Genomic DNA, 56,521 nt, shown 5'->3' with positions numbered 1-56,521 from the left:
GTCGGAGTTCCAGCCGGACTCGCGGAAGACGTCGAGGTAGAGGGTGTCGAGGGCGGGGTCGGTCTCCTTGCGCAGGTGCGCGAAGCGCCGGGCGATGTCGCCGGAGATCAGATCGCGGCGGGCGTCGATGCGGTAGGACTGGTCGAGCCAGTCCCACTGTTTGTCGTCCTTGTCGACCAGCTGCTCGGAGAAGGCATGGGCGACGGGGTAGGACTCGGTGGCGTTGACGTGCACCGCGAAGTCGCTGTTCCACTTCTTGCCGGCGCGGAGCAGGGCGTTGAGGTCGGCGAGGCCGCCGGCCCGGGTGTTGTAGTTGCCGCCGTAGTCGGGGTGGGCGGAGTCGTGGCCTTCGGACTGGTAGCCCTTGAGGAGGGTGAACTGCCGCAGCCCGTCGGTGGCCAGGGCGATCCGCTTGATGTGGTCGAGGGTGGCGAGGAACGGGTTGGTGGCCTGGCTGGCGAAGTTGAACGGGATGTGCGGGACGACCCGCAGATGCTGTGCGTCGGCGCCCAGCGGCATGACCATGATGTCGCGCAGCGCGATGGCGGCGTCCTGCCAGTCGGTCTTCCCGTCGCCGTTGCGGTCGCCGGTGACGATGACGGTCGCGTACGGCAGCGGGTCGGTGGCGAGGGGGGCACCTCCCGCTCGTGGGGGTCCCCCCGCTCGACCGAAGCCGAGAGTGGAGGAGGAGTCGAGAGCGGGGGAGGAGTCGAGAGCGGGGGACGGCTGCCCGGCCGCCCGGTGGGTCCACTGGCCGCAGCACAGCTGGGCCTTGACCAAGCCGTCGCCCTTGACGGTCTGCCGCCAGAGTCGGCCGTTCTCCCAGGTGGTGGCTCCGGCGGGCTGGTCGTAACAGGTGTTGGTCTCGACGGCGCCGGCCAGCGCGTCGGTGGCGACCACGGCGTAGGCGCAGCCGGTGGGTGCGGCGTCGGCGGGAGTGTCGTCGGTGACCTGCACCAGGGTGTCGCCGCTCTTGGCCTTGTCCAGTTCGATCCGGGCGGCCAGCAGGGCGGCGCCGGGCTGGTCGCTGCGGACGCTCAGCAGGGCGAGGCCGGGAATCTCCAGGGTGCCGATGCGCAGCGCCGGGGTGTCGGCGATGCCGGTGACCCGCCAGGTCGTGCGCCGGTCCCGGACGGCGATCTCGACGGTGATCCTGGTGCCGCCGTCGAAGCCGAGGGTGTAGGTGGCGCGGTCGGCGCGGGTGCGGTGGGTGACGCGGGGGGTGTGGGCGGTGCCGTCGAGGAGGACCTGGGTGACCGGGGTGTCCTGGCCGTGCAGGACGGCGCCGGTGCCGCGGTCGGTGTAGGAGATGATCCGGGGGAAGGCGGTGTCGACCCGGACCTCCAGCGCGTCGGACCGGAGCACCGCCTCGGCGGCGCGGGGTGCGGCGGTGGCGGGCTGCGCGCCGAGCGGGAGGGCGCCGGCGGCCCCGGCGAGCGCGGTGGCGGCGACGACGTTTCTGCGGCTGGGCCCGCGCGGGGCGCCGGTCTGTTCGTTCACGCGCACTGTCCTCCTTCGTGCCTGCACTGCCTGTCGGCGGACAGCGTGCTGCGCGTGCGGGGCGTGCGCCTATGGACAAAGGAGGGGCAGGTGTTGGACAGATGTGGGGCGGCGGGGCGGGGGCGGTGGCGGTGAACACCTCGTTCAGCGCCGCCTTGGAATGGACCAGCTGCACCGACTCGTCGACGAGGACGATGCGGTGGTGATCCCGGGCTACAGGCCAGTGGTGTCCAGCTCAAGGGCCGAACGGCTCCGGAAGACGCACCGTCGTGCCGTACGGGTGGGGGCCCTCCGCCCGCGTGTACCCGAGCCCACCGGGCTCCGAGTACCGCGTCACCGAACGCTCCTGACGGTCGACCAGGAGGTACAGCGGCGCCCCGTACTCCGCGTACCGCCGTCGCTTCACGACCCGGTCCGGCTCCGCGTTCGACTCACTGGTGACCTCGACCACAAGGAGGGTGTCCGCGGGCAGCAGCGCTCCGGCGCCTTTCGCCGCCGCGGCCGGGACGACGGCGATGCCCGGCACGTACCAGTTGGAGGAACCCGGCAGGTCCAGGTTCCCGGACCCGGTGACACAGTCCAGCTCCCGGGCCCGCGCGCGGATCTGGTCGCGGATCGTCTCGGCTGCAGCTTCGTGGTCCCAGGTCGGTGGCACCGGTTCGATGACCCCTTCGACGCGTGGGCGCAGGAGCTCGTCGGTGGTGGCGAGCAGGGCGCGGCCGGGTGGCGGCCGACCGGTGGCGGCCGGTGCGGGGCCGGGTGGCCTCAGGCCGTCGCTCCGCTGTCGAGGGGCAGTACGGCGGTGAGTTCCCAGCCGCCCTCGGCCGCGGGGCCCGCGAGGAGCCGTCCGCCCATCGCCTCGGCCCGTTCGGTGAGTCCGGCCAGTCCGAAGCCGCCGCCGCGGGCCTGTTCGCCGAGGCGGGCCGGTCTGCCGCCGTCGTTGGCGATGCGCAGCTCCGCCCCGAAGGGGACGGACCGCAGGCCGATCCGTACCGCCGTGGCGTCCGCCGCGTGCTTGCGGACGTTGGTCAGTGCTTCGCGGACGATGCGGTAGACCGCCGCGGCCACATCGTCCGGCAGCGCCTGTGCCAGGCCGGTGTCGACGGAGAGGACGACCGGCGGGCCGGTACGGGCGAACGCCTCGGTCAGCGCGCGGACCTCGGCGAGCCCGGCGACCGGGTGGGGGTGTGCCCCGTCCTCGCGCAGGACCCGCACCAGCCGGCGCATCGCGCCCAGTGCCTCGCTGCCGGAGGCCTCGATCCGTTCGAGGGTGGCACCGGCCGGCCGGCCTTCGAGGGCGGTGAAGCGGGCGGCGCGGGCCTGGACGACGATGCCGGTGACATGGTGGGCGACCAGGTCGTGCAGCTCCCGCGCCAGTTCCAGGCGCTCGGCGGCCCGCACGGCCGCGAGATCGCGCAGCCGCCGGGCGTCCTGCCGGCGCAGGATCGCCGAATACGCGGCGACGACCACGGTGAGCACGGCGGAGACGACGGTGAACAGCCCCGGCCGGACGTCCCGCAGCGGAGCGAGGACACAGGCCAGGCCCAGCAGCGGGCCGAGGACGGCGGCGGTGCGGCCGGGCGCCCGGCGGACCACGGCGGTGAGCAGGACGAGCAGGGCGATGCCCTCGCCCAGGCCCCATACTTCGCGCGCGTGCTGCCCGGCGATCAGCGCCGCCGACGCGGTGAGGGAAGCCGCGGCCGCGGTCCCGGCACGGCCGGTCAGCGGGATCCGGTCGGAGGGCACCGCACACAGACAGACCACGATGCCGGCGACCGGCACGATCAGGTGCGGCCGGGCGGGCTGACGGGCCGTCGCCAGGGTCTCCAACCCGACGAGGAGCAGCAGTGCCACCGCGAGTGCGGCCCGGGCGGCGACGGCTTGCCGCGCAGGGGTTCTCGCCCACCGTGCCGGCCGGTTTCCGAGCGTGGCCTGCCGGGCGCGTACCGCGATACGGCCCGGAACGCGCCGTATCCCCGTGCCCTCGCCGTGCTTGCTCACGGTCCGCCGGAGGACAGACCGCTCTCCCAGGCCCAGAAGGCGATCTCGACCCGGTTGCGGGCGTCCAGTTTGTTCTGCACGTTCGCCAGATGGGATTTGACCGTGGACAGCGACAGATACAGTGCGCCGGCGATCTCGGCGTTGGTCCGGCCGCCGGCCAGCGCCCGGACGACGTCCCGTTCGCGGCCGGTGAGCGGCTCGGAGGGGGTGCGGGCCGCCGCCCGCCCCTTGCCGCCGGCCGGGGACAGCTCGCGCAGCAGCCGGGCGGCGACCGAGGGCGAGAGCAGTGAGTGGCCGACGGCGGCGGCCCGTACCGCCTCCACGAGCAGCGCGGGGCTGGCGTCCTTGAGGAGGAAGCCCGAGGCACCGCCGTACAGCGCGGCGTGTACATATTCGTCCAGGTCGAAGGTGGTGACGATGACGATCCCAGGGATGTGCCGGCCCTCGGGGCGGCCGGCGGTGCGCTCGGTCAGCCGGCGGGTGACCTCCAGCCCGTCGGTCCTCGGCATCCGGATGTCCAGCAGCAGCACATCGGGGCGCAGCCGTTCGACGGCTGCGAGGGCGGCCTCGCCGTCGGTGACCTCGGCGAGGACCTCGATGTCGGGCCGGCTCTCCAGGACCATCCGGAAGCCCATCCGGACCACTTCCTGGTCGTCCGCGATCACCACACTGATCGGCATGTCGTTCCTCCTGGGCGCCCTCGGGGTCGCGGGCCGGTGTCCGTCTCCGCTCCGGCCGGCGTATGCGTCTCGCGTCTCCCTCTCCCCCGGCCGGCGTGCTCGTCTCCCCTCCGGACGGCGGTGCTCGGGCCGCTGCTGCGGCCGGGGACGGACCGGTGCACCGGCGGCGGGGGCTTGCCGATCAGCCCTGGACCGCGTTCGGGCGGTCGTCGGCGGGCAGCTCGACGGGGTCGTCCGGGCCGCCGAGCAGCACATAGGCGAGGGTCGCCGCGGAGGCGGCGAGGAGCAGCGCGGCGAGGACCGTGGCCGGGTGGCCGCGGTCGCGTGCCGGGGGACGGGGGCGGGGGCGGGGCTCGGTGGTCATACCGTTCACGGTAGAAAGCCGTCACGGGGTGGCCCATAGGCCGTCCGGTCATCCGTGACGGCACAAGGCCCGGCCGCAAGCACGAGCTTGGTCCCGCGGCGGACGGACCAACGGCCGTGGAGCGAAGGGACCAAGGTCCTGGACCACGGCCGTGGACCGAGGCCGGGGGCTTCGGACCCGGCGAAGGGCCCGGGAATCCGCAGCGGATCCCCGGGCCCTTCGTGTACGTGGTGCGGTTCGTGCGTGGTGCGGTGCGCGTGGGTGGTGCGGATCGCGTACGTGGTGCGGTTCGTGTACGTGATGCGGTGCGCGTGCGTGATGCGGTGCGCGTGCGTGGTGCGGTTCGTGTGCGTGGTGCGGTCAGCCGCCCAGTTCGCCCGCGGCCTTCTTGATGTTCGCGGCGAAGGTGCTCACCTCGCTGTAGACACCGGGCTTGCCGGGGCGTGCGCAGCCCTCGCCCCAGGAGACGATGCCGACCTGGAGCCACTGCCCGGCGTCGTCCTTGCGGAACATCGGGCCGCCGGAGTCACCCTGGCAGGTGTCGATGCCGCCGGTGTCCAGCTTGCCGGCGCAGATCTCGTCGCCGGGCGTCAGCTGGTCGCCGTAGGCCTTCTGGCAGGCGGCGTCGTCGACGAACGGCACGGTGGCCTTGAGGAGGTAGCGCTGCTGGTCGCCGCCTTCCTTGTCGGCGCCCCAGCCGGCGATGGTGAAGTCGCCGTTGTTGAGCTTGTCGTCCTCGGCGATCTTCAGGGTGGGCTGGTCGATCGGCTTGGCGAGCTTGATGAGTGCCCAGTCCTTGCCCTTGCCGTTGTAGCCGGGGGCCTGCAGGACCTTGGTGGAGTTGACCTTGACGGCGTGGGAGTCCTCCAGGTCGGCCACGCCCGCGGTGGCGGTGATGGAGGTGTTGTCGCCGCTGCCGTCGACGCAGTGCGCCGCGGTGAGCACGATGTCCTTGGCGTACAGCGCGCCGCCACAGCCCATCGACAGCCGGACCATGAAGGGGAATTCACCCTGGTCGGCCTTGGTTCCGCCGACGACCTTGGTGTGGACGGAGCCGGACGGGACGGGCGAGGGGGCGGCCGAGGCCGAGCCGGGCTGGAGGCTGACGGCGGCCAGGGCGACGGCGCCGAGGGCAAGGGATCTTTTGAGGGGCTTCCGGTAGCTGCGCAACGGGCTTCCTTTCGTGGGGGGTTGCACGTCGATGACGAGCCCATGCCAACACCGGAGCCGGACGTGGCCGCCGCAAAAGGTGTGTGGAGGACGACCGCACGCCGCAAGGCGACCGGACCCAGTGGGGGATGAGTCCGTAAAGCGCCCTGTGATTATGTGGAGTGGCCGATCGGAGTGACAAGAGTGCGCATCCGGCCAACTCGCCTGCCACACAGGCCCCGTACGGCCCATACCGGACCTTCCCGGCCCCCCGTACAGTGGCCGGGTGACCACGGGCGGCAGTGAGATCGAGCACGGATATCCGCATCTCGACACGGTGCGTGCGGCCGTCCATGCGCTGTTCAAACGCCTGTCGTACGACACGGTGAGCACCTTCGCCACCAGCGTGCTGCCGGTCGATGTGGCCTTCGACGAGACCGAGGACCTGCACCTGGGGGCGCAGCGGGTCGCCCGGGCCCTGCTCCGCCATCTGCATCTGCCGGACGCGCGGACGGTCATCACGTTCCGGGAGATGGAACACGCCGCCACTGTCGAACTCACCGCGGGGCCCGAGTACTTCATCGAGCTCAACGACCGCTTCAAGAAGCACCGCAAGGACATCGGCGCCGCACTGGCCCATGAGGTGATGCATCTGTTCCTGCACCGTCTGGACCTGTCGTTCCCCGGCACCCGGGACAACGAGATCCTCACCGACACCGCGGCCGCGTACCTCGGCGCGGGCTGGCTGCTGCTGGACGCCTACCGCGAGCACGGCCCGTTCTCGCAGAAGCTCGGCTATCTGACGCCGGAGGAATTCGGGTACGTCCTTGCCCAGCGGGCCGAGTTCTTCGGCGAGGACCCGTCGCCGTGGTTCACCAGTCCGCAGGCGTACGACGCGTACACGGCGGGCGCGGCGCGGGCCCGCCGGGACGCCCGCCGGCCGCCGCTCGCCGCCGCCGGCTGGGCCGCCCGGCTGCGCTATGCCAAGGACCGCCGGGCGGCGCAGGATCCGCGGCGCACCGGCCGCCCGCCCGCCACCGGCGACTATGCATTCGAGGGTCCGCCGCCCCTGCGGGTGTCCTTCCCCTGCCCCGCCTGCCACCAGCGGATCCGGGTCCCGGTCCGGGGCCGGCTGCAGGCCCGCTGCGGACTGTGCAAGACGCTGCTGGACTGCGATACGTGACCGACCGGCGGCCGGCTCCCCGGCCGGGCCGGGCCGACAGGGCCACAGGGGGTGTCTCCCCCTGGCCCCACTCCTCCAGCTAGACCCACCCCTCCAGCCCCGCCATGAAACCGTCGAAGTCGTCGCGGTGGATGGTGTGTCCGACGCCGGGCACCGTACGGACCTCGAAGCCGCGGCCGGTCAGCTCGTTCGCCGCCTGCTCGGAGAAGAGGAACCCCTCCCCCGCGAACTGCACCAGCGACGGGACGACCGGCTTCTCGGGCACATGGTCCTGCCGGTGCACGGCGGACAGCGCGAGGGCGGTGGCGGTGTCCCACTGCGCGACCGTGGCCAGCTCGATGTCGAGATCGTCGTCGTTCCACCGCGGATTGAAGGTGCGCAGCATCGCCCGGTCGCCCCGCTTGAACGCGATGAACAGGGCCGGGTCGACGGGCGCCTGGAAGCTCGGGAACGACCAGGCCGGATCGCTGTAGACGGCCCGTCGCGGCTGCAGCCGCTCCACCGCCAGGGACAGCGCCAGGCCGCCCAGCGAATGCCCGATGACGACCTCGGGGGCGGCGGGCAGGGTCTCCACGAGGTCCTCGGCGAACAGCTCGGTGCTGTAGTCGCCGCGCGGGCTGCGGCCGTGGCCGCGCAGATCGACGGCGATGACGCGATAGCCCCGGTCGGCGAGCGCCGGAGCGACGCGGTGCCAGGTGCGGTGATCGGACATCAGCCCGTGGACCAGCACCGCGGTCCGCTCGCCGGTGCCCCACTCGTGGGTGTGCAGCTGCATGCCCGTGTCTCTCCTCGGTTCCCGCGCTCGCCCCCTGCCGGTGTTCCCTGACCCGGTTCCCCGGGCCGGGCCGCACCCGCGCGAGATTACCCGTGTCGGCAGGCGTGGGGGATGCGCCGCGCCCCGTCCGGGCACCGCTCCTGCGGCCCCCGCTCCGTGCGGGCACCGTTCCGCCGGCCCCGCCCCCCGCGCGGGCACCACTCCGCCCGATCCGCACACCCGGGCGGCCCGTTTCCTCAGAGCCAGTCCTTCTCCGGCGTGGCCGCGGCCAGTACGTCCCGGGCGCCGGTGCGCAGCGGTACGCCGTGCGGAACGCACACCGTGTCGACGTCATCGAGGGCGGCGAGCCGCCGGAAGGACGCGATGGCTTCCTCGCGTGCGATGTTGAACGGGCCGAGGACGGCGCGGCGGCCGTCGGGGCCGGTGCCGATGATGTCGCCGGGGAAGAGCAGCCCGCTCGCGGGGAGGTGCAGGGCGATCCCGCCGGGTGTGTGGCCGGGGACGTGCAGCACCCGCACCTGTTCCCCCCAGCCGTCGAGGGTGTCCCCGTCGTGCAGGACGGTATCGACCTCGGCATGGCGCAGCGGCGGCGTCCCGGCGGCCGCCAGGTCCGTCATGACCCCTTCGTGCAGGCGCCGTTCCGCGGGGGTCAGCACCGGCGCGGGCTCGGGGGCGGTGCCACGGATGTACGGGGCGTCCAGTGCACCGGCCAGGACGCGGGCGCCGGTGGCGGCGGCCAGGTCGGCGGCGGAGCCCATGTGGTCCAGGTGGGAGTGGGTGAGCACGATCTGCCGCACCTGTTCCGGCCGGCCGCCGAGCCGGGCGAGGGCGTCGAGGATGGCGGGGGCCGAGCCGGGGACGCCGGTGTCGACCAGCGCGTAGCCGTCGTCGGGGAGGGCGACGACATACACGTGCCCCACGGGGAAGGGGAGTTGCCAGACGGTGGAGGTGATCTCGGTGGGGGTGATCTCGCTGAGTGCGTCCATGGCCCGGACGCTAGCGGGCGGTCGGTCCGCCGCCACCACGGTTTCACCCTGGGCGGACCGCGCGGCGAAGGTGCGTCTCCCCGGCCCCGACAGCGTCGGCGGCATCGGCGGAAAGCGGCCGGAACCTGCCTTGCGCCTGGCACGTCCCATCCGTGACACAAGGAGGCAATGTCATGCGAGGATCCCACCTCTCCCGCACCCGTACCTTCACCGCCGTGCTCGCGCTGGCGGCGGCCGGCGCCGTCGCACTGTCCGGCTGTGGCCAGAACCAGCAGAAGGTGACCCCCGCGGCGCCGCCGAAGAAGCAGGATGCGTTCGAGCAGCGCGCGGATCAGATCGTGCGGGACTGGCCGAAGGTCTCCCCGGTGCACGGCCGGCAGCAGGCGCTGCTGCCGCTGGTCACCGCGGAGCGCCCCGAGAAGACGGGGGTACGGGAGATCACCGTCACCGTCGGGCACAGTGCCTGCGATGTCCGCTTCGGTGCGCGCAGCCATGAGTCGAAGGACCTTGTGGTGATCACCGGCTGGGGCAAGCGGAAGAGCGCCAAGGGGATGTGCACCGAGCAACTGGCCACCGACAAGGTGACCGTGCACCTCAAGAGCGCGCTGGACGGCCGCAAGGTCGTGGACGCGGCGACCGGCAAGCAGCTCCTCAAGGGCTGACCGGCGGGGTGCGGCGTGAGCGCGCGCCCGTTCCGCGGTTCGCGTGAGCGCGCACTCCGCCCACCCCCTAGGCTCGCCCGTATGAGCCCTTCCATCGCCCGCACCACCCGTGTCGAGCTGCCCGGACTGCTGGAGTTCGTCCGCCCCCGTCACCGCGCGATCCTGCTCACCCGCCGCAGCGACGGCACCCCGCAGGGCTCACCGCTGACCTGCGGGGTGGACGACTCCGGGCGGCTGGTCATGTCGACGTATCCGGAGCGTGCCAAGGTCCGTAATGTCCGCCGGGTCTCGTCGGTCAGCGTCATCGTGCTGTCCGACGAGTGGAACGGCCCGTGGGTGCAGATCGACGGCGAGGCCGAGGTCGTCGACGCCCCGGATTCGGTCGAGCCGCTCGTCGAGTACTACCGCAACATCGCCGGCGAGCACCCGGACTGGGACGAGTACCGGGAGGCGATGCGCAAGCAGGGCAAGTCGCTGATCCGGGTGACTCCGCTGCGCTGGGGGCCGGTCGCGACCGGCGGTTTCCCGGCCCGGCTCACCGAGGACGGCGACGAGTAGCCCGCCCTGCCACGGCCCGGCGCGCCGGCCGGGAAGGGCTCAACGGGTGCCGCGGGTACCGCCGTTGACGTTCAGCACCTGGCCGGTGATGTGCCGGGCCGCCGGGGAGGCCAGGAAGGCCACCGTTCCGGTGATGTCGGCGAGGGACCCGGCGCGGCCCACCGCCGCGGCGGCCACCAGGTGGTCGCGTCGCTCGTCGGTGAGCTGGTCGCGGAAGAAGTCGGTGCCGGCGATGTAGCCGGGCGAGACGACGTTGGCGGTGATGTCGCGGGGGCCGAGCGTCCGGGACAGCCCGATGTTCCAGGAGGCAAGGCCGGCCTTGGCCGCTCCGTAGGCGCCGTTGCCGTGGTCGGCGGCGATCGATCCGAGGTGGACGACCGCGCCGCCGGCCGCGAGCCGGTCGTCCAGCGCCCTGGTGGTCAGCGCGGCGCCGAGCAGGTTGGCGTCGAGGTTGGCGCGGAAGTTGCGGGCATAGGCCGCCAGGTCGGTGGCTTCGTCCGCGTCGAGGTCGGTGTTGCCGCCGGCGTTGTTGACCAGGACGTCGATCCGCTCGGGGAGCCCGGCGAGCAGCGCGGTGAGCGCCCGGGGGTCGGTGTGGTCGCACACCAGTGGGCGGACGGTCCGGCGGCCGGCGGCCGTTTCGCCGAGCGGGCCGGGGCGCCGGCCGGTGACGATGACGTCGTCGCCGGCGTCCGCGAAGTGGTGGGCGACGGCGCGTCCGATGCCGGTACCGCCGCCGGTGACCAGGATGGTGCGTGACATATGCTGAGCTCCGTCCATCACGTTAAGGTCTAAATTTAGAGCTGAACGTATCACCCCCAGGAGGGCCCGTGGCAAGAGAATCCGAGGCCAAGGACGACTGCGGCCACCCGGCGGAGCACGCTCCCCCGTACCCCGTCGAGGAGATCGCCGCCGCCTGGGAGCGCGAACGCCCCGGCACCCCGGTCTCCTCCATCGGCATCGTGACGCCGATCTGGCAGCTGGCGAAGCTGCTGGGCGACGACCGGCGCCGGGTGCTGGCCGGCGCCGGGATGGACCCGGCCACCCTCGATCTGCTCAGCGTGCTGCGCCGCAGCGGTGCGCCGTACACCCTCACCACCCGTGAACTCAGCCGCCGTTCCATGGTCACCGCGGGGGCGATCTCCCAGCGGGTCGCCCGCGCCGAGCGCGAGGGGCTGGTCACCCGGCGGCCCGGCGAGGGCCGCCCCCGGACGGTCCTGGTCGAGCTGACCCCGGCCGGCCACGAGAAGGTCGAGGCCACGGTCGGCCAAGTACTGCACCGTGAGGCCGAGTTGATCGACGGCCTGACCCCCGGGCAGCAGGAGCAGCTCGCCGGGCTGCTGCGGATCCTGCTCCAGGACACCCAGCGCAAGCTCGGCGACGACCGGATCAGCCAGGTCGGCGAGGACTGAGAGCCCCGGGGCGGTCGGGGGCGGCGGGAGCGAAGGTGAGGGAGGGGAACAGCGCCTCGTCGGGCAGTCCGAGCTGCGCACGGAAGGCCGTACGGCCCGCCGCGGTGACGGTGAGGATGCGGGTGGCGACGGCCTTGACGACCCAGCCGCGCTCCAGGGCGTGCCGGTAGAGGGCGGCGCCGACCGCGCCGGAGAGATGCCGGCGGCGCACCGTCCAGTCGAGACAGGTGCGGACATGGGCCCGGTGGGCGGCCGAGGGACCGGCGTCGGGGATGCCGAGGGCGGTCAGCCAGCCGGCCCCGGCCATGGTCAGCACCGGGCCGTAGTCCCGCCCCAGCAGGCCGCGTTCGGTCATCGCCTCGACGATGGCGACGCCGAGCGCACCGGCGATGTGGTCGTAGCACGTCCGGGCGTGGTGCAGGGCTCTGCGGTGGTTGGCCTCGGCCAGGGAGCGGATCGGGACCTGGCGATAGGGCGCCAGACCGGCGAGGTTCTCCAGGGTTTCCGCGACCTCCGGCCCGGCCAGGCGTACATAGCGCCGCCGCCCCTGCCGCTCCTCGGCGAGCAGGCCCCCGGAGACCAGGAGGTTGAGGTGCTCGGTGGTGGTGGAGGGTGCCACCGCGGCATATTCGGCCAGTTCACCGGCGGTCCAGGCGCCGCCGTCGAGCAGGGCCATGCAGATGACGGCACGGGTGCGGTCCGCGAGCAGCGCCGCAAGGGCGGCCAGATCGGGGGTTTCCGCGACGCTTTCCTGATCGGCGTCCCATCGTTTCATGTACACAGAGTAACCTCTGATAACATTTCGGTGAGCACCGAATCATCCGGCTTCTATCCTCAAGGCCATGAAGGTCGCGCTGGAGAAGAGCAGTTCGGTCGCCCCGGCGCTGCTGTCCACGGAGAACGACGACGGGACATTCGTGCTGGTCGAGCTGCGCATCCGGTGGGAGCTCGGGCCGGTCGTCAGCGTCTGGCTGCCGGCCCGCGGCCGGACCGCGCAGAATCTCGCGGTGCGCCCGGATGTGGTCTTCAATCTGCCGCCGGACGGAACGGGGACCGGGGAGGGAACGAGCCTCATGCCCTGCTCCGCGGATGCACCGTGGACGGAGCCGTCCGAATTGGTACGGCCGCCCCGACTGGCGCACTGCCCGGTGCAGTTGGAGGCGCGCCGGGTCGGGGAGCGGACGGTCACCGACGGGGCGTGGACGCAGATCGAGGCGCAGGTGCTGCGGGTGCATGCCGATCCGCGGTGGATGGTGCCGCTGAGCGGCCCGGTGAACGGGCTGGAGGCCTGGCATCCGCCGGTGCACGATTTCCGGCCGTCGGGCACTCCCCCGCCACCGGCCGTGCCGGCGCCCGCACGGGAAATGGCACGGCAGTTGGGGCGGCGCTTCCCCGCCGGGAGCGGTGGCGCGTAGGGCGCCCGGGGCGCCGGGCCCGGTCCGGGGGAACGGGCGCGACGGCACAGGCCCGCGGCGCCTGCCCTCCCGGTCGGGGGAGGGGGACAGGCGCCGCGGTTGTTCCGTACGACGTTGTACGGGACATCGGGGGACGGATCACACGGTCAGTGCGCGATCCGTCGGCTTGATGGGAGCCGGCAGGGCGCTGACTCCGGTCAGGAAGCGGTCCACGCCCTTGGCCGCGGAACGGCCCTCGGCGATGGCCCACACGATCAGCGACTGGCCGCGGCCGGCGTCACCGGCGACGTACACGCCGGGGACGTTGGTGGCGAAGTCCGCGTCGCGGCCGATGTTGCCGCGCTCGTCGAGCTCCAGGCCGAACTGCTCGACCAGGCCGTTCTCCCGGTCGGTGCCGGTGAAGCCCATGGCGAGGGTGACCAGCTGGGCCGGGATCTTCCGCTCGGTGCCGGGCTTCGGCTCCGGGCGGCCGTCCTTGAACTCCACCTCGGTCAGGTGCAGCCACTGGACGTTGCCGTCCTCGTCACCCTCGAAGTGGGTGGTGGAGACGGAGTAGACCCGCTCGCCGCCCTCCTCGTGCGCGGAGGTGACCTTGTAGAGCATCGGGAAGGTCGGCCAGGGCTGGTTGGGGTTCCGCTCGTCACCCGGCTTGCCCATGATCTCCAGCTGGGTGACCGAGGCCGCGCCCTGGCGGTGGGCGGTGCCGACGCAGTCCGCGCCGGTGTCGCCGCCGCCGATGACGACCACGTGCTTGCCCTCGGCGCTGATCGGGGCGACGGTCAGGTCGCCCTCCTGCACCTTGTTGGCGAGCGGGAGGTACTCCATCGCGAAGTGGATGCCGTTCAGCTCGCGGCCGGGCACCGGCAGATCGCGGGAGGTGGTGGAGCCGGCGGCGATGACCACGGCGTCGTAGCGCTTGCGCAGCTTCTTGGCGTCGAGGTCCCGGCCGATCTCCACCTCGGTGCGGAACTTGGTGCCCTCCGCGCGCATCTGCTCGATGCGGCGGTTGATGTGGCGCTTCTCCATCTTGAACTCGGGGATGCCGTAGCGGAGAAGGCCGCCGATACGGTCCGCGCGCTCGTAGACGGCGACGGTGTGGCCGGCCCGGGTCAGCTGCTGGGCGGCGGCCAGGCCCGCGGGGCCCGAGCCGATGACGGCGACGGTCTTGCCGGAGAGGCGCTCGGGCGGCTGCGGGGTGACGTCCCCGTTGTCCCACGCCTTGTCGATGATGGAGACCTCGACGTTCTTGATGGTCACCGGCGGCTGGTTGATGCCCAGCACACAGGCGGCCTCACAGGGCGCGGGGCACAGCCGGCCGGTGAACTCCGGGAAGTTGTTGGTCGCGTGCAGCCGCTCGCTGGCCTCGGTCCAGTCCTCGCGGTAGGCGTAGTCGTTCCACTCGGGGATGAGGTTTCCGAGCGGGCAGCCGTTGTGGCAGAACGGGATACCGCAGTCCATGCAGCGCGAGGCCTGCTTGCTGATGATCGGCAGCAGGGAGCCGGGCTGGTAGACCTCGTTCCAGTCCTTGACGCGCTCCTCGACGGGGCGGGTCTTGGCGATCTCGCGCTCGTGGTTCAGGAAGCCCTTGGGGTCAGCCATTGGTCGCCGCCTCCATCATCTTCTCGTGGGTCTCGGACTCGGAGAGTCCGGCCTGCTCAGCGGCGTCCTTGGCGACGAGCACTGCCTGGTAGGTGGGCGGGATGACCTTGCTAAAGCGTGCGGCCGCGGCATCCCAGTCGGCGAGGAGCTTGGCGGCGACGGTGGAGCCGGTCTCCTCCTGGTGGCGCTGCACGACGTCGTGCAGCCACTGCTTGTCGGCGTCGTCCAGCGGGTTCACCGCGTCGACGAGCTCCTTGTTGACGTTGGCCTTGTCGAGGTCGATGACGTAGGCGAAGCCGCCGGACATACCGGCCGCGAAGTTACGGCCCGTCTCGCCCAGCACGACCGCGTTGCCGCCGGTCATGTACTCGCAGCCGTGGTCGCCGACGCCCTCGGAGACCACCGTGGCACCGGAGTTGCGGACGCAGAAGCGTTCGCCGACCCGGCCGCGCAGGTACAGCTCGCCGCCGGTGGCGCCGTAGGCGAGGGTGTTGCCGGCGATGGTGGAGTACTCCGCCAGGTGGTCCGCGCCGCGGTCCGGGCGGACGACGACCCGGCCGCCCGACAGGCCCTTGCCGACGTAGTCGTTGGCGTCGCCCTCCAGGCGCAGCGTGACGCCGCGCGGCAGGAACGCGCCGAAGGACTGGCCGGCCGAGCCGGTGAAGGTGATGTCGATGGTGTCGTCGGGCAGGCCCGCGCCACCGAACTTCTTGGTGACCTCGTGGCCGAGCATGGTGCCGACGGTCCGGTTGATGTTCCGGATCGCGATCTGTGCCCGGACCGGCTGGGCGTCCTCGGCGGTGCCCGCGGCCAGGGCGTCGGCGGCGAGCTTGATCAGCTCGTTGTCGAGCGCCTTCTCCAGGCCGTGGTCCTGCTCGATGACCTGGTGGCGCACGGCGCCGTCGGCCAGCTCGGGGACGTGCAGCAGCGGGGCCAGGTCCAGGCCCTGCGCCTTCCAGTGGTCCACCGCACGGGAGGTGTTCAGCAGCTCGGCGTGGCCGATGGCCTCGTCGAGGCTGCTGAAGCCCAGCTCGGCCAGCAGCTCGCGGACCTCTTCGGCGATGAACTGGAAGAAGTTGACGACGTACTCGGCCTTGCCGCTGAACCGCTCGCGCAGCGTCGGGTTCTGGGTGGCGATGCCGACCGGGCAGGTGTCCAGGTGGCACACGCGCATCATGACGCAGCCGGAGACGACCAGGGGTGCGGTGGCGAAGCCGTACTCCTCGGCGCCCAGCAGGGCGGCGATGACGACATCGCGGCCGGTCTTGAGCTGGCCGTCGGTCTGCACCACGATGCGGTCGCGCAGGCCGTTGAGCAGCAGCGTCTGCTGGGTCTCGGCCAGGCCCAGCTCCCAGGGGCCGCCCGCGTGCTTGAGGGAGGTCAGCGGGGAGGCGCCCGTACCGCCGTCGTGGCCGGAGATCAGGACCACGTCCGCGTGCGCCTTGGAGACACCCGCGGCGACCGTGCCGACGCCGACCTCGGAGACCAGCTTCACGTGGATGCGGGCCTGCGGGTTGGCGTTCTTGAGGTCGTGGATCAGCTGAGCCAGGTCCTCGATGGAGTAGATGTCGTGGTGCGGCGGCGGGGAGATCAGGCCGACGCCCGGGGTGGAGTGCCGGGTCTTGGCGACCCACGGGTAGACCTTGTGGCCGGGCAGCTGGCCGCCCTCGCCGGGCTTGGCGCCCTGGGCCATCTTGATCTGGATGTCGTCGGAGTTGACGAGGTACTCGCTGGTCACACCGAAGCGGCCGGAGGCGACCTGCTTGATGGCGGAGCGGCGTGCCGGGTCGTAGAGACGGTCCGGGTCCTCGCCGCCCTCACCGGTGTTGGACTTGCCGCCCAACTGGTTCATGGCGATGGCCAGCGTCTCGTGCGCCTCCTGGGAGATGGAGCCGTACGACATGGCGCCGGTGGAGAAGCGCTTGACGATCTCGGACGCCGGCTCGACCTCCTCGATCGGGATCGAGGGGCGGTCGGAGGCGAGGGAGAACAGGCCGCGCAGCGTCATCAGCCGCTCGGACTGCTCGTTCACCCGGTCCGTGTACTGCTTGAAGATGTCGTAGCGGCGCGAGCGGGTGGAGTGCTGGAGCCGGAAGACGGTGTCCGGGTCGAAGAGGTGCGGCTCGCCCTCGCGGCGCCACTGGTACTCGCCGCCGATGTCCAGCGCGCGGTGGGTGGCGGCGATGCCGGAGGCCGGGTAGGCCTTGGCGTGCCGCGCCGCGACCTCCTTGGCGATGATGTCCAGGCCCGCGCCGCCGATCTTGGTGGCGGTGCCGTGGAAGTACCGGGCGACGAACTCCTCGTCCAGGCCGACGGCCTCGAAGACCTGCGCGCCCCGGTAGGAGGCGACGGTGGAGATGCCCATCTTGGACATGACCTTCAGGACGCCCTTGCCGAGCGCCTTGATCAGGTTCTTGATGGCGGCCTCGGCCTCGATGCCCGGCAGGAACGTTCCGGCGCGGACCAGGTCCTCGACCGACTCCATGGCCAGGTACGGGTTGACGGCCGCGGCGCCGAAGCCGATGAGCAGCGCGACATGGTGCACCTCGCGCACATCGCCGGCCTCGACGAGCAGACCGACCTGGGTGCGCTCCTTGGTGCCGATGAGGTGGTGGTGGACCGCGGCGGTCAGCAGCAGCGACGGGATCGGCGCGTGCTCGGCGTCGGAGTGCCGGTCGGAGAGCACGATCAGCCGGGCGCCGTCGTCGATGGCGGCGTCCGCCTCGGCGCAGATCTCCTCGATCCGGGCGGCCAGCGACTCGCCGCCGCCGGAGACCCGGTAGAGGCCGGAGAGGGTCACGGCCTTCATGCCGGGCATGTCGCCGTCGGCGTTGATGTGGACGAGCTTGGCCAGCTCGTCGTTGTCGATGACCGGGAAGGGCAGGGTCACGCTGCGGCAGGAGGACGGAGTCGGCTCCAGGAGGTTGCCCTGGGGGCCGAGGGAGGAGATCAGCGAGGTGACGAGCTCCTCGCGGATGGCGTCCAGCGGCGGGTTGGTGACCTGCGCGAAGAGCTGGGTGAAGTAGTCGAAGAGCAGCCGGGGGCGCTCGGAGAGGGCGGCGATCGGCGAGTCGGTGCCCATCGAACCGATGGGCTCGGCGCCGGCCTTGGCCATCGGGGCGAGGATGACGCGCAGCTCTTCCTCGGTGTAGCCGAAGGTCTGCTGGCGGCGGGTGACCGAGGCGTGGGTGTGCACGATGTGCTCACGCTCGGGCAGGTCGGCGAGCTCGATCAGACCGGAGTCCAGCCACTCCTGGTAGGGCTGCTCGGCGGCGAGCTGCGCCTTGATCTCGTCGTCCTCGATGATGCGGCCCTCGGCGGTGTCCACCAGGAACATCCGGCCGGGCTGCAGGCGGCCCTTGCGGACCACCTTCGCGGGGTCGATGTCCAGGACGCCGACCTCGGAGGAGAGCACGACCAGGCCGTCGTCGGTGACCCAGTAGCGGCCGGGGCGCAGACCGTTGCGGTCGAGGACCGCACCGACCTGGATGCCGTCGGTGAAGGTGACACACGCCGGGCCGTCCCAGGGCTCCATCATCGTGGAGTGGTACTGGTAGAAGGCACGCCGGGCCGGGTCCATGGAGGGGGAGTTCTCCCACGCCTCGGGGACCATCATCAGCACCGAGTGCGGCAGCGAGCGGCCGCCGAGGTGGAGCAGCTCCAGGACCTCGTCGAAGGAGGCGGAGTCGGAGGCGTCCGGGGTGCAGACGGGGAACAGCCGCTCCAGCTTCTCGGCGTTCTCCGCGCCGAAGAGCCGGGTCGCCAGCTGCGACTCCCGGGCCCGCATCCAGTTGCGGTTGCCCTTGACCGTGTTGATCTCGCCGTTGTGCGCGACGAAGCGGTACGGGTGGGCGAGCGGCCAGCTCGGGAAGGTGTTGGTGGAGAACCGCGAGTGGACCAGCGCGACGGCGGTGGCGAAGCGGCGGTCGGACAGGTCCGGGAAGAAGGGCTCCAGCTGGCCGGTGGTCAGCATGCCCTTGTACACAATCGTCCGGGCGGACAGCGAGGGGAAGTAGACCCCGGCCTCCCGCTCGGCGCGCTTGCGCAGCGCGAAGGCCTTGCGGTCCAGCGCCAGGCCGGTGTTCGTACCGTCGCCGACGAAGATCTGGGAGAAGGCGGGCATGGTGGCGCGAGCGCCGTTACCCAGCAGCTGCGGGGCGACCGGGACCACCCGCCAGCCGATGACGTCCAGGCCCTCTTCACCGGCGATCGTCTCGATGCGCGAGACGGCGTCGGCCGCTTCCTGGGCATCGGACGGCAGGAAGGCGATACCGACGGCGTAGGCGCCGGCCTCGGGGAGCTCGAAGGTGACGTTCTCGCGAAGGAATGCGTCCGGCACCTGGAGCAGGATGCCGGCGCCGTCACCCGAGTCGGGCTCGGAGCCGGTGGCACCGCGGTGCTCCAGATTCGTCAGGACGGTGAGTGCCTGCTCGACCAGTGCGTGGCTGGCCTCGCCGGTGAGGGTGGCCACAAAGCCGACGCCGCAGGCGTCGTGCTCATTGCGCGGGTCGTACATGCCCTGCTGGGCAGGGCGGCCGTCCATGGGCGACCAGGCGGCGTTGTCGCTGCTGGTGGTCGCGGAGTGCGTGGACGCAAAACGCATCGGCTCTCCCAACGTCGTCGTGGCAGTGGGGGCACCTCCCAGGCCCTTGGGCCTGGGGGAATTGCCGAGGGACGACGTTGGCCCTCCGCGAAATTTCGTGCAGGTTACAGGATGACTCCCTTCTCAAAAAGCGAAAAGGGGCTTCCAACATGCGGACACCGCACGGGCGGTGAGTCAGTGCACGGACGGGATTCAGGCCGTCCCACAAGGCGGCGTTCGGCGAGCGACGTTGCCCGCGACGCCTGGGCCTTATGCCCGGTCGTCAACAAACCGAAACCGCTGGGTAACGCGGTAATTATGCAGTCACCCGTATGACACGTCAGCCTACGACGGTTCCGAACAATGCTCCCAGGGCGTACGTCACACCCGCGGCCGCGCCGCCGAGGGCCAGTTGCCGCAACCCGCTGAACCACCAGGAGCGTGCCGTCACCCGCGCCACCACGGCCCCGCAGGCAAACAGTCCGACCAGCGCGAGCAGCACCGCGGGCCAGATCGCGGACGCCCCCAGCAGGTAAGGAAGGACAGGCAGAAGCGCGCCCAGCGCAAACGATCCGAAGGAGGAGACCGCGGCAACGGTGGGCGAAGGAAGGTCGGACGGGTCGATACCCAACTCCTCGCGGGCATGGATCTCCAGGGCCTGCTCCGGGTCCCGGGACAGCTGCGCCGCGACCTGCCGGGCGAGCGCCGGCTCGACCCCGCGGGACTCGTAGAGGGCCGCCAGCTCCGCCAGCTCGTCCTTCGGGTGCTTGCGCAGCTCGGACCGCTCGATGTCCAGCTCGGCCTGCACCAGCTCACGCTGCGAGGCGACCGAGGTGTACTCCCCCGCGGCCATCGAGAAGGCGCCGGCGGCCAGGCCCGCGAGGCCGGTGATGATGATCGTCTGCTGCGACAGCGCACCGCCGGCGACACCCGTCATCAGGGCGAGGTTCGAGACCAGCCCGTCCATCGCACCGAAAACGGCGGGGCGCAGCCAGCCACCGTTCACATCGCGGTGGGTGTGGTTGTCGCGGTGGGCCACATGCGTCGGCGCCGCGGCATCCATGATCTCCATGACGGACATATCGGTACCTACTCCCTGCAGCGAGGTGTGGGCCGATGGCGGCGCTTCCCCCTCCAATGCCTCGAAGTTATGCGCGCATCACCCTCCGCCGCTAGCAAGGAAGGCCGAACTTACCGCGCTGACCTGCGGTTTTTCCCCGAGGTCGGCGATGAGATCCGGCTCACACCCCTTTTTCGGGCCCCGGACGGCCCCGGACGGCCCGGTCCCGAGTGGCGCCCGAGGGAGTCGACCGGGTGACCCTGCCGCCCCGGACAGGAGAGCCGGGCCGCCGCGTGGCACGGATACAGCGCAGCGGTCCGAAGCCGGCCGGCGCCCCGCGGTCCCGGGCGGCGGTCCGGCCCGTACGACAGAACGGCACGCCCATGAGCGCAGCGCACTCCCACCGGGCTGCTCGCCCGTACGCAGCCGACCGCCCCCGAAGCCACCGGGACGGCCGTCCCCACGGCTCTCCCCGATGCCGTCCCGGCGCCCCTGTGGCCGCCTGCCTCTCCCCCACCGTGGAAGGACCAACCCGCACATGACGTACGCAAGCGAGCAGACGCCGGCGACGACACCGGCCGCGACGCCGGCTGCGACACCGGCCGCGACTCCGGCCCCGACTCCGGCTGCGACACCGACCGCGCCGGACGCCTCCGAAGCGGGGACCGCCCGGGCGCTCCGGAGCCTCCCGGCCCGCACCGTCCCCCCGGTCGCCGAGCCGTCGCCCACGGTTCCGGTGCCGCCCGTCGTCTCCGCCCCACCGTCCCTGGAGGACCGGGCGGCCGGGTGTCTGGTCGGGGCCGCCGTCGGCGATGCGCTCGGCGGGCCCGTGGAGGGCTGGTCACCGGAAGAGATCGTCAAGCGGCACGGCGGCCGGGTCGAGGGCATCGTCGGACCGTTCCACGACAACTGGCGCACCGCCCGCCCGATCGCGCCGTACCACAAGGGCGACGGCCACGTCACCGACGACACCTTGATGACCCATGCGCTGGTGCGGGTCTACGAAACGGTGCGCGACCACCTCGACGCCTACGACATCGCCGACCACCTCGTACCGGATCTGATCGGCACCCCGCGCTGGATCCCGGAACTGGAGGCCGAGGCGCTGCCGCTGCAGCGGATCTTCCTCGCCGAGAAGTGGATCGTGGCGCGGCTGCACTACGGGCACGCGGACCCCCGCGAGGCGGGCGTCGGAAACATCGTCAACTGTGGTGCGGCGATGTACATGGCTCCGGTCGGCATCGTCAACGCCGGCAACCCGGACCGGGCGTACGCCGAGGCGCTGGACATCGCCGGTGCACACCAGGCCTCCTACGGGCGGGAGGCGGCGGGGGTGTTCGCCGCGGCCGTGGCCGCCGCGTTCCTGCCGGACGCCACCCCGTCCTCGGTCGTCGTCCAGGCGCTGCGGCTGGCCAAGGACGGCACCCGTGCCGCGATCGAGGCGGTCTGCGAGGCCGCGGCGTCGCTCACCGGCACCGAGTCGGCGGCGGCGCCGCTGCGTGCGGCCGTCGCCCCCTTCGACACGGTGGGCCCCGACTACCGCAACCCGTCGCTCGGCGCCCGGCGCCCCTCCCGGCTGCACGCCGTCGAGGAACTCCCCATCGCCCTGGGCATGTTGCTGACCGGCGGCGGCGACTTCCGGGCCACGGTCCTCGGCGCGGTCAACTACGGCCGCGACTGCGACTCGATCGCCACGATGAGCGGCGCGCTCGTCGGCGCGCTGCGCGGCGCGGCGGCGGTACCGGCCGAGTGGAGCGAGGAGGTCGCCCGCGCCAGCCGTCTCGATCTGCAGGCTCCCGGGGCCGCGCTGGCGACCGTCGCCCGCGAGATCTTCACCCGTGACCGGGCCCGCGCCCGCACCCATGAGCAGGCCTTCACCGCGATCTCTGCCATCCCGGCGATGACGGAGGCGGGCGGGCGGTGACGGCCACGGCGACCGGTGACCGGACCGTCCCCGAGCCCCCCTGCCCCGGTCCGCTCGCCGGGCTGCGGGTGCTCGATCTCGCCACGCTGTTCGCCGGTCCGCTCGCCGCCACCCTCCTGGGGGACTACGGCGCCGAGGTGATCAAGGTCGAGCATCCGCACCGCCCCGACCCGTCACGCGGCCACGGGCCCGCCAAGAACGGCGTCGGACTGTGGTGGAAGCTGCTGGGCCGCAACAAGAAGACCGTCACGCTCGATCTCTCCCACCCGGAGGGCCCGGACGTCCTGCTGCGGCTGGCCGCCGGGGCGGATGTCGTCATCGAGAACTTCCGGCCCGGGACGCTGGAGCGGTGGGGGCTGGGCTGGGACGAGCTGTCCGCCCGCAATCCGGGGCTGGTGCTGGCCCGGGTCACCGGTTTCGGGCAGTTCGGCCCGTACGCCCGCCGCCCCGGGTTCGGCACCCTGGCCGAGGCGATGAGCGGCTTCGCCGCGATCACCGGTGAGCCGGACGGCCCGCCGACCCTGCCGCCGTTCGGCCTCGCCGACGCGATCGCCGCGCTGACCACGTCGTACGCCGTGATGGCCGCGCTGCACGCCCGGGCGGCGACCGGGCGCGGCCAGGTCATCGACCTGGCGCTGATCGAACCGATACTGACCGTCCTCGGCCCCCAGCCGCTCTGGTACGACCAGCTCGGCCACATCCAGCCGCGGACCGGCAACCGCTCCCCCAATGTCGCGCCGCGCAACACCTACCGCACCGCCGACGGCTCCTGGGTGGCGGTCTCCACCTCGGCCGAGTCGGTTGCCGCGCGGGTGATGCGGCTGGTCGGCCGGCCCGAGGTGATCGACGAGCCCTGGTTCGCGACCGGCGCGGGACGTGCCCGGCACGCCGATGAGCTCGATACGGCGGTCGCCGACTGGATCGCCCGGCACGACCGGGCCGAGGTGCTGGCCGCCTTCGAGAAGGCCGAAGCGGCGGTGGCGCCCGTCTACGACATCCGCGAGGTGATGGCGGATCCGCAGTACCAGGCGCTGGGTTCGATCACCGAGGTCCCGGACGACGAACTCGGCACCGTCCGGATGCAGAACGTCCTCTTCCGGCTCTCCGAAACGCCGGGCGCCATCCGGTGGGCGGGGCGCCCGCACGGCGCGGACACCGACGAGGTGCTCGCCGGAATCGGCCTGACCGGCCTGGAGATCGACGGGCTGCGCGCGGCGGGTGCGCTGTGACGCCGACTCCCCCGACGCCCCGTCCGGCTGCCGCTCCCACGCCGCTGACCTGGCTGTACGTTCTCGGGGACCGCCCCGAGGTGGTCGCGGAGGCCCGGCGGGTGCGGGAGCCGGCCGAGCGCCGGCGCTGACGGCGCGGCAACGCCCCGGGACAGCACGGCGCCGGGCGGATCCGACGTATCGGATCCGCCCGGCGCGGTCTGCGGCCGGTGGCCGCCTCAGGACTTCTTGGTGCTGCCGCTGCCGCTGCCGGCGGGCTTGGCGGCATCCGCCGCGGGGGCGTCCGCCGTGTCCCCGGCCTTCTCGCCCGCGGGTTCGTCCTTCGCGGACTCCGAGGACTTCGCGGACTTCGCGGGCTCCTCGGCCTGTACGGTCCCGTCGGCGCCCGGCTCCGTCCCGTCGCCGGAGGCCGCCGTCGGCGACGGCTTCACGGCCGCGGCATCGGCATCGGCATCGGCATCGTCGACGCTGTCAGCACCCTTGTCGGCGTTGTCAGCACCCTTGGCGCCGTCCACGCCCTTGGCGCCTTCGCCGCCCTCGTCCGCACCCTCGGCGAGCTGTGCCCCCGGTTCGACGACCGCTTCCCGGCCGGGTGCCTTCTTGGCGGAGACCACCAGGTACCCGATGGCCAGAACGAAGACGATCAGCGCGGTCCAGACGTTCAGCCGCAGGCCCAGGATGTGGTGCGCCTCGTCGACCCGCATGTACTCGATCCAGGCACGGCCGGCGCAGTAGGCGGCGACATACAGCGCAAAGGCCCGCCCGTGGCCGAGCCGGAAGCGCTTGTCGGCCCAGATCACCAGCGCCGCCACACCGAGGCACCACAGGCTCTCGTAGAGGAAGGTCGGGTGGTAGGTGCCGCCGATCCGTCCGATCGCCGGGTCGGAGCTGATCTGCAGCGCCCACGGGACATCGGTCGGCTTGCCGTACAGCTCCTGGTTGAACCAGTTGCCCCAGCGGCCGATCGCCTGCCCGATGGCCAGACCGGGCGCCAGCGCGTCGGCGTACGCGGGGAGCGGGATGCCCCGCCGGCGGCAGCCGATCCAGGCGCCCACGGCGCCGAGTGCGACCGCGCCCCAGATACCGAGACCGCCTTCCCACACCTTGAAGGCGTCGAGCGGGTGGCCGTTCGGGCCGAAGTACGGCTCGTACGTCGTGATGACGTGGTAGAGGCGGCCGCCGACCAGCCCGAAGGGCACGGCCCACACGGCGATGTCGGCGACGGTGCCGGAGCGGCCGCCGCGCTGTACCCAGCGCTTGTTGCCGAGCCAGACGCCGACGAAGACGCCGATGATGATGCAGAATGCGTAGCCGCGCAGCGGGATGGGGCCGAGATGTACGACGCCGACCGACGGGCTGGGAATGAATGCGAGGTCCATGGCAGGGTCGACGCTACCGCGCCGGGCGGGGTCGGCGACAACCCGCCCGGCAACGGCTGCGTAACGACCCCGCTGTCGTGCGATGACGCTGTGTGTCCGGGAGGACCGCAGCGCCGCCGGGGCGGAGCCCGCCAGGACCGCTGGCGGGTGTCTCCCCTAGGACCCCGGCGTGGTGTTCATGCCGTTCTGCTTCCCCTGGGGTGAGTTCCCCTGGGGCGGGTTCCCCTGCGGCGAGGCGCTCCGTCCGGCGTGCTTCCCCTGGGGCGGGACGCTCCGGCCGGCCTGTTTTCCCCGGGTCGAGGGGGTCGCGTGCGGCGCAGCGCCGGTGTGCGGCGCGGCCCCGGTGTGCGGCGAGGCGCTCTTCCCCGGCTGCTTGCCCTTGTTGGCGTCCTGCACCATCTTCTTCAGGTCCGCGGGGGTGAGCCGGCCGCCCTTCTCTTTCGAGAGATCCTTTCCGTTGAGCAGGACGGTCGGGGTGCCGCGGTATCCGGACTTGGCGAAGGCGTCGGTGGACTTCTGCGCGAAGCGGTCGTACTTGCCGTCGTTGACGCACCGGGTGAAGGCGGGGGTCACCAGTCCCTTGACCTTGCCGGCGAGCTGGAGGAGGTACTGCTTGTCGGCGAACTTGTCCTGCTGCTCGGGCGGCTGGTGGGAGTAGAGGACGTCGTGGTAGTCGCGGAACTTCCCCGCGTCCTGGGCGCAGAGGGCGGCGTTGGCGGCGTTGAGGGACCCCTTGCCGCCGGAGTTCCCGTCGATGATCGTCACGAGGTGGTACTCGTTCTTGAGCTGACCGGAGTCCTGCAACTCGTGGATGGCCGGGCGGAAGCCGGTCTCGAACTGCTGGCAGGCGGGACAGCGGAAATCCTCCCACACCGTGAGTGTGGAAGGGGCGCCGGGCGCGCCGACGGGGATGGCGGGTCTGCTGCCGCCGCCGGCCTGCCTGGGGCGGGCGGTTCCGTTGTCGGAGCTGCTCCCGCCGCTGCCGGCCGAGGTCGCCCAGACGGCGATGCCGCCGGCGACCGCCAGCACCACCACCACCGATCCGGCAACGATGGCCTGCCGGCCACGCCGGGCGCGCGCCCTCTCCTTTTCCCGCTGTTCCTGCAGCCGCTCGCGGGCGGTTCTCTTACCCTCATGGTTCTTCTGGCTCACGCCCCTGGACAACGAAGCGGAGGGGTGCCGCCGCACCCCTCCGCACCGATGTTCGCCCTATCGAGGGACAGCCGACCGGTCCCGGGTTGCCCAGGGGCCGGCCGCGTGCATCCGCTCAGGCCCGCCTGCGCACGCCCTCGGCCAGCTCGGCCGCCAGGGCGCGGATCCCGGCGAGACCGTCCGCCACGTCGCCGTCCGCGGCCAGCATCCGCTTGACGAACGCCGAGCCGACGATCACACCGTCCGCGAACCGGGCCACCTCGGCGGCCTGTTCGGGGTTGGAGACGCCGAGGCCGACGCAGACCGGCAGGGCGGTGGTCGCCTTGGTACGCCGTACGAGGTCCTGCGCCTGTGTGCCCACCGACTCTCGGGTGCCCGTGACGCCCATCAGCGAAGCGGCGTAGACGAAGCCGGAGCCCGCGGCCGTGATCTCGGCCAGTCGCGCGTCCTTGCTGCTGGGGGCGACGACGAAGACGGTGGCGAGGCCGTGCTTGTCGGCGTGCTCCCGCCAGATCGCGGACTCCTGGACCGGCAGGTCGGGCAGGATGCAGCCGGCGCCGCCCGCCTCCGCGAGCTCGGCGGTGAACCGCTCGATGCCGTAGCGGTCGATCGGATTCCAGTACGTCATGACGAGGACGGGCTTGCCGGTGGCCTCGTGTGCCTCGCGCACGGTCCGCATCACGTCCGCGATCTTCACTCCGCCCCGCAGAGCGATGTCGTCGGCGGTCTGGATGACGGGGCCGTCCAGGACCGGGTCGCTGTGCGGCAGCCCGATCTCCACGACGTCCGCGCCGCCGTCGAAGACGGCCTTGGCCGCCTCGATGCCGCCGTCGACGGTCGGGAACCCGGCCGGCAGGTAGGCGATGAGGGCGGAGCGGTCCTCGGCCTTCGCGGCGGCGAGGGTGTCGCTCAACAGCTTGATGTTCCCGCTCACTTGACGTCCCCCTCGATCTCCGCGTCGGCGGTACCGTTGTCCGCCTCGACGGCGGCGTCCGTGTCGTACAGGTCGAAGTAACGGGCGGCGGTGTCCATGTCCTTGTCGCCGCGCCCGGACAGGTTGACGACGATCAGTCCGTCCGAACCGAGCTCCTTGCCGAGGTCCAGGGCCCCGGCCAGGGCGTGGGCGCTCTCGATGGCCGGGATGATGCCCTCGGTCCGCGAGAGCAGGCGCAGCGCCTGCATCGCGGCGTCGTCGGTGACGGCACGGTACTCCCCGCGGCCGCTGTCCTTGAGGTAGGCGTGCTCGGGCCCGATGCCCGGGTAGTCGAGACCGGCCGAGATGGAGTACGGCTCGGTGATCTGGCCCTCCTCGTCCTGGAGGACGTAGCTCCGGGAGCCGTGCAGGATGCCCGGCTCACCGGCGCTCAGGGTGGCCGCGTGCTCACCGGTCTCGATGCCGTGCCCGGCCGGCTCGCAGCCCACGAGCCGGACCCCGGCGTCCGGGAGGAAGGCGTGGAAGAGGCCGATGGCGTTGGAACCGCCGCCGACGCAGGCGACGGCCGCGTCCGGCAGGCGGCCCGCGCGCTCCAGGATCTGGCGGCGCGCCTCGACGCCGATGACGCGGTGGAAGTCGCGCACCATCGCGGGGAACGGGTGCGGTCCCGCGACGGTCCCGAACAGGTAGTGGGTGTGGTCGACGTTGGCCACCCAGTCACGGAAGGCCTCGTTGATGGCGTCCTTGAGGGTGCGGCTGCCGGACTTCACGGCGATGACCTCGGCGCCCAGCATCCGCATCCGGGCGACATTGAGGGCCTGGCGCTGGGTGTCGATCTCGCCCATGTAGATGGTGCAGTCGAGACCGAAGAGGGCGCAGGCGGTGGCGGTGGCGACACCGTGCTGGCCGGCGCCGGTCTCGGCGATGACCCGGGTCTTGCCCATCCGCCGGGTGAGCAGCGCCTGGCCCAGCACGTTATTGATCTTGTGCGAGCCGGTGTGGTTGAGGTCCTCGCGCTTGAGGAACACCCGGGCCCCGCCGGCGTGTTCGGCGAAGCGCGGCACCTCGGTGAGCGCGCTGGGGCGCCCGGTGTAGTTGACCATCAGGTCGTTGAGCTCGGCGGCGAACGCGGGGTCCGCCTTGGCCTTCTCGTACTCGGCGGCGACCTCGTCGACCGCGGCGACCAGCGCCTCGGGGATGAACTTGCCACCGAAGGCGCCGAAATAGCCTTCGGCGCTGGGCACGCGCCCCTCGGGGTCGGGAAGGAAGAAATCGGAGGACATCAGACGCACTCCTCGGCCGGGGCGGGCCGCCCCGGAAGTCCGGTTGTGTCGGAGGTATTCGGGATTCGGATTCGGGATTCGGGCATCACGGTAGGCGGCGCGCGCCTGACGGATCGCTGCCGCCGCGGAGCCGCCGGGGCGCACGGGGCGCACGGGGCCGCTCTCGCGGAGGGCCGGCCGGTGTCCGGGGACCCGGCCGCGGGCCGTGGGACCCGGCCGCGGCGCTCCCCCGCCCCCTCCCCCCTCTCCCCCTTCGGGGGAGGGGGCGGGGGTGGGTTCGGGGGTGGGGGGGGTGAGCAGGCGGTCAGACGACCGCAGCACTCCCCGGCATCCCTGCGCCAGGGCGGGGCCGACGCGTCAGCGCGCGGACCCCGGTCGCCATCGCCCGCCGTTGATCTGTCCCGGCTCGGAGCCGATGTGGTACCTGACCCTGCGCCCGTGGACCCGGCGTGCGGGCGCCCGGCAGCCGCGGTGCCACGGGGGCAGCGCGCAGCGCTGCGGCTCGGGGTGGTGGTGGGCGGCGGGCGGGAAGCCGCTGACCAGTGCCGGACGCGGGAGGCGGGTGGCCCCCGCCGCGGCGCGCACGCCGACCGGGCCCGGGTACGGAACCCGGGCCCGGCAGCGGATGCCTGCGGCGGTGGCGGTCATGTCGGTGTGTGCCGTCCCCGGGCGCTCAGGACCGGCCGTGCCGGATCGCCGGGTGGGAGCCCGCGGCGACCAGGTCGGCGACCGCGGTCCTGGGGTCCTTGCCGGTCACCAGCGACTCGCCGACCAGCACCGCGTCCGCGCCGTCATTGGCGTACGCGATCAGGTCGTGCGGTCCGCGCACCCCGGACTCGGCGATCTTGACGATGTGGTCGGGGATCTCGGGGGCGATCCGGGCGAAGTTGCCGCGGTCGACCTCAAGGGTCTTCAGGTTGCGGGCGTTGACACCGATGATCTTGGCGCCGGCGTCCACCGCGCGGGCGACCTCTTCCTCGTCGTGCACCTCGACCAGCGGCGTCAGCCCGATCGACTCGGCCCGCTCGATCAGCGAGACCAGGGCCTCCTGCTCCAGCGCGGAGACGATCAGCAGCGCGAGGTCGGCGCCGTAGGCACGGGCCTCCCACAGCTGGTAGGCGGTGACGATGAAGTCCTTGCGCAGCACGGGGATGTCGACCTTGGCGCGGACGGCCTCCAGGTCGGCCAGCGAACCGCCGAACTTGCGCTGCTCGGTCAGGACGGAGATGACCGCCGCGCCGCCCGCCTCGTAGTCGGCGGCCAGACCGGCCGGGTCGGCGATCGCGGCGAGCGCACCCTTGGACGGGCTGGAGCGCTTGACCTCGCAGATCACCGTGACGCTCTCGCCCTTGAGCGCGGCGACGCCGTCCTTGGCGGGACGCGCCTTCTGGGCCCGCTCCTTGAGCTCGTCGAGGCCGACGCGCGCCTGCCGCTCTGCGAGGTCGGCACGGACGCCGTCGATGATCTCGTCGAGCACACTCACGCGAGCGGCCTCCTTCTTGAGCGGTGGAGGTGGACAGTGGCCTGTGGGACGAGCTGCCCCATCCGGCACTCCGATGGTATCCGCCAAAGGATGCAGGTCTCACATCCGGTGGACCGTGGTCCCACGACCTGGACATCCGGGGGCCCCGCGCGGGGATGCGCGGCCGGCCCGCACGGCCTGCGGATCACGGTGCCAGCCCGCTGCCGAAGGGGAAATTGCGGACGACCGTGAAGACCAGCAGCAGGCCGCCCAGCGCCCACCAGTGGACGGCTCGCGGCCGCGGGCCCGCCGTACGGCGGCCGCGCACCGCACGGCCCAGCCAGCGGGCCCAGAAGACCGCACAGGCGGCGTATGCGGCCACCGCGAGGGCGTTGGCGCCCAGCGCCGCCGCGAGATCGCCGTGGGCGACGGCATGGGCGCTGCGCAGGCCGCCGCAGGCCGGGCAGAAGATGCCGGTGAGGTGCAGCAGCGGGCACACCGGGTAGTGGCCGGGCTCATTCGGGTCGACGACGCCGAGGCAGGCGAAGGCGGCGGTGGCGGCGGCCAGGACGCCCAGGGGGGCCGCCAGACGGCGGGGCAGCCCGCCGTGGAGTCGGGCTTCGGGCCGGGGCCGCGCCGCGGGTTCGCTCACGTGCCGATTGTGCGGCCGCATGCGCAAAGGCGCAGCTTCTCGGCCGCCGTACGGAAGGGGCACGGACGGCTGGTACGGCACCAGGGGTGCGTACGGACCGGGAAGCGGCGCCTTCGAGGGGTGCCACGAGGGTGGCGCCGGGGCGCGGCGCCACGGGTGCGGAAGCTCAGCCCTCCTGCGGCTGCGCCTGCGTCTGGGGGCGCGGCTTGGCCGAGCGCTTGGGCTCCTGGCCCAGGCCGGCCGCGCGCATCAGACCGCCCGCCACGGCACCGAGACCGATCAGCACGATGCCGGCCCAGAAGCCGGGAACGTTCCCCAGCACGATGAAGGCTCCGGAGACACAGAAGCCGATGAACGAGATGATGACGCCGGTCCAGGCGGCGGGGGTGTGTCCGTGGCCACTGCTCGACATGAATGCTCCTCGTTGCTCTCTCGCGCCGGGGTCGGGGCGCGGTGATCCTCAGCGCCCATTGTCACCGATGCCGGGTGGAGCGCCGTTACCGGGTCGGGTCCTCACCGCGGTCCAGGGACTTCCAGATCTCCTCGGGACGGTCCAGGTCCGGCGCGGGCGGCGCCCGGCGCGGGCCGCGGGCCCCACCGGGCGTGCGCTCGTACCGGCCCGACATGGCAGGCCAGTGGCGTCCGCAGGCCAGTGCCAGCAGCCCGGCGAGCAGCAGCAGCAGACCGCCGGCGGCGGCCACCCACGGCCATCCGGTGTGCGTGACGTGATGCACACCGGCGTCGGTCAGTCCGACCGCGGTGGCGGCCTTCTCCCGCAGCGCCGAGGTGTCGGAGTTGCCCAGCACCGCGGCGACGGCGATGCCCACGCCGCTGAGCGTGAGCAGAACGGCGACCGCGATCCGGCCGGCCCGGCGCACCGCGAAGACGGCGACCAGCGCGGCCAGGCCGACGACGGCCAGCGCGCCGGGCACACCGGTCACATCGGCGCCGGTCACGCTGCGCGGCAGCTCGCCCTGGGCCAACACCGCGGAGCCCTTGGCCCAGGTGCGGCCGGAGGCCAGCAGCGCCAGGGCGGCGCCGACCGCACCGGCGGGCAACGCCAGGGCGAGACTGCGTTTCGCACGGGACGCGGAACCGGCCGGCGGGGGCCCGGGCGTGGCCGAGGGCTCGGTCTCGGCAGGGGTCTGGGGTACGGCACTCACGGGTACCACTATCGCTCACGGGCCGGCGGGGCCCGCCGCGCGGGGGTGGCAACGGCCCCGCGGCGGGCTACCCGCCCAGGTGGTTCGCGGTGTTCACGGCACGCAGCACCGCCGCAGCCTTGTTGCGGCACTCCGTGTCCTCGGCCACCGGATCCGAGTCGGCGACGATTCCGGCGCCCGCCTGGACGTAGGCGGTGCCGTTGCGGAGCAGAGCGGTGCGGATCGCGATGGCGGTGTCGGAGTCGCCGGCGAAGTCGAGGTAGCCGACGCAGCCGCCGTACAGACCGCGCCGGGTCGGCTCCAGCTCCTCGATGATCTGCAGGGCGCGCGGCTTGGGGGCGCCGGAGAGCGTGCCGGCGGGGAAGCAGGCGGTGAGCACGTCGAAGGCGCTGCGGCCCTCGGCCACCTGCCCGGTGACCGTCGAGACGATGTGCATCACATGGCTGTAGCGCTCGACGGACATGAAGTCGACGACCTCGACGCTGCCCGGCTCGCACACCCGGCCCAGGTCGTTGCGGCCCAGGTCGACCAGCATCAGGTGCTCGGCGCGTTCCTTGGGGTCGGCCAGCAGCTCGTCCGCCAGAGCCTGGTCCTCCTGGACCGTCGCACCGCGCGGGCGGGTGCCGGCGATGGGGTGGACCATGGCCCGGCCGTCCTCGACCTTCACCAGCGCCTCGGGGCTGGAGCCGACGACGTCGAAGGCGGTCCGCTCACCGTCCTCGCCGCCGTCGCCACCCTCGAAGCGGAAGAGGTACATGTACGGGCTGGGGTTGGTGGCCCGCAGCACCCGGTAGACGTCCAGCGCGCTCGCCGTGCAGGGGGTTTCGAAGCGCTGGGAGGGCACGACCTGGAAGGCCTCGCCGGCCCGGATGCGCTCCTTGACGTCCTCGACGGCCTCCCGGAAGGCCGGGCCGCCCCACTCGGCGGTGTACGGCGGGACCTCGGAGGGCGGTAGCGCGGCGGCACTGGCGTGCGCGGGCCGGGCGAGGTCGTCGGCCATGGTGTCCAGGCGGGCCACCGCGTCGGCGTAGGCCTCGTCGACACCGGTGTCGAGGTCGTTGTGGTTGATCGCGTTGGCGATCAGCAGGACCGTGCCGTTCCAGTGGTCGAGCACGGCGAGGTCGGAGGTGAGCAGCATGGTCAGCTCGGGCAGCTGCAGGTCGTCCTCGGTCTGCTCGCCGATCTTCTCCAGGCGGCGCACGATGTCGTAGCCGAGGTAGCCGACCATGCCGCCGGTGAACGGCGGCAGCCCCTCGCCCTCGATGAGGTCGCGGGGGGTGTGCAGCGCCTCGACGGTGGCGCGCAGCGCGTCGAGTGGATCGCCGCCGGTCGGCATGCCGACCGGCGGGGTGCCCAGCCAGTGCGCCTGCCCGTCGCGGGTGGTGAGCGTGGCGGCGCTGCGGACGCCGATGAAGGAGTAGCGCGACCACGTACGGCCGTTCTCGGCGGACTCCAGGAGGAAGGTGCCCGGGCGTTCGGCGGCGAGCTTGCGGTAGAGCCCGACCGGGGTGTCGCCGTCCGCGAGCAGGCGCCGGGTGACGGGGATGACCCGTCGGTCCTTGGCGAGGGTGCGGAAGGTGTCGAGGTCCGGAGTGGCGGTGCCGGTGGTTCCCGTGGTCATGGCAGCGGAGCCTACTGGTCCCGACCGTCCCCGGTGGTCAGTACGTCCGCATCGAAGCAGGTCCGGTCACCGGTGTGGCAGGCGGCGCCGACCTGGTCGACCCGGACCAGGACGGTGTCGGCGTCACAGTCCAGCGCCACCGACTTGACGTGCTGGACGTGGCCGGAGGTGTCGCCCTTGACCCAGTACTCCTGGCGGCTGCGGGACCAGTACGTGCAGCGGCCGGTGGTGAGGGTGCGGTGCAGCGCCTCGTCGTCCATCCAGCCGAGCATCAGCACCTCGCCGGTGTCGTACTGCTGGGCGATGGCGGGGACCAGGCCGTCGGCGCCGCGCTTGAGGCGGGCGGCGATGGCGGGGTCCAGGGCGGGGGTGGTGTCCGGGGTGGGGGTGGTGTCCGGGGTGGCGGCGCGGCTGCTCATGGTGTCCATTGTGCCGTGCGGCATCCTGCAGGCATGCATCATCAGCAGCCGCCCCCGCCGCCACCGCCGCCGGACCCGGACCGCGCCGCGCGGGTGGCGGCGCGGGCGCTGGGGGCGGTGTTCGTGGCGGCGGTGGCGGTCGGCGTGGTGGTCGTGGTGGTGGTGTTCCGCTCGTGAGGGAGCGCGTTCCGGTCGTGAGCGCGCGCTCCGGTCGTGTGACCGCGGCGCGGCGGGGCGGGGCGGGGCGGGGCGGGGCGCACACCCCGGCTTGCGGAGGGCCGGGCTCACACGCCCAGTTTCGCCGCCCTCAGCCGGTCGATGGCGTCCTTGTCGCCGTCCAGCTCCACCTCGGCGGCCTCCTGCCGGCCGAAGGCGAACATCGTCAGCTCGCCCGGCTCGCCGACGACCGTGACCACCGGGGTGCCGCGATGGGCCACCGCCGTCCGCCCGTCCGGGCGCCGCAGCACCAGGCCCACCGGCGACTTCCGGCCCAGCACCCGGGCCATCCGCTCGATCCTGGACCACAGCGCGTCCGAGAACACGGGGTCCAGCTCCCGCGCGGTCCAGTCCGGCTGGGCCCGCCGGACGTCCTCGGCGTGGACATAGAACTCGACGGTGTTGGACGCCTCGTCGATCTGCTTCAGTGCGAACGGCGACATCCGCGGCGGCCCGGTCCTGATCAGCCGGATCAGCTCCTCGTACGGCTTGCCGGCGAACTCCGCCTGCACCCGCTCCAGCCGCGGGGCCAGCGGCTTGACGAGCAGCCCGCCGGCCGCATCGGCGCGCCGCTCGCGCACCACCACATGCGCGGCCAGGTCCCGCGCGCTCCAGTTCTCACACAGCGTCGGCGCCTCGGGGCCGGCGCTCTCCAACAGGTCGGCGAGAAGGAGCCGTTCACGCTTCGCATGGGTCGACATGCGGCCAGCCTACGACCGGCCGCGGCCCCCTGCCACGGGGCCGCGCCCGCACCGGGCCGGAACCGTCCGCTCTCCCCCGCCCGCCGGGCACTCCCCGCTCAGGGCCCGCCCGGCGGGCCCGCCTCCAGGTGGTCCCGCAAAATGCGCTCCAGCTCCCGGGCGGCCCGCGGCGGGGAGACATCGCCCCGGTGGGCGACGGACACCACGCGGTGCATACCGGGCGTCGAGAAGCGGGTGACGCGCAGGCCGGAGCGTTCGGCGACCATGCTGGGGACCACGGCGATGCCCAGCCCGGCCCGGACGAAGCCGAGGACCGCGTCCATCTCGCCGCCCTCGACGGTGAAGGTGGGCTCGAAACCGGCCGCCCGGCACGCCGCGGTGGTGAATTCCCGCAGGTCGTAGCCGCGGCGGAACATGGCCAGCGGCCGGCCCTGCAGATCCTCCACCCGGATGCGGGTACGCCGGCCGGCGGGGGCCGGGCGGTCGGGGGCGGAGACCACGACGAGTTCCTCGCGCAACAGGTCGGAGGTGGTCAGGGCAGGGGCCTGGACCGGGAGCGGGGTGATGACCAGGGCCAGGTCCAGTGCGCCGTCGGCCAGCGCCCGGACGAGGTCCTGCGAACCGTCCTCGGTCACCAGGAGGTCCACGCCCGGATACGCGGCGTGGAAGGCCCGCAGGACATCGGGGACGAGGCTGGCACACAGGCTGGGCGGGGCGCCGAGGCGCAGCCGCCCGCGGCGCAGCCGGGCGACCTCCTGGACCTCGCGGCGGGCGGTCTCGGCATCGGCGAGGATCCGCCGGGCGAGCGGCAGCAGCGTCTCGCCGGCATCGGTGAGGGTGATGTGGCCGCGGGCACGATGGAAGAGCTCCGCTCCCAACTCCCGCTCCAGCGACCGGATCTGCTGGGAAAGGGAGGGCTGGGCGACATGTTCGCGCTCGGCGGCGCGGGTGAAGTGCCGGGTTTCGGCCACGGCGGTGAAGTAGCGGAGCTGCTGCAGCTGCATAGGGGGAATGGTAGGCGGTGATAGGCCCAGCCTATGGAGATGAGCCGCACCATGTCTTGGACTGATGACAGGCCCGGTCCTTACCGTCGGGACTCATGGCACTGGACACACGGACGGGCCGACGGCCGTCCTTCGCGGGCCTCCTGTGGCGCTCGACCGTCGGCAAGAAGACGGCGATGGCCGTCAGCGGCCTCGTGATGCTGCTGTACCTGGTCGTCCATATGCTGGGCAACCTCAAGATCTTCTTCGGAGCGGTGGAGTTCGATGCGTACGCCGCCTGGCTGCGCACCATCGGCGAGCCGTTCCTGCACCACGAGTGGTTCCTGTGGATCGCGCGGGTGGTGCTGCTGGCAGCGGTCGTGGTGCACGCGGTGGCCGCGTACCAGCTCAGCCGGCGCGACCTCGCCGCCCGGCCCACCCCTTATGCCCACCCGTCGCCCGTCCACCGCCCCCGGCTGCGCCGCCGCGCGAGCTACGCCACCCGGACGATGCGCTGGGGCGGTGTCATCCTCGGCCTGTTCCTCGTCTGGCACCTCCTGGACCTGACGACACTGACGGTGAATCCGCGCGCCGAGGCCGGCCATCCGTACGCGAACGTGGTCGCCACCTTCTCCACCTGGTACGGCAACACCGTCTACCTCGTGGCGATGCTCGCCCTCGGCCTGCACATCCGGCACGGCTTCTGGAGCGCCGCGCAGACGCTGGGTGCCAACCGGCCCGGCCGCGACCGGACGCTCAAGACCTTCGCGAATGCTCTCGCCGCCGTCCTGACCGCGGGCTTCCTCGCCGTCCCCGTCTCCGTGATGACCGGAGTAGTGAACTGACATGACGTCGACCACCGACCCGAATCCGACCGCCGGCCCGGCTTGGACTGTCGATACGACTTCGGCGCCCGGCCCGGCTTCGACTGCCGATACGACTTCGGCCCCCGACCCGGCTTCGACTGCCGATACGACTTCGGCCCCCGACCCGGCTTCCTCCGCCGATACGGCTTCCACCGCCGATGCGACGCCGTACGGCAGCTACGCCGACTACCCGACCGGCGCGCCCGTCGCCGACACCGCGGGCCCCGGCGGGCCGGTCGCCGAGCGCTGGGACCGCCGCCGCTTCGAGGCCAGGCTCGTCAACCCGGCCAACCGCCGCAAGCACACCGTCATCGTCGTCGGCACCGGACTCGCGGGCGGCGCGGCCGGCGCCACCCTCGCCGAACAGGGCTACCGCGTCGAGCAGTTCTGCTACCAGGACTCCCCGCGCCGGGCGCACTCCATCGCCGCCCAGGGCGGGATCAACGCCGCGAAGAACTACCGCAACGACGGCGACTCCGTCCACCGGCTCTTCTACGACACCGTCAAGGGCGGCGACTTCCGGGCCCGGGAGTCCAATGTGCACCGGCTCGCGCAGATCTCCGTCGAGATCATCGACCAGTGCGTGGCCCAGGGCGTGCCGTTCGCCCGCGAGTACGGCGGTCTGCTCGACACCCGCTCCTTCGGCGGCGTCCAGGTCTCCCGTACGTTCTACGCCCGCGGCCAGACGGGGCAGCAACTGCTGCTCGGCGCCTATCAGGCGCTCTCCCGGCAGATCGCGGCCGGCGGTGTGCGGCTGCACTCCCGTACCGAGATGCTCGATCTGATCGTCGTCGACGGCCGGGCCCGCGGCATCGTCGCCCGCGATCTGGTCACCGGCCGGATCGACAGCCACTTCGCGGATGCGGTGGTGCTGGCATCGGGCGGCTACGGCAACGTCTTCTATCTGTCGACGAACGCGATGAACTCCAACGCCACCGCCGTGTGGCGGGCGCACCGGCGCGGGGCGTACTTCGCCAACCCCTGCTTCACCCAGATCCACCCCACCTGCATCCCGCGCACCGGCGACCACCAGTCCAAGCTCACGCTGATGAGCGAGTCGCTGCGCAACGACGGGCGCATCTGGGTCCCGAAGGCCGCGGGCGACATCCGCCCGCCCGGCCACATCCCCGAGGAGGAGCGCGACTACTACCTGGAGCGCCTCTACCCCTCCTTCGGCAATCTGGTCCCCCGCGACATCGCCTCCCGCGCCGCCAAGAACGTCTGCGACGAGGGCCGCGGCGTCGGCCCCGGCGGTCAGGGCGTGTATCTGGACTTCGCCGACGCGATCGCCCGGACGGGCAGGGCCGCGGTCGAGGAGAAGTACGGCAACCTCTTCGACATGTACGCGCGGATCACCGCGGAGAATCCGTACGAGACACCGATGCGGATCTACCCCGCCGTGCACTACACGATGGGCGGCCTGTGGGTCGACTACGACCTGCAGACCACCGTCCCCGGCCTGTTCGCCATCGGGGAGGCCAACTTCTCCGACCACGGTGCCAACCGCCTCGGCGCCTCCGCCCTGATGCAGGGCCTCGCCGACGGCTACTTCGTCCTCCCGTCGACCCTCAACGACTACCTGGCCCGCCATTCGCAGCACGACACGCTCACGGCCGAGCACCCCGTCGTACAGGAAGTGCTGGCCGAGACCGAGGACCGGCTGAACCTGCTGCTGGCCGTCGACGGCGACCGCACCCCCGATTCCTTCCACCGCGAGATCGGCGCACTGATGTGGGAGTACTGCGGGATGGCCCGCACGGACGAGGGGCTGCGCAAGGCCCTCGACCGGATTCCGCAGCTCCGCGAGGAGTTCTGGCGCCGCATCAAGGTGCCCGGTACCGGCGAGCAGTTCAACCAGTCCCTGGAGAAGGCCAACCGCATCGTCGACTACCTGGAGCTCGCCGAGCTGATGTGCCTCGACGCACTGCACCGCGCCGAGTCCTGCGGCGGCCACTTCCGTGTGGAGTCGCAGACCCCGGACGGCGAGGCCGCCCGCCGGGACGACGTGTTCTCCTACGCGGCCGCCTGGGAGTTCACCGGCACCGGCGCGGCACCCACCCTGCACAAGGAAGACCTGGTCTTCGAGTACGTCCACCCCACCCAGCGGAGCTACGCATGAGGCTCACCCTGCGCATCTGGCGCCAGCAGAACGCCGACGCCCCCGGCGCCCTGTCCACGTACGAGGTGGCCGGCATCTCGCCGGACATGTCGTTCCTGGAGATGCTCGACACCCTCAACGAAGAGCTCCTGCTGGGCGGTGACGATCCGGTCGCCTTCGACCACGACTGCCGCGAGGGCATCTGCGGCGCCTGCTCGCTCGTCATCAACGGCGAGGCGCACGGCCCCGAGCGGACCACCACCTGCCAGCTGCACATGCGGTCCTTCCGGGACGGCGACACCCTCGACATCGAGCCGTGGCGGGCCGCCGCCTTCCCGGTCGTCAAGGATCTGGTCGTCGACCGCTCCGCCTTCGACCGCATCATGCAGTCCGGCGGCTACATCACCGCCCCGACCGGCGCCGCTCCCGAGGCGCACGCCACCGCCGTGCCCAAACCGGCCGCCGACGCCGCCTTCGAGCACGCCGAGTGCATCGGCTGCGGCGCCTGTGTGGCGGCCTGCCCCAACGGCTCGGCGATGCTCTTCACCGCCGCCAAGGTCGTCCACCTCAACTCCCTTCCGCAGGGCGCGCCGGAGCGGGAGAGCCGCGTCCTGGACATGGTGGGACGGATGGACGCGGAGGGGTTTGGAGGGTGCACGAATACCGGGGCGTGCGCGACGGCCTGTCCCAAGGGGATACCCCTCTTCAGCATCGCCACGATGAACCGGGAGTTCGTCCGGGCGGCGCGGAAGGGGCGCTGAGCCGGACCGCGGCGGCCCCGGCGGATGCGCTCCGGTCAGCGCACCGGGTGTCCCGCCCCCCGGAGGGCGTCCTTGACCTGGCCGATGCGCAGCTCGCCGAAGTGGAAGACGGAGGCGGCCAGGACCGCGTCGGCGCCGGCCGCGACGGCCGGCGCGAAGTCGTCCAGCCTGCCGGCCCCGCCGGAGGCGATCACCGGGACGGTGACGTGCTTGCGGACGGCCTCGATCATCTCGACGTCGTAGCCGTCCTTGGTGCCGTCGGCGTCCATGGAGTTGAGGAGGATCTCGCCGGCGCCCAGTTCGGCGGCGCGGTGGGCCCACTCCACGGCGTCGATGCCGGTGCCGCGGCGGCCGCCGTGGGTGGTGACCTCGTAGCCGGACGGCGTCCCCGCGTCGGTGCGGCGGGCGTCGACCGAGAGGACCAGGACCTGGCTGCCGAAGCGTTCGGCGATCTCGCGGATCACGTCGGGGCGGGCGAGGGCGGCGGTGTTGACGCCGACCTTGTCGGCACCGGCCCGCAGCAGCTTGTCCACGTCCTCGGGGGTGCGGACGCCGCCGCCCACCGTGAGGGGGATGAAGACCTGCTCGGCGGTGCGGCGGACCACGTCGTAGGTGGTCTCGCGATTGCCGGAGGAGGCGGTGATGTCGAGGAAGGTCAGCTCGTCCGCGCCCTCCTCGCCGTAGATCTTCGCCATCTCGACGGGATCACCCGCGTCCCGCAGGTTCTGGAAGTTGACGCCCTTGACGACCCGGCCGTTGTCGACGTCCAGGCAAGGGATGACTCGGACCGCCAGGGTCATGTCGGTTCAGGCCTCTCTGACAGTTCTCGGAAAGCTTCCAGTTCTACTTCCACCAGCACACGGGAGTCGACGAAGCCGGAGACCACGACCAGGCTCGAAGCGGGCGGCGCGGCCTCGAAGAGCTCCCGGTGGGCGCGGCCGGCCGCGTCCACATCGCGCAGGTGGGTGAGGTACACCCGGGTGCGCAGGACCGCTTCGGCGCCGAGGCCGAAGGGTTTGAGCGCATCCAGCGCCTGGGTGAAGGCGGCCTTGGTCTGTTCATACGGGTCGCCCTCACCCACAAGGACGCCGTCGACCAGTGGCATCGTGCCGGCGACCAGGACCCGGTCGCCGGCCGCCACGGCGCGTGCGAAGCCGATCTTCTCTTCCCAGGGGTTGCCGGTCCGTACGCGCTCGATGGTCATCATGCGGCCTTTCGTTCGCCGTTACGACACTGCTGCCAGCGCCTCTTCGAGGGTGAACGCCTTTGCATAGAGCGCCTTGCCGACGATCGCGCCCTCGACACCTTCCGGTACCAGCGAGGCCAGCACCCGCAGGTCGTCGAGCGAGGAGACACCGCCGGAGGCGACCACGGGCCGGTCGGTGGCCGCGCAGACGTTCCTGAGCAGCTCGACGTTGGGGCCCTGGAGGGTGCCGTCCTTGTTGATGTCGGTGACGACGTAGCGGGCGCAGCCCTCGGAGTCGAGGCGGGCCAGCGTCTCGTAGAGGTCGCCGCCGTCGCGGGTCCAGCCGCGGCCGCGCAGCGTCGTCCCGCGCACGTCCAGACCGACCGCGATCTTGTCGCCGTGCTCGGCGATGACCTTGGCGACCCACTCGGGGGTCTCCAGCGCGGCGGTGCCGAGGTTGACCCGGCGGCAGCCGGTGGCCAGGGCCGCGGCGAGCGTGTCGTCGTCGCGGATACCGCCGGACAGCTCGACCTTGATGTCCATGGAGCGGGCGACCTCGGCGATCTGCGCCCGGTTGTCACCGGTGCCGAACGCCGCGTCGAGGTCGACGAGGTGCAGCCACTCGGCGCCGGACCGCTGCCAGGCGAGGGCCGCCTCCAGCGGGTCGCCGTAGGAGGTCTCGGAGCCGGACTCGCCGTGCACCAGGCGGACGGCCTGGCCGTCGCGGACATCGACGGCGGGGAGGAGTTCGAGCTTCGATGCGTTCGGCATTACAGGGTCTCGATCCAATTGGTCAGGAGCTGGGCACCGGCGTCGCCGGACTTCTCGGGGTGGAACTGGGTGGCCCACAGCGGGCCGTTCTCGACCGCGGCCACGAACCGCTCGCCGTGCGTGGTCCAGGTGACCGTCGGCGCGCTGAGGTGTGGGTTGCCGACCTCCAGCTCCCAGTCGTGCACCGCGTAGGAGTGCACGAAGTAGTAGCGGGCGTCGGCGGGCAGCCCGGCGAAGAGCCGCGAGCTCTCGGGGGCCTCGACGGTGTTCCAGCCCATGTGCGGGACGACCTCGGCCTTGAGCGGGCCGACCGTGCCGGGCCACTCGTCCAGGCCCTCGGTCTCGACGCCGTGCTCGATGCCGCGGCCGAAGAGGATCTGCATGCCGACGCAGATGCCCATCACGGGGCGTCCGCCGGCCAGCCGGCGTCCGACGAGCCAGTCGCCGCGGGCTTCCTTGAGCCCGGCCATGCAGGCGGCGAACGCGCCGACGCCGGGGACCAGCAGCCCGTCGGCGTTCATCGCCCGGTCGAAGTCCCGGGTGATCTCCACCTCGGCGCCGACGTGTGCCAGGGCGCGTTCGGCGGAGCGGACGTTGCCGAAGCCGTAGTCGAAGACGACGACGTTCTTACGAGATGCCGAGGGGGTCAATTCCATACCTCCAGCCGCAGCACGCCGGCGAGCAGGCACAGCGCCGAACCGACGGACAGCAGCACGATCAGGCCCTTGGGGAGCTGCTGCTTCCAGAACGAGTAGACACCGCCGAGGAGAAAGAGCCCGAGCAGGATGAAGACGGTGGACAGACCGTTCACTGCATCCTCCGGTTCGCTTCTCCGCCCGCGCGGCGCAGAGGCGCGGGCATCGTGGTCAACTGCGGCCCGGCGGCCGCGCGTGCGTCGCTCACAGGCCTACAGGGCTCCCTTGGTGGAAGGAATGATCCCCGCCGCGCGCGGGTCGCGCTCGCTGGCGTAGCGCAGGGCGCGGGCCAGCGCCTTGAACTGGCACTCCACGATGTGGTGGGCGTTGCGGCCGTACGGGACGTGGATGTGCAGCGCTATCTGGGCCTGGGCGACGAACGACTCGAAGATGTGCCGGGTCATGGTCGTGTCGTAGGAGCCGATCATCGGCGCCATGTTCTCCGGCTCGGTGTGCACCAGATACGGGCGGCCGGAGAGGTCCACGGTCACCTGGGCGAGCGACTCGTCCAGCGGGACGGTGCAGTTGCCGAAGCGGTAGATGCCGGTCTTGTCGCCGAGGGCCTGCTTGAACGCGGCCCCCAGGGCCAGCGCGGTGTCCTCGATGGTGTGGTGGGTGTCGATGTGCAGATCGCCGTCGGTCTTGACCTTGAGGTCGAACAGACCGTGCCGGCCGAGCTGGTCGAGCATGTGGTCGTAGAAGCCCACACCGGTCGACACGTCCACCTCGCCCCTGCCGTCGAGGTCGATCTCGACGAGCACGGACGTTTCCTTGGTCGTGCGCTCCACGCGTCCTACGCGGGTCATCGCTTGCTCTCCTTCAGTACTGCGCGAACCGCGTCGAGGAACGCGTCGTTCTCGGCCGGGGTGCCGGCGGTTACCCGCAGCCAGCCCGGTACGCCGTTGTCCCGGACCAGCACGCCGTGGTCGAGGATCGCCTGCCAGGTGGCGTGCGCATCCTCGAAGAGGCCGAACTGCACGAAGTTGGCGTCGGATTCGACGACCTGGCAGCCGGCCGCCCGCAGCTCGGTGACCAGGCGGTCCCGCTCGGTCTTGAGCTGCTCGACGTACTTCAGGAGGGTGTCGGTGTGCTCCAGCGCGGCGAGCGCGGTGGCCTGGGTGACGGACGAGAGGTGGTACGGGAGCCGGACCAGCTGCACCGCGTCGACCACGGCGGGGTCGGCGGCGAGGTAGCCCAGCCGCAGTCCGGCGGCGCCGAAGGCCTTGGACATGGTCCGGGAGACCACCAGATTCGGCCGGCCCTCGATCAGCGGCAGCAGCGAGGGCCGGTGGCTGAACTCGCCGTAGGCCTCGTCGACCACCACCAGGGCGCCCGCACCGTCGGCCCTGGCCGCCTGCGCCGCCTCGTACAGCGCGAGCACCGTCGCTTCCCCGACGGCGGTGCCGGTGGGGTTGTTCGGCGAGCAGATGAAGACCACGTCGGGGCGCTGCTCGGCGATGACCGCCGTGGCCGCCTCGACGTCGACGGTGAAGTCGTCGTGGCGAGGGCCGGAGATCCAGCCGGTGCCCGTGCCGCGGGAGATCAGCCCGTGCATGGAGTACGACGGCTCGAAGCCGAGGGCGCTGCGGCCGGGGCCGCCGAAGGTCTGCAGCAGCTGCTGGATGACCTCGTTGGAGCCGTTGGCGGCCCAGACCCGGTCGGCGGTGACCTCGTGGCCGGCGGTGCGGGTGAGGTAGCGGGCCAGCTCGGTGCGCAGCTCGACCGCGTCCCGGTCGGGGTAGCGGTTGAGCCGGCGGGCGGCCTCGGTCACCCGCTCGGCGATCCGCTCGATCAGCGGCTCGGGCAGCGGGTAGGGGTTCTCGTTGGTGTTCAGCCGCACCGGGACGTCCAGCTGCGGTGCGCCGTAGGGGGACTTGCCGCGCAGCTCGTCCCGGATGGGGAGATCGTCGATCCTGGTCACGTGCCTGCTCACTTGCTCTGCGGGACCTTCCATTCGAACCTGGCCTTCAGCGCGGCGCCGTGGGCCGGGAGATCCTCGGCCTCGGCGAGGGTCACCACATGGTGGGCGACCTCGGCCAGCGCATCGCGCGAGTAGTCCACGACATGGATGCCGCGCAGGAAGGACTGCACGGACAGCCCCGAGGAGTGGCAGGCACAGCCGCCGGTGGGCAGGACGTGGTTGGACCCGGCGCAGTAGTCGCCGAGCGAGACCGGGGCCCAGGGGCCGACGAAGACGGCGCCGGCGTTGCGGACCCGGGCGGCGACGGCGGAGGCGTCGGCGGTCTGGATCTCCAGGTGTTCGGCGCCGTAGGCGTCCACGACCCTGAGGCCCTCGTCGATGCCGTCGACGAGGACGACGGCGGACTGCCGTCCGGCCAGCGCCTCGGTGATCCGCTCGATGTGCTTGGTGGCCGCCACCTGCTGCTTGAGCGCGTCCTCGACGGCATCGGCGAGCTCGGTGGAGTCGGTGACCAGGACGGCGGCGGCGAGGGTGTCGTGCTCGGCCTGGCTGATCAGGTCGGCGGCGACGTGCTCGGGGTCGGCGGTGGCGTCCGCGAGCACCGCGATCTCGGTGGGCCCGGCCTCGGCATCGATGCCGATACGGCCCTTGAGGAGGCGCTTGGCGGAGGCGACGAAGATATTGCCGGGGCCCGTGACGAGGTTGACCGGCAGGCACTCCTCGGTGCCGTACGCGAACATCGCGACGGCCTGGGCACCGCCGGCGGCGTAGACCTCGTCGACGCCGAGCAGGGCGCAGGCGGCCAGGATGGTCGGGTGCGGCCGGCCGCCGAACTCCTTCTGCGGCGGGGAGGTGACGGCGATGCCCGTGACGCCGGCCTCCTGCGCGGGGACGACGTTCATGACCACGGACGACGGGTAGACCGCCAGGCCGCCGGGGACGTAGAGGCCCACCCGCTCGACGGGGACCCAGCGTTCGGTGACCGTGCCACCGGGGACGACCTTGGTCGTGACGTCGGTGCGGCGCTGCTCGCGGTGGACGATCCGGGCGCGCCGGATGGACTCCTCCAGGGCGGCGCGCACGGCCGGGTCCAGCTCGTCGAGGGCCTCGCGCAGTGCCTCCGCGGGCACCCGGACCCGCTCGATCTCGACGCCGTCGAACCGCCGCGCATAATCGATCAGCGCCGCGGTGCCGCGATGGCGTACGTCCTCGCAGATGGGCCGCACCTTCTCCAGGGCGGCTTCCACGTCGAACTCGGCACGGGGCAACAGGTCGCGCAGGGCGCCGCCCTCGGGGAGGGCGTCACCGCGCAGATCGATTCGGGAGATCACCCTCCCAGTGTCTCAGACCCGATCCCGGGCCCGAGCGGCCGTATCACTCAGTGATACACAGCGGCACACGCTCCGGACACCGCGTGACCGGGCCCGCGGAAGTTGACCGGAGTTGGCCCTGACCATGCGTGTTCAAGCAGTCACGGGGCGGGCAAGGGCCACGTGACGGCGTACGGGGACGCCTGTGGGACGCCTCACGACCGGTGCACGCCATGCGTCCGAACAGGTTGCGACACACCACGGGAGAGCAAGGGGGATCCACTGTGACCGAGCCCGGGGACGGCGACGCGCCCGCCGACCTGCAGCTGACATCGGCGGAATGGAGCATGTGGCAGGCCTTCCGCAACGGCAGCACCTGCGATCTGCACATCGGCGACCCGGCCCGCGACGATCCGCACGGGCAGCATCTGTGGGGCCCGGAGCGCCGGGTGCGGGCCCGGGTCGTGGCGTTACTGCTGCTCGACGGGCCGCCCCCGCAACCGGGCCGGGTCTCCGCGCTCCAGCTCACCGGCGCGTACATCACGGACACTCTCGACCTTGCGGGCGGCACGATCAAGCCATTCGTGGAGCTGCGGGACTGCCGCTTCGAGGCCGAGGTGGTGCTGCCGGAGAGCCGGTTCACCACGCTGCGGCTGGTGAACTGTGCGATACCCCGGCTGGAGGCGGCCCGGCTGCACACCGAGGGCGATCTCCATCTGCCGCGCTGTGTGGTGCACTCCGGCGTCCGGCTCACCGACGCGCACATCGGCACGGACCTGATGCTCAACCAGGCCGTGGTGCACAAGGACCGGCAGGGCCGCTCCATCACGGCGGACGGGATGACCGTCGCCCAGGACCTGCAGGCCGAGATGATGGAGTCCTACGGCGAGCTGTCGCTGCGCGGCGCCACCATCGGCGTGTCGCTGAGCCTGCGGGGCAGCCGGCTGAGCAACCCCTTCGGCCGGCGGGCGCTGAACGCCCCGCAGCTGACCGTCGAGCGCACTCTCTATCTGACCGCCGCGGGCCTGGCCAACTCCCCGTTCTCCAGCAGCGCCACTCCCCCGTACGGCATCGCCCACACCCCCTCGCGCGGCACCCGTATGCAGCGCTTCGAGTGCGAGGGCGGGATGCGGCTGGACGACGGGCGGTTCGGCGATGCGGTCGACTTCGAGCACGCCCGGTTCATCATGGAGTCCGACCAGGAGCTGTCGCTGCGCCGCATCCAGACGCCCGAGCTGCGCTTCCTGGGCGAGCGCCCGCAGCGCGGCCGGGTGATCCTCTCCGGTGCCCGGGTCGTCAATCTCATCGACAAGTCGGCGAGCTGGCCGGGGCTCGGCGGGCTGTGGATGGCCGGCTTCGCCTACGAGACACTGATCCCGCGCGGCCACTTCCCGCTGGCGCTGCGGCTGCAGTGGGTGGCCGCGGCGACCCCGGAGTACGCGCCCGAGCCGTACGAGATGCTCGCCGCCTCGCTGCGCACCACCGGTGAGGACGCGGACGCCCGCGAGGTACTGCTGGCCAAACAGCGGCGGCGGCGCGAGACGCTGCCGCTGGCGGCCAAGGCCTGGGGGTTCCTCCAGGACTGGACGGTGGCCTACGGCTACCGCCCGGGGCGGGCCACGGTGTGGATGGCCATCCTGTGGGCCATCGGCACGCTCTACTTCTCGATGTACCCGCCGCCGCCCCTCAAGGCGGGCGAGGCGCCGCCCTGGAATCCGTACCTCTACTCCCTGGACCTGCTGCTGCCGGTGATCGACCTCAACCAGGGTGCCGCCTGGAAGCCGGGCGGCGGTGCGCAGTGGGCGGCCGCCATCCTGATCCTGGCGGGCTGGGTGCTCGCCACGACGGTTGCAGCGGGCGCGTCGCGGCTCCTGCGGAGGCAATAGCCGCCTGTGCAGCGGGCCCCGTCCAAGCCGCCGCACGGTGCCGGCTGTCCCGCCGTGGGACGTCCCGCCGTTGCTCCCCCGCCTAAAAGGGCGTGGGAGGTACCCCCAGCGGCGGGGAGTGCCGCTGCGCGGGGCTGTCGGGGTGCGGTGACGCCCCTCCGGACTCCGTCCTGCGGTGCGTCCCCTCTCGTGGGTGGGGGTGGGGTCCGGTGGGGGCTGAGCCTGCCGTGCACCGTGCACCCGCCCACCAGCTTCTCCCCACCCACCGGCCCCGCAGGCCCGTCACCGCACCCACCGCCCCGCGCAGCGGACCCCGCCCGCCGCTGGGGGTACCTCCCACGCCCCTTAGGCAGTGGGGGAGCAACGGCGGGAAAGCCAAAAACGGGGCCAGGCAAAGCGCAGCGGAACGCGCGGCCGCGACCGAAGCGCCCCCTCGGCGGCGGGGCCGGCCATCACGGAATACCCGCCCACATGGGAGCACAGCCCAGCGCAGCGTCTAGGCTTACCGGCTGTGACCTCCGTGCGCCTACCGCTCTTTCCGCTGAACTCGGTGCTGTTCCCCGGACTCGTGCTCCCGCTGAATGTCTTCGAGGCGCGGTACCGGGCGATGATGCGTGATCTGAGCGCGGTGTCCGAGGACGACCGCCGCTTCGCCGTGATCGCGATCCGGGACGGCCGCGAGGTCGCCCCCACCGCGCAGGGCATGCCGGACGATGTCACCCTGCCGTCCGCGGACGGCCCCGCGGCGGGCTTCGGCGACGACCCGATGCAGGCGTTCCACTCCGTGGGCTGTATTGCCGACGCGGCGACCATCCGGGAGAAGTCGTCCGACGACGACACCGGCTACGAGGTCCTCGCCACCGGCACCGCCCGCTTCCGGTTGCTGTCGGTGGACACCTCGGGGCCGTATCTGACCGGCGAGCTGGAGGAGCTGGAGGACGGCGAGGGAGAGGGTGCGGGCGCGCTCGCCTCGGGCGTCGTACGGGCCTTCCGTACCTACCAGAAGCGGCTGGCCTGGGCGAACGAACGGACCCTGTCGAGCGGGCAGGACCTGCCTGCCGATCCGTCGGTGCTGTCGTATCTCGTCGCCGCGGCCGCCGTGCTGGACGTCCCCGCCAAGCAGCGGCTGCTGGAGGCGCCGGACACCGCGTCCCGGCTGGGGCAGGAGCTGAAACTGCTTCGCCAGGAGTCGGCGCTGCTCGGTAAGCTCCCGTCGCTGCCGGCCGTGGATCTGACCCGGCAGCCGACCAGTCCCAACTGAACGACCAGCCGGCACCGTACGGCCGGTCCGACCGACGCGAGGCACGAAGACGGTGGCGAAGAAGTCCAGGAAATCCGTCGGCACCCCTGCCACGGTCGCCCTCACCACGGCAGGCGTCCCGTTCACCACGCACTCCTACGAGCACGACCCGGCCGCCCCGTCGTACGGCGAGGAGGCCGCCGAGGCCCTCGGTGTCGCGCCCGACCAGGTGTTCAAGACGCTGCTGGCGGACGTCGACGGCACGTTGACGGTGGCCGTGGTCCCGGTGTCGGGGTCGCTGGACCTCAAGGCGCTGGCGGCCGCGGTGGGCGGCAAACGGGCCACGATGGCCGACCCTGCGGCGGCCGAGCGCAGCACGGGTTACGTCCTGGGCGGGATCTCACCGCTGGGACAGCGCAAACGGCTGCCCACGGTCGTGGACGCCTCGGCCGAGGGCCGGCCGACGGTCTGCGTGTCGGCGGGGCGGCGGGGGCTGGAGGTCGAGCTGTCGCCGGAGGATCTGGTGGCGCTCACGGGGGCGCGCCTCGCGCCGATCGCCCGCGGCTGAACGCACGGCGGGGCGGCCGGCAGGCCGGCCGCCCCGGAGATCTGCGCCGGTCAGCCCGCGGCGGGCGGCTGCTGTCCGTGGTGGTCGTCGCCGTGGTGGCCTTCGCCGGGGTGGCCTTCGCCGGGGTGGCCTTCGTGGTCTTCGCCCTGGTCGTCCCCGTGCTGCTCCCCGGGCCAGTGCGGCGCCGCCGGCTCCGGATCGCGCGGCCCGAACAGCCCGGTCAGCGCGAGCTGGGTGAGCATCGCGGCGATCGGCCAGGCCAGCAGCGCGCCCTTGGCCTGCAGCCGCAGCGGGCCGCCGAAGGCCACGCCGGGGCCGACCTGTTTGGCGTGCGCGGCCACGTCCGGGGTGGGGCCCAGCCACATGCCCGTCACCCAGCCCAGCACCGCGCCGAGCAGTCCGCCCACGACCAGCGCCACGACCAGCGGAATCCCGCCGCGCCTGCGGAAGAGGAAGACCGCGGCGGTGGTGAGCACACCGAAGCCGAGGGACAGCAGGACGAAGGTGCCGTCCGCACCGATCGCCTCCTCGCCCTCGGTGTTCTTGAGGTAGACGTTGCGGGTGTCCGCGATCAGCGGGATGTGCGGCGCGAGCCAGTTCCACAGCAGGCCGAGCAGCACACCGGTCACCGCGACCACGAGCGCGATCAGTGCACCCTCGCGCAGTTCACGAGCCAGCTCGGGGCCGCCGAGGCCGCCGTGGTCGGCGGCGGGCGCGGCCTCGGGGTGCTGCGGCTCGTCGGGCGGTTGGTTGTCGGGTGGCGTCAGCGGTGCGGTCACCCCGTCATCGTGCCAGGTGGGGCCGGTGGGACCCGAAGCAGGACGGCCGTTCGGTGTGGTGGCCCCCGTCATCGCGCCGCCGCCCGGCGGTATGCCCAGGTGGCGACGGCCAGCGAGAGCACCCCGACGGCCGCGCAGACGCCCAGGTCGGCGCCGACCGCGACCCAGTCGGGATGCGGGTCGAAGCTGCGTGCCAGCGCCTCCACACCGTAGGTCGAGGGCAGCAGATCGCGGGCCCAGCCGATCACCGCGGGCATCCGTTCGGCCGGCAGCACACCCAGCAGCAGCGCCGCCGACATGCCCAACTGGCCGCAGAGCGTGGCGAGTTCGGGGCGGGGGGCGAGCAGGCCGAGGGCTGCGCCGAGACCGGCCAGGGCCGCCCCGGCGAGCGGGAGCACGGCGGCCAGCACCCACAGGTGGGCCATCGGCAGCTGGAAGAGCACACAGCCGGTGACCGCGGTGACCACCGTCCCCGGCACGGTGAACGAGGCGTACGCGGCGGCGGCGCCGAGCACCACGGCGGCCGGCGGCACCGGCAGCGTCGCGTAGTGGTCGAGCCCGCCGCCGGCCCGCAGCTGCCCGAAGTACTGGGCGAGGAGATTGAGCGCCACGAAGGCGACGACCAGCACGCTGGAGCCGGACACCACGGAACGGGCCGGGTCGCCGCCGTCGACCACCCCGCGCAGCAGGACCATGATCCCGATGGACTGGAAGGTGGCGACGAACAGCAGCGGGATCCGTGCGACCCGGGCCCGGGAGAGCTGGGCGCGGTAGACGGCCCCCAGCGCGGGCACCAGGCGGGCGCGCGGTGCCAGCGGTGCGGCCTCCTCGGGCCGTGCCCCGGCTTCCGGGACCACCCCGGCCACCGCCTGCACGGGTACCACACTCACGCTGCCACCAAGCCTTCCTCGCTGCCCCCGCAGTACTCCATACGTCCGCCGCACCGGTCCCCGTTCACGCCCGTCACGCCTTGACCAACCCCTCCGCCCGGCCCCCCAGGGCGAGGTACACATCCTCCAGGCTGGGCGTGGCCAGCGTGAAATCGTCCAGGGCCGCGAAGGCCGGGCCCGCGGTGACCGCGGCGACGGCGGATCGGGCCCGGTCGGGGGGCAGGCGGAGGGTCCAGCGGCGGCCGGAGGTCTGCGCGGCGGCTTCGAGAGCGGCGACCTCGGGCACCTCCAGCGGCGGGCGGTCGCGCCACACCAGCTCCAGCCGGACCTCCTCGCTCACCATTTCCTTGAGGCCGCCGGGCGTGTCGCAGGCGATGACGCGGCCCCGGTCGATCACCGCGACCCGGTCGAGCACGCTCTCGGCCTCCAGCACGTTATGGGTCACCAGCACCACCGTCGCGCCGCGCTCGGCCCGGCGCCGGTCCACCGCGGCCCACACGGCGCGCCGCGCCACCGGGTCCATACCGGTGGTCGGCTCGTCCAGCACCAGCAGCGACCGCTCGCCGATCAGCGCGGTGGCCAGGCAGGCCAGCCGCCGCTGCCCGCCGGACAGCTTCTTCAGCGCCCGTCCGGTGATGTCGGCGAGGCCCAGCTCGCCGATCACCGCGTCCCGCTCGGCGCGCGCCTCACGGGCGCCGAGGCCGCGCAGCCGGCCGGTGGTCTCCACCGCCAGTGCGACGGTCAACTCGTCGAGGGCGGTGGACTCCTGCCCCAGGTAGCCCAGCAGCCGGGCGGCCCGCTCCGGATGGCGCACCAGGTCGTGACCCAGTACGGAGATGCTGCCGGAGTCCGGGCGCAGCAGTCCGGTCAGCTGGCGGACCAGGGTGGACTTGCCGGCTCCGTTGGGGCCGAGCAGCCCGAAGATCTCGCCGCGGTGCACGTCCAGGGTGATGCCGTCGTTGGCGCGTACGGCGGAAGCCCGTGCCGCCCCGCGGCGCCCGCGCATCGCGGGGTACGTCTTGACCAGGTTCCGCACGGCGCACACCGGCACCCCGCGCTCCACCTGTTTTGCGCCCGTCCTCACGAGCTATGAGGGTACGCGTCCCCGGCCCGCCTCCGGGCCGCGGGGCTCCGGCGGGCGGGCCGGGACAGAGCGCCCGGGCCGGTCAGTCCCCGGCCGGAGCGTGCTCGGCGGCCGTCCGCAGATCGACCTCGCGCCAGAAACCGGCCCGGATCGCATAGCGGTCGTGCTCGTCGATCTGGTCGTCCTTGTGGGCCAGCAGCCCGAACCGGGCGGCGTAGCGCAGCAGTTCACCGTCGATACGGTGCGGGATGCGCGGGTACTCCGTCGACAGCTGCTGGAGGTGGGTGGTGTCGGAGAGCCGGTCGGTCCAGCGGCGGGCGAAGACCTGGCCGACCTCGAAGGGGTCGCCGCTGACGGCGGTGATGTCCTCCTCGCGGTCGGCCCAGCGCTGCTCGGCGCTGGTGAGCTGGGCGAGGGTGGGCAGGGCCGCGGTCTCGGAGGGTTCGCCGACCGGGCCGCCGCGCTCGACCCAGCCCTTGTCGGACGACCAGCGCAGGGTGGCACCGGCCGCGGGCGCCTGCGGGGCGGAGCCGCCCGCCGGCGCGGGTCCCTGGCCCGCGGCATGGGCCCGGCCGAGCCCGGCCAGGTCCTTGGGGGTGGGGACGCCCCGGGAACCCGCGGCCCCGGGATCGTCCTCGGCGGCCGGTGCGCTCCCGGTACCGGCCGGCGGCCGGGAGACGCCATTGGCGCCGTTGTGCTCGTGGGCGTGCTCGGCGGATTCCGGGCCGGATGCGGCGGCCGCCGCGGCCGCCGCGGCCGCGACCGCGGACTCGGGCAGCGGGGCGGAGAGGATCGCGGCGATCTCGGGGCGCGGTACCGGCGGCGGGGCGCAGGGGCCGCCGAGTTCCTTGGCACGGACCGCACGGGTGATCCAGGTCCGGTCCAGCACCCGCCGCTCGTCGGCCTCGGCGACCAGGTCCTCGGACTGGTTGTAGTCGCCGTCCGCGGCCTGGACGGCCCACAGGTGGACCGCGACGCCGTGCTCCTTGGCCGACATCAGGCCGGGCAGGAGGTCGCCGTCGCCGGTGACCAGGACGATGTCGGAGCAGGCGCGGTTACGTGCGAGTTCGGTCAGCTCGGCGTGCATCGCAGCGTCCACGCCCTTCTGCGCCCAGCGCCCGTCACTGCGGGTCAGCGCACCGAGCCGGACGGTGACCCGGGGCATCACCCGCAGCCGGCGGTGCTCGGGCTGCGGGACGCGGTCGGGGGCTCCGTCGAACCAGTAGATCCGCAGCAGCGGGCGTTCGGTGTCCGCCTCGGCACGCTGACGCAGCCCCTGGATGAGGGCGGCGTGATCCACCGTGATCCGGGAGCGGGCGGGCTCTCCGGCGAGCAGGCTCGCCGCGGCGCCGAGCAAATACCCGGCGTCCACCAGGACGACACAGCGATCCACGATCCACCCTCTTCCCTGAGGTGCTGATGTCCGGTCGCCCCCCGGCTCGGCCCGTGGCACGAGTTTTCTTCGGTTGTCCTTCGAGTCTGCCCGACCCTGCGGGCGTTAACTGCCCGAACTCGATCTTCGGCGTGGCGGATTCGGCGAGAATCTTGAGTACAGCGTGTGATCAACCCTTTAACGCAGGGTAATTGCCCGAAATGCAGCGCTCTGTCCGGCGTGTAAGTCTGGTTCCGGCCCCGATCCCGGATTCCCCCCTCAGGAGGCACGATCATGGCCAAGGACAAGAAGCAGGACCGCAGTCAGCAGCAGAAGGCGGCATCCGCGGCCGAGCGCGGCCAGCAGGAAGCCCAGAAGTCGAGCCTGGAGGCACAGTCCCAGTCGCGATCGCAGGCGCAGGGCAGCCCGGCAGATGTTGCACGTAAGCACCAGCGGCGCTTCGGTCACAACTGATCAACTGATTCACGCCACACAGAGGTTGAGGGGCGCGTCCACTACGGGCGCGCCCCTCCCGGGATAGGCAGGCCGGCGGATCAGCCCGCCAGACAGGCCGGGCCGAGCAGCACCTTCAGATCACCGAACAGCGACGGGTCGGGCGTGACCCGGTGCCGGTCCAGCCGGAGCACGGTCGTCTTGCGTGCCCCCTGCAGCTTGATCCGCACCTCGGTGGAGCCCCGGTGGCTGCTGAGCACCTCGCCGAGCTTCTCGACCATCGGCGGGGTGACCTTGACCGTCGGAATGGTGATCGTCACCGGGGCGTTGGTACCGGCCTCCGAGAGGTCGGGGACCATCATCTCCATGGCCACCAGCCGCGGGATGTCCTCCCGCTTGTCGAGGCGGCCCTTGACGAAGACCACGGTGTCCTCGACGAGTTGGGTGGACACCAGCTGGTAGGTCGCCGGGAAGAACATGCAGTCGATGGAGCCGGCCAGGTCCTCGACGGTGGCGATGGCCCAGGCGTTGCCCTGCTTGGTCATCTTGCGCTGCAGGCCGGAGATGATGCCGCCGATGGTGACGATCGAACCGTCCGAGTAGTCGCCGCCGGTCAGCTGGGCGATGGCGGCGTCCGCCTTGTCGGACAGCACGTGTTCCAGGCCGAACAGCGGGTGGTCGGAGACGTAGAGACCGAGCATCTCGCGCTCCTGGGCGAGCAGGTAGGTCTTGTCCCACTCGATGTCCGAGAACTCGATGTCCAGGCCGAAACCGGGGCTGTCGTCGGCGGTGTCGTCGCCCATGCCGCCGAAGAGGTCGAACTGCCCCTCGGCCTCCTTGCGCTTGACCTGGACGACGTTGTCGATCATCGGTTCGTAGTGCGCCGTGAGCCCCTTGCGGGTGTGGCCCATCTCGTCGAAGGCGCCGGCCTTGATCAGCGATTCGGTGGTGCGCTTGTTGCAGACGACCGCGTCGACCTTGTCGAGGTAGTCGGGGAAGGAGGAGTACTTCCCCTTGGCCTTGCGGCAGCGGATGATCGAGTCGACGACGTTCTGGCCGACGTTACGGACCGCGGTGAGGCCGAAGAGGATCACATCGTCGCCCTGGGCGGCGAAGTTCGCCTCGGACTCGTTGACGTTCGGCGGCAGCACCTTGATGCCCATGCGGCGGCATTCGTTCAGATAGACCGCCGACTTGTCCTTGTCGTCGCGCACGGAGGTCAGCAGCGCGGACATGTACTCGGCCGGGTAGTTGGCCTTGAGGTAGGCGGTCCAGTAGGTGACCAGGCCGTACGCGGAGGAGTGCGCCTTGTTGAAGGCGTAGCCGGCGAAGGGGACCAGGACGTCCCACAGGGCCTGGATGGCCTGGTCGGAGAAGCCCTTCTTCTTCGCGCCCTCCTGGAAGAGGACGAAGTTCTTCGCCAGCTCCTCGGGCTTCTTCTTGCCCATCACGCGGCGGAGGATGTCGGCTTCACCGAGGGAGTACCCGGCGATGATCTGGGCGGCCTTCTGCACCTGCTCCTGGTAGACGATCAGGCCGTGGGTGAGACCGAGGACCTCCTTGAGGGGCTCCTCCAGCTCCGGGTGGATCGGGGTGATCTCCTGGAGGCCGTTCTTGCGCAGCGCGTAGTTGGTGTGCGAGTCCATGCCCATCGGGCCGGGACGGTACAGCGCCGATACGGCGGAAATGTCCTCGAAGTTGTCGGGCTTCATCAGCCGCAGCAGCGACCGCATCGGGCCGCCGTCGAACTGGAAGACACCGAGCGTGTCACCGCGGCAGAGCATCTCGTACGTCTTGGGGTCGTCCAGCGGGACGGTGAGCATCTCCAGCTCGACGCCCTTGTTCTTCCGCACCATCTTGACGGCGTCGTCCATGATGGTGAGGTTGCGCAGGCCCAGGAAGTCCATCTTGAGCAGGCCGAGCGACTCGCACTGGGGGTAGTCCCACTGCGTGATGGTGACGTTGTCGGTGTGCCGCACCCAGACCGGGGCGTGGTCGACGATGGGCTCGCTGGACATGATCACGCCGGCCGCGTGCACACCCATCTGCCGGACCAGGCCCTCGACGCCCTTGGCGGTGTCGATGACCTTCTTCACATCCGGTTCGTTCTCGTACATCCCCCGGATCTCGCCGGCCTCGCTGTAGCGCGGGTGCTGGGGGTCGGTGATACCGCTGAGGTCGATGCCCTTGCCGAGGACATCGGCGGGCATGGCCTTGGTGAGGCGGTCGCCCATGGCGTACGGATAGCCCAGGACGCGCGCGGAGTCCTTGATGGCGTTCTTGGCCTTGATCTTGCCGTAGGTGCCGATCATGGCGACCTTGTCGGCGCCGTACTTTTCCGTGACATACCGGATGACTTCGACGCGCCTGCGCTCGTCGAAGTCGATGTCGACATCGGGCATGGAGACCCGCTCGGGGTTGAGGAACCGCTCGAAGATCAGACCGTGCGTGATCGGGTCGAGGTCGGTGATGCCCATGGCGTACGCCACGATCGAGCCGGCCGCGGAGCCACGGCCGGGGCCGACCGCGATGCCGTTGTTCTTGGCCCACATGATGAAGTCGGCGACGACGAGGAAGTAGCCGGGGAACCCCATCTGGATGATGATGTCCATCTCGTACTCGGCCTGCTTCTGCCGGTCCTCGGGGACACCGCCCGGGAAGCGGCGCTGCATGCCGACCCGGACCTCCTCCTGGAACCAGGTGACCTCGGTGAAGCCCTCCGGGATGTCGAACTTCGGCATCAGGTCACGCTTCTCGAACATCCCGGAGACGTCGATCTGGTCGGCGATCAGGCGGGTGTTGGCGCAGCCCTCCTGCCAGGCGTCCGAGGAGTCGATGGCGTACATCTCGTCGGTGGACTTGAGGTAGTAGCCGGTGCCGTCGAAGCGGAAGCGGTCCGGGTCGGAGAGGTTCTTGCCGGTCTGGATGCACAGCAGGGCGTCGTGCGCCGTGGACTCGTGGGCGTAGGTGTAGTGCGAGTCGTTGGTGACCAGCGGCGGGATGCCGAGCTTCTTGCCGATCTCCAGCAGGCCGTCGCGGACCCGGCGCTCGATCTCGATGCCGTGGTCCATCAGCTCCAGGAAATACCGGTCCTTGCCGAAGATGTCCTGGTACTCGGATGCGGCCTTCAGCGCCTCGTCGAACTGGCCGAGCCGCAGCCGGGTCTGCAGCTCACCGGAGGGGCAGCCGGTGGAGGCGATCAGGCCCTCGGACCACTGGGCGATGGTCTCCTTGTCCATCCGCGGCCACTTCTGCAGCCAGCCCTCGGCGTACGCGTCCGAGGACAGCCGGAAGAGGTTGTGCAGACCGGTCTTGTTCGCCGCCCAGATCGTCTTGTGCGTGTAACCACCGGAACCGGAGACGTCATCGCGCTTCTGATGCGGCTGGCCCCACTGGACCTTGCGCTTGAGGCGCCGCGACTCCGGCGCCACATACGCCTCGATGCCGATGATCGGCGTCACCCCGGCCTTCTTCGCCGAGTGGAAGAAGTCGTACGCGCCGTGGAGGTTGCCGTGGTCGGACATGGCGATATGCGTCATGTCCATCTCGTTGCACGCCTTGAACATGTCCGACAGCCGCGCCGCACCGTCCAGCAGT

53 protein-coding genes and 1 pseudogene (2 of these 54 only partly in view) are annotated in these 56,521 nt (G+C 72.1%); 15 read left to right on the top strand and 39 right to left on the bottom strand.

The annotated features are described in order from the left end of the window. From ACF088_RS38260 to ACF088_RS38235, 6 genes and pseudogenes are all read right to left on the bottom strand, one after another. Positions 1-1,500, bottom strand: the 5' portion of a protein-coding gene (locus tag ACF088_RS38260) for an endo-alpha-N-acetylgalactosaminidase family protein (RefSeq protein ID WP_392380577.1). The gene continues 1,671 nt to the left of window position 1, outside the view; 1,500 of the gene's 3,171 nt are visible here — the first part of the coding sequence; it begins with the start codon at positions 1,498-1,500; its stop codon lies beyond the left edge, outside the window. 213 nt (positions 1,501-1,713) lie between these two features. Further along, positions 1,714-2,212 (bottom strand): annotated as a pseudogene (locus ACF088_RS38255) (Uma2 family endonuclease). Positions 2,213-2,265: 53 nt separating this feature from the next. Beyond that, on the bottom strand, positions 2,266-3,354 hold the full coding sequence (locus tag ACF088_RS38250; RefSeq protein WP_392380588.1) for a sensor histidine kinase: 1,089 nt from the start codon (positions 3,352-3,354) through the stop codon (positions 2,266-2,268). 143 nt (positions 3,355-3,497) lie between these two features. Continuing rightward, positions 3,498-4,181, bottom strand: a complete 684-nt coding sequence (locus tag ACF088_RS38245) for a response regulator (RefSeq protein WP_392380576.1) — start codon at positions 4,179-4,181, stop codon at positions 3,498-3,500. A gap of 181 nt (positions 4,182-4,362) precedes the next feature. Beyond that, positions 4,363-4,545, bottom strand: a complete 183-nt coding sequence (locus ACF088_RS38240; RefSeq protein WP_392380575.1) for a hypothetical protein — start codon at positions 4,543-4,545, stop codon at positions 4,363-4,365. Between the two features lie 360 nt (positions 4,546-4,905). Continuing rightward, entirely contained in the window at positions 4,906-5,715 is an 810-nt protein-coding gene (locus ACF088_RS38235) for a S1 family peptidase (RefSeq protein WP_392380574.1), read from the bottom strand. A gap of 265 nt (positions 5,716-5,980) precedes the next feature. Here ACF088_RS38235 and ACF088_RS38230 point away from each other — a divergent pair, with 265 nt between their 5' ends. Further along, on the top strand, positions 5,981-6,877 hold the full coding sequence (locus tag ACF088_RS38230) for a hypothetical protein (RefSeq protein WP_392380573.1): 897 nt from the start codon (positions 5,981-5,983) through the stop codon (positions 6,875-6,877). A gap of 79 nt (positions 6,878-6,956) precedes the next feature. On the opposite strand, the gene ACF088_RS38225 is transcribed toward ACF088_RS38230, so the two are convergent. Beyond that, entirely contained in the window at positions 6,957-7,652 is a 696-nt protein-coding gene (locus ACF088_RS38225) for an alpha/beta fold hydrolase (protein ID WP_392380572.1), read from the bottom strand. Positions 7,653-7,888: 236 nt separating this feature from the next. After that, positions 7,889-8,638, bottom strand: coding sequence for an MBL fold metallo-hydrolase (locus ACF088_RS38220; protein ID WP_392380571.1), 750 nt, complete (start codon positions 8,636-8,638; stop codon positions 7,889-7,891). Positions 8,639-8,811: 173 nt separating this feature from the next. Between ACF088_RS38220 and ACF088_RS38215 the strand changes: the two genes are divergently transcribed. Together ACF088_RS38215 and ACF088_RS38210 are read left to right on the top strand one after the other, a co-directional pair. Continuing rightward, positions 8,812-9,300, top strand: coding sequence for a hypothetical protein (locus ACF088_RS38215; protein WP_392380570.1), 489 nt, complete (start codon positions 8,812-8,814; stop codon positions 9,298-9,300). A gap of 81 nt (positions 9,301-9,381) precedes the next feature. Further along, positions 9,382-9,858 carry a PPOX class F420-dependent oxidoreductase gene (locus tag ACF088_RS38210; protein WP_392380569.1) on the top strand — a complete coding sequence of 159 codons (477 nt, stop codon included), beginning with the start codon at positions 9,382-9,384 and terminating at the stop codon, positions 9,856-9,858. 39 nt (positions 9,859-9,897) lie between these two features. Here the strand turns inward: ACF088_RS38210 and ACF088_RS38205 are convergent, their stop codons facing one another. Next, positions 9,898-10,620 (bottom strand): SDR family NAD(P)-dependent oxidoreductase, encoded by a 723-nt coding sequence (locus tag ACF088_RS38205; RefSeq protein WP_392380568.1) that lies wholly within the window; start codon positions 10,618-10,620, stop codon positions 9,898-9,900. Between the two features lie 68 nt (positions 10,621-10,688). Between ACF088_RS38205 and ACF088_RS38200 the strand changes: the two genes are divergently transcribed. Then, on the top strand, positions 10,689-11,270 hold the full coding sequence (locus tag ACF088_RS38200) for a MarR family winged helix-turn-helix transcriptional regulator (RefSeq protein WP_392380567.1): 582 nt from the start codon (positions 10,689-10,691) through the stop codon (positions 11,268-11,270). On the opposite strand, the gene ACF088_RS38195 is transcribed toward ACF088_RS38200, so the two are convergent. Next, entirely contained in the window at positions 11,248-12,045 is a 798-nt protein-coding gene (locus tag ACF088_RS38195; RefSeq protein WP_392380566.1) for an ArsR/SmtB family transcription factor, read from the bottom strand. The genes ACF088_RS38200 and ACF088_RS38195 overlap by 23 nt on opposite strands. A gap of 67 nt (positions 12,046-12,112) precedes the next feature. Between ACF088_RS38195 and ACF088_RS38190 the strand changes: the two genes are divergently transcribed. Beyond that, entirely contained in the window at positions 12,113-12,685 is a 573-nt protein-coding gene (locus ACF088_RS38190; RefSeq protein ID WP_392380565.1) for a hypothetical protein, read from the top strand. A 138-nt stretch (positions 12,686-12,823) separates the two neighbouring features. Here the strand turns inward: ACF088_RS38190 and ACF088_RS38185 are convergent, their stop codons facing one another. The 3 genes from ACF088_RS38185 to ACF088_RS38175 all read right to left on the bottom strand — a co-directional run bounded on the left by ACF088_RS38185 (position 12,824) and on the right by ACF088_RS38175 (position 19,938). Continuing rightward, positions 12,824-14,284, bottom strand: coding sequence for a glutamate synthase subunit beta (locus tag ACF088_RS38185; protein WP_392380564.1), 1,461 nt, complete (start codon positions 14,282-14,284; stop codon positions 12,824-12,826). Beyond that, a complete protein-coding gene (gene gltB / locus ACF088_RS38180) occupies positions 14,277-18,887 on the bottom strand; it encodes a glutamate synthase large subunit (protein WP_392380563.1) in 4,611 nt (1,536 codons plus the stop codon). Before gltB ends, ACF088_RS38185 begins: the two co-directional genes overlap by 8 nt. 319 nt (positions 18,888-19,206) lie before the next feature. Further along, entirely contained in the window at positions 19,207-19,938 is a 732-nt protein-coding gene (locus ACF088_RS38175) for a VIT1/CCC1 transporter family protein (protein ID WP_392380587.1), read from the bottom strand. Between the two features lie 526 nt (positions 19,939-20,464). Here ACF088_RS38175 and ACF088_RS38170 point away from each other — a divergent pair. Together ACF088_RS38170 and ACF088_RS38165 are read left to right on the top strand one after the other, a co-directional pair. Further along, entirely contained in the window at positions 20,465-21,850 is a 1,386-nt protein-coding gene (locus ACF088_RS38170) for an ADP-ribosylglycohydrolase family protein (protein ID WP_392380562.1), read from the top strand. Further along, positions 21,847-23,079 (top strand): CaiB/BaiF CoA transferase family protein, encoded by a 1,233-nt coding sequence (locus ACF088_RS38165; protein WP_392380561.1) that lies wholly within the window; start codon positions 21,847-21,849, stop codon positions 23,077-23,079. The genes ACF088_RS38170 and ACF088_RS38165 overlap by 4 nt, the downstream gene beginning before the upstream one ends. A gap of 218 nt (positions 23,080-23,297) precedes the next feature. Here the strand turns inward: ACF088_RS38165 and lgt are convergent, their stop codons facing one another. The 11 genes from lgt to hisI form a co-directional block, all read right to left on the bottom strand. Further along, on the bottom strand, positions 23,298-24,458 hold the full coding sequence (gene lgt, locus ACF088_RS38160; protein ID WP_392380560.1) for a prolipoprotein diacylglyceryl transferase: 1,161 nt from the start codon (positions 24,456-24,458) through the stop codon (positions 23,298-23,300). Between the two features lie 156 nt (positions 24,459-24,614). Then, positions 24,615-25,610, bottom strand: a complete 996-nt coding sequence (locus ACF088_RS38155) for a DsbA family protein (RefSeq protein WP_392380559.1) — start codon at positions 25,608-25,610, stop codon at positions 24,615-24,617. A 115-nt stretch (positions 25,611-25,725) separates the two neighbouring features. Beyond that, positions 25,726-26,544, bottom strand: a complete 819-nt coding sequence (gene trpA, locus ACF088_RS38150) for a tryptophan synthase subunit alpha (RefSeq protein WP_392380558.1) — start codon at positions 26,542-26,544, stop codon at positions 25,726-25,728. Then, entirely contained in the window at positions 26,541-27,827 is a 1,287-nt protein-coding gene (trpB, locus tag ACF088_RS38145) for a tryptophan synthase subunit beta (RefSeq protein WP_392380557.1), read from the bottom strand. Before trpB ends, trpA begins: the two co-directional genes overlap by 4 nt. 357 nt (positions 27,828-28,184) lie before the next feature. Continuing rightward, positions 28,185-28,412 carry a tryptophan biosynthesis modulator TrpM gene (gene trpM, locus ACF088_RS38140; protein ID WP_392380586.1) on the bottom strand — a complete coding sequence of 76 codons (228 nt, stop codon included), beginning with the start codon at positions 28,410-28,412 and terminating at the stop codon, positions 28,185-28,187. A gap of 88 nt (positions 28,413-28,500) precedes the next feature. After that, positions 28,501-29,310, bottom strand: a complete 810-nt coding sequence (trpC, locus tag ACF088_RS38135) for an indole-3-glycerol phosphate synthase TrpC (RefSeq protein ID WP_030088821.1) — start codon at positions 29,308-29,310, stop codon at positions 28,501-28,503. Between the two features lie 184 nt (positions 29,311-29,494). Next, the gene (locus ACF088_RS38130; protein WP_392380556.1) at positions 29,495-29,962 is read right to left on the bottom strand and encodes a DUF2752 domain-containing protein; all 468 of its coding nucleotides are present in this window, start codon (positions 29,960-29,962) and stop codon (positions 29,495-29,497) included. A 145-nt stretch (positions 29,963-30,107) separates the two neighbouring features. Then, positions 30,108-30,353, bottom strand: coding sequence for an HGxxPAAW family protein (locus ACF088_RS38125; RefSeq protein WP_392380555.1), 246 nt, complete (start codon positions 30,351-30,353; stop codon positions 30,108-30,110). Between the two features lie 85 nt (positions 30,354-30,438). Beyond that, complete coding sequence (locus ACF088_RS38120) at positions 30,439-31,104, bottom strand: TIGR02234 family membrane protein (protein WP_392380554.1); 666 nt, start codon at positions 31,102-31,104, stop codon at positions 30,439-30,441. 67 nt (positions 31,105-31,171) lie between these two features. Then, positions 31,172-32,725, bottom strand: a complete 1,554-nt coding sequence (locus ACF088_RS38115) for an anthranilate synthase component I (RefSeq protein WP_392380553.1) — start codon at positions 32,723-32,725, stop codon at positions 31,172-31,174. An 11-nt stretch (positions 32,726-32,736) separates the two neighbouring features. Then, entirely contained in the window at positions 32,737-33,144 is a 408-nt protein-coding gene (gene hisI, locus ACF088_RS38110; protein ID WP_392380552.1) for a phosphoribosyl-AMP cyclohydrolase, read from the bottom strand. Positions 33,145-33,177: 33 nt separating this feature from the next. On the opposite strand from hisI, the gene ACF088_RS38105 reads away from it, so the two are divergent. Further along, the gene (locus tag ACF088_RS38105) at positions 33,178-33,321 is read left to right on the top strand and encodes a hypothetical protein (RefSeq protein ID WP_392380551.1); all 144 of its coding nucleotides are present in this window, start codon (positions 33,178-33,180) and stop codon (positions 33,319-33,321) included. Positions 33,322-33,428: 107 nt separating this feature from the next. Here the strand turns inward: ACF088_RS38105 and ACF088_RS38100 are convergent, their stop codons facing one another. After that, positions 33,429-34,061 carry a TIGR03085 family metal-binding protein gene (locus tag ACF088_RS38100; protein ID WP_392380550.1) on the bottom strand — a complete coding sequence of 211 codons (633 nt, stop codon included), beginning with the start codon at positions 34,059-34,061 and terminating at the stop codon, positions 33,429-33,431. A 98-nt stretch (positions 34,062-34,159) separates the two neighbouring features. After that, a complete protein-coding gene (locus ACF088_RS38095; protein ID WP_392380549.1) occupies positions 34,160-35,065 on the bottom strand; it encodes a LysR family transcriptional regulator in 906 nt (301 codons plus the stop codon). A 95-nt stretch (positions 35,066-35,160) separates the two neighbouring features. On the opposite strand from ACF088_RS38095, the gene ACF088_RS38090 reads away from it, so the two are divergent. The 3 genes from ACF088_RS38090 to ACF088_RS38080 are packed head-to-tail and all read left to right on the top strand — an operon-like array spanning position 35,161 to position 38,769. Continuing rightward, complete coding sequence (locus ACF088_RS38090) at positions 35,161-35,889, top strand: succinate dehydrogenase (RefSeq protein ID WP_392380548.1); 729 nt, start codon at positions 35,161-35,163, stop codon at positions 35,887-35,889. A 1-nt stretch (position 35,890) separates the two neighbouring features. Further along, positions 35,891-38,029 (top strand): fumarate reductase/succinate dehydrogenase flavoprotein subunit, encoded by a 2,139-nt coding sequence (locus tag ACF088_RS38085; protein ID WP_392380547.1) that lies wholly within the window; start codon positions 35,891-35,893, stop codon positions 38,027-38,029. Continuing rightward, the gene (locus ACF088_RS38080) at positions 38,026-38,769 is read left to right on the top strand and encodes a succinate dehydrogenase/fumarate reductase iron-sulfur subunit (RefSeq protein ID WP_392380546.1); all 744 of its coding nucleotides are present in this window, start codon (positions 38,026-38,028) and stop codon (positions 38,767-38,769) included. Before ACF088_RS38085 ends, ACF088_RS38080 begins: the two co-directional genes overlap by 4 nt. 35 nt (positions 38,770-38,804) lie before the next feature. On the opposite strand, the gene hisF is transcribed toward ACF088_RS38080, so the two are convergent. The 8 genes from hisF to hisD all read right to left on the bottom strand — a co-directional run bounded on the left by hisF (position 38,805) and on the right by hisD (position 44,673). Continuing rightward, the gene (gene hisF, locus ACF088_RS38075) at positions 38,805-39,569 is read right to left on the bottom strand and encodes an imidazole glycerol phosphate synthase subunit HisF (protein WP_392380545.1); all 765 of its coding nucleotides are present in this window, start codon (positions 39,567-39,569) and stop codon (positions 38,805-38,807) included. After that, positions 39,566-39,973 (bottom strand): Rid family hydrolase, encoded by a 408-nt coding sequence (locus ACF088_RS38070; RefSeq protein ID WP_392380585.1) that lies wholly within the window; start codon positions 39,971-39,973, stop codon positions 39,566-39,568. The genes hisF and ACF088_RS38070 overlap by 4 nt, the downstream gene beginning before the upstream one ends. 21 nt (positions 39,974-39,994) lie before the next feature. After that, the gene (gene priA / locus ACF088_RS38065; RefSeq protein ID WP_392380544.1) at positions 39,995-40,726 is read right to left on the bottom strand and encodes a bifunctional 1-(5-phosphoribosyl)-5-((5-phosphoribosylamino)methylideneamino)imidazole-4-carboxamide isomerase/phosphoribosylanthranilate isomerase PriA; all 732 of its coding nucleotides are present in this window, start codon (positions 40,724-40,726) and stop codon (positions 39,995-39,997) included. Further along, positions 40,726-41,382 carry an imidazole glycerol phosphate synthase subunit HisH gene (gene hisH / locus ACF088_RS38060; protein WP_392380543.1) on the bottom strand — a complete coding sequence of 219 codons (657 nt, stop codon included), beginning with the start codon at positions 41,380-41,382 and terminating at the stop codon, positions 40,726-40,728. The genes priA and hisH overlap by 1 nt, the downstream gene beginning before the upstream one ends. Further along, positions 41,373-41,537 carry a hypothetical protein gene (locus tag ACF088_RS38055; RefSeq protein ID WP_167392733.1) on the bottom strand — a complete coding sequence of 55 codons (165 nt, stop codon included), beginning with the start codon at positions 41,535-41,537 and terminating at the stop codon, positions 41,373-41,375. The genes hisH and ACF088_RS38055 overlap by 10 nt, the downstream gene beginning before the upstream one ends. A 96-nt stretch (positions 41,538-41,633) precedes the next feature. Then, on the bottom strand, positions 41,634-42,227 hold the full coding sequence (gene hisB / locus ACF088_RS38050) for an imidazoleglycerol-phosphate dehydratase HisB (protein ID WP_392380542.1): 594 nt from the start codon (positions 42,225-42,227) through the stop codon (positions 41,634-41,636). Next, positions 42,224-43,342 (bottom strand): histidinol-phosphate transaminase, encoded by a 1,119-nt coding sequence (locus ACF088_RS38045; protein WP_392380584.1) that lies wholly within the window; start codon positions 43,340-43,342, stop codon positions 42,224-42,226. The genes hisB and ACF088_RS38045 overlap by 4 nt, the downstream gene beginning before the upstream one ends. Positions 43,343-43,350: 8 nt before the next feature. Further along, positions 43,351-44,673, bottom strand: coding sequence for a histidinol dehydrogenase (hisD, locus tag ACF088_RS38040; RefSeq protein ID WP_392380541.1), 1,323 nt, complete (start codon positions 44,671-44,673; stop codon positions 43,351-43,353). Between the two features lie 263 nt (positions 44,674-44,936). Between hisD and ACF088_RS38035 the strand changes: the two genes are divergently transcribed. From ACF088_RS38035 to ybaK, 3 genes are all read left to right on the top strand, one after another. After that, positions 44,937-46,538: an oxidoreductase gene (locus ACF088_RS38035; protein ID WP_392380540.1), complete on the top strand. Its 1,602-nt coding sequence runs from the start codon at positions 44,937-44,939 to the stop codon at positions 46,536-46,538. Positions 46,539-47,049: 511 nt separating this feature from the next. Then, a complete protein-coding gene (locus ACF088_RS38030) occupies positions 47,050-47,799 on the top strand; it encodes an LON peptidase substrate-binding domain-containing protein (RefSeq protein ID WP_392380539.1) in 750 nt (249 codons plus the stop codon). A 52-nt stretch (positions 47,800-47,851) separates the two neighbouring features. Continuing rightward, positions 47,852-48,346 (top strand): Cys-tRNA(Pro) deacylase, encoded by a 495-nt coding sequence (ybaK, locus tag ACF088_RS38025; RefSeq protein WP_392380538.1) that lies wholly within the window; start codon positions 47,852-47,854, stop codon positions 48,344-48,346. A gap of 50 nt (positions 48,347-48,396) precedes the next feature. On the opposite strand, the gene ACF088_RS38020 is transcribed toward ybaK, so the two are convergent. From ACF088_RS38020 to ACF088_RS38005, 4 genes are all read right to left on the bottom strand, one after another. Further along, positions 48,397-49,125: an ABC transporter permease gene (locus tag ACF088_RS38020; protein ID WP_392380537.1), complete on the bottom strand. Its 729-nt coding sequence runs from the start codon at positions 49,123-49,125 to the stop codon at positions 48,397-48,399. Between the two features lie 68 nt (positions 49,126-49,193). After that, a complete protein-coding gene (locus ACF088_RS38015; protein WP_392380536.1) occupies positions 49,194-50,015 on the bottom strand; it encodes an ABC transporter permease in 822 nt (273 codons plus the stop codon). Between the two features lie 73 nt (positions 50,016-50,088). Further along, positions 50,089-51,021 carry an ABC transporter ATP-binding protein gene (locus ACF088_RS38010; RefSeq protein ID WP_392380583.1) on the bottom strand — a complete coding sequence of 311 codons (933 nt, stop codon included), beginning with the start codon at positions 51,019-51,021 and terminating at the stop codon, positions 50,089-50,091. A 160-nt stretch (positions 51,022-51,181) separates the two neighbouring features. After that, complete coding sequence (locus tag ACF088_RS38005; RefSeq protein ID WP_392380535.1) at positions 51,182-52,492, bottom strand: NYN domain-containing protein; 1,311 nt, start codon at positions 52,490-52,492, stop codon at positions 51,182-51,184. Between the two features lie 273 nt (positions 52,493-52,765). Between ACF088_RS38005 and ACF088_RS38000 the strand changes: the two genes are divergently transcribed. Further along, entirely contained in the window at positions 52,766-52,945 is a 180-nt protein-coding gene (locus ACF088_RS38000; RefSeq protein ID WP_392380534.1) for a hypothetical protein, read from the top strand. An 80-nt stretch (positions 52,946-53,025) separates the two neighbouring features. Here ACF088_RS38000 and dnaE read toward each other — a convergent pair whose 3' ends face one another. Next, positions 53,026-56,521, bottom strand: the 3' portion of a protein-coding gene (gene dnaE, locus ACF088_RS37995) for a DNA polymerase III subunit alpha (protein WP_392380533.1). Its footprint extends 56 nt past the window's final position; 3,496 of the gene's 3,552 nt are visible here — the last part of the coding sequence; the start codon falls outside the window, past its right edge; the stop codon is at positions 53,026-53,028.

The organism is Streptomyces sp. NPDC015125, assembly GCF_043080045.1.
Lineage (GTDB): Bacteria > Actinomycetota > Actinomycetes > Streptomycetales > Streptomycetaceae > Streptomyces.
This window is presented reverse-complemented; position numbering and strand designations above follow the sequence as displayed.

What these genes read in the sequence shown, in the direction of transcription:
- ACF088_RS38195 (WP_392380566.1), bottom strand. Translation starts at nt 12,045, where the DNA reads ATGAAACGATGGGACGCCGATCAGGAAAGCGTCGCGGAAACCCCCGAT.
- ACF088_RS38245 (WP_392380576.1), bottom strand. Translation starts at nt 4,181, where the DNA reads ATGCCGATCAGTGTGGTGATCGCGGACGACCAGGAAGTGGTCCGGATG.
- ACF088_RS38240 (WP_392380575.1), bottom strand. Translation starts at nt 4,545, where the DNA reads ATGACCACCGAGCCCCGCCCCCGCCCCCGTCCCCCGGCACGCGACCGC.
- ACF088_RS38185 (WP_392380564.1), bottom strand. Translation starts at nt 14,284, where the DNA reads ATGGCTGACCCCAAGGGCTTCCTGAACCACGAGCGCGAGATCGCCAAG.
- ACF088_RS38095 (WP_392380549.1), bottom strand. Translation starts at nt 35,065, where the DNA reads ATGCAGCTGCAGCAGCTCCGCTACTTCACCGCCGTGGCCGAAACCCGG.
- ACF088_RS38115 (WP_392380553.1), bottom strand. Translation starts at nt 32,725, where the DNA reads ATGACCACGGGAACCACCGGCACCGCCACTCCGGACCTCGACACCTTC.
- lgt (WP_392380560.1), bottom strand. Translation starts at nt 24,458, where the DNA reads ATGGACCTCGCATTCATTCCCAGCCCGTCGGTCGGCGTCGTACATCTC.
- ACF088_RS38000 (WP_392380534.1), top strand. Translation starts at nt 52,766, where the DNA reads ATGGCCAAGGACAAGAAGCAGGACCGCAGTCAGCAGCAGAAGGCGGCA.
- ACF088_RS38090 (WP_392380548.1), top strand. Translation starts at nt 35,161, where the DNA reads ATGGCACTGGACACACGGACGGGCCGACGGCCGTCCTTCGCGGGCCTC.
- ACF088_RS38080 (WP_392380546.1), top strand. Translation starts at nt 38,026, where the DNA reads ATGAGGCTCACCCTGCGCATCTGGCGCCAGCAGAACGCCGACGCCCCC.
- ACF088_RS38070 (WP_392380585.1), bottom strand. Translation starts at nt 39,973, where the DNA reads ATGACCATCGAGCGCGTACGGACCGGCAACCCCTGGGAAGAGAAGATC.
- hisF (WP_392380545.1), bottom strand. Translation starts at nt 39,569, where the DNA reads ATGACCCTGGCGGTCCGAGTCATCCCTTGCCTGGACGTCGACAACGGC.
- ACF088_RS38170 (WP_392380562.1), top strand. Translation starts at nt 20,465, where the DNA reads ATGACGTACGCAAGCGAGCAGACGCCGGCGACGACACCGGCCGCGACG.
- hisB (WP_392380542.1), bottom strand. Translation starts at nt 42,227, where the DNA reads ATGACCCGCGTAGGACGCGTGGAGCGCACGACCAAGGAAACGTCCGTG.
- ACF088_RS38225 (WP_392380572.1), bottom strand. Translation starts at nt 7,652, where the DNA reads ATGCAGCTGCACACCCACGAGTGGGGCACCGGCGAGCGGACCGCGGTG.
- ACF088_RS38215 (WP_392380570.1), top strand. Translation starts at nt 8,812, where the DNA reads ATGCGAGGATCCCACCTCTCCCGCACCCGTACCTTCACCGCCGTGCTC.
- hisI (WP_392380552.1), bottom strand. Translation starts at nt 33,144, where the DNA reads ATGAGCAGCCGCGCCGCCACCCCGGACACCACCCCCACCCCGGACACC.
- ACF088_RS38010 (WP_392380583.1), bottom strand. Translation starts at nt 51,021, where the DNA reads ATGCGCGGGCGCCGCGGGGCGGCACGGGCTTCCGCCGTACGCGCCAAC.
- priA (WP_392380544.1), bottom strand. Translation starts at nt 40,726, where the DNA reads ATGCCGAACGCATCGAAGCTCGAACTCCTCCCCGCCGTCGATGTCCGC.
- trpB (WP_392380557.1), bottom strand. Translation starts at nt 27,827, where the DNA reads ATGTCCTCCGATTTCTTCCTTCCCGACCCCGAGGGGCGCGTGCCCAGC.
- ACF088_RS38125 (WP_392380555.1), bottom strand. Translation starts at nt 30,353, where the DNA reads ATGTCGAGCAGTGGCCACGGACACACCCCCGCCGCCTGGACCGGCGTC.
- ACF088_RS38130 (WP_392380556.1), bottom strand. Translation starts at nt 29,962, where the DNA reads ATGCGGCCGCACAATCGGCACGTGAGCGAACCCGCGGCGCGGCCCCGG.
- ACF088_RS38105 (WP_392380551.1), top strand. Translation starts at nt 33,178, where the DNA reads ATGCATCATCAGCAGCCGCCCCCGCCGCCACCGCCGCCGGACCCGGAC.
- ACF088_RS38205 (WP_392380568.1), bottom strand. Translation starts at nt 10,620, where the DNA reads ATGTCACGCACCATCCTGGTCACCGGCGGCGGTACCGGCATCGGACGC.
- ACF088_RS38100 (WP_392380550.1), bottom strand. Translation starts at nt 34,061, where the DNA reads ATGTCGACCCATGCGAAGCGTGAACGGCTCCTTCTCGCCGACCTGTTG.
- ACF088_RS38175 (WP_392380587.1), bottom strand. Translation starts at nt 19,938, where the DNA reads ATGGAGATCATGGATGCCGCGGCGCCGACGCATGTGGCCCACCGCGAC.
- ACF088_RS38210 (WP_392380569.1), top strand. Translation starts at nt 9,382, where the DNA reads ATGAGCCCTTCCATCGCCCGCACCACCCGTGTCGAGCTGCCCGGACTG.
- ACF088_RS38085 (WP_392380547.1), top strand. Translation starts at nt 35,891, where the DNA reads ATGACGTCGACCACCGACCCGAATCCGACCGCCGGCCCGGCTTGGACT.
- gltB (WP_392380563.1), bottom strand. Translation starts at nt 18,887, where the DNA reads ATGCGTTTTGCGTCCACGCACTCCGCGACCACCAGCAGCGACAACGCC.
- ACF088_RS38220 (WP_392380571.1), bottom strand. Translation starts at nt 8,638, where the DNA reads ATGGACGCACTCAGCGAGATCACCCCCACCGAGATCACCTCCACCGTC.
- ACF088_RS38190 (WP_392380565.1), top strand. Translation starts at nt 12,113, where the DNA reads ATGAAGGTCGCGCTGGAGAAGAGCAGTTCGGTCGCCCCGGCGCTGCTG.
- hisH (WP_392380543.1), bottom strand. Translation starts at nt 41,382, where the DNA reads ATGGAATTGACCCCCTCGGCATCTCGTAAGAACGTCGTCGTCTTCGAC.